The organism is Falsiroseomonas selenitidurans (assembly GCF_012103215.1).
GTDB lineage: Bacteria > Pseudomonadota > Alphaproteobacteria > Acetobacterales > Acetobacteraceae > Falsiroseomonas > Falsiroseomonas selenitidurans.
Genome location: NZ_JAAVNE010000019.1, coordinates 54014 through 96152, shown reverse-complemented (window position 1 = coordinate 96152; position 42139 = coordinate 54014). Strand labels below are relative to the sequence as shown.

Annotated in this window: 46 protein-coding genes; 20 read left to right on the top strand and 26 right to left on the bottom strand. The window is 73.1% G+C overall.

The window, feature by feature from the left end; all coding sequences use genetic code 11:
• A partial coding sequence (locus tag HEQ75_RS13485) for a glycosyltransferase family protein (RefSeq protein WP_209318530.1) occupies nucleotides 1-749 on the top strand: 749 nt, incomplete at its 5' end.
• A gap of 31 nt (nucleotides 750-780) precedes the next feature.
• Here HEQ75_RS13485 and HEQ75_RS13480 read toward each other — a convergent pair.
• From HEQ75_RS13480 to HEQ75_RS13455, 6 genes are all read right to left on the bottom strand, one after another.
• The gene (locus HEQ75_RS13480) at nucleotides 781-1461 is read right to left on the bottom strand and encodes a lipid-binding SYLF domain-containing protein (protein ID WP_168031345.1); all 681 of its coding nucleotides are present in this window, start codon (nucleotides 1459-1461) and stop codon (nucleotides 781-783) included.
• A gap of 92 nt (nucleotides 1462-1553) precedes the next feature.
• Complete coding sequence (locus HEQ75_RS13475; RefSeq protein WP_168031343.1) at nucleotides 1554-2189, bottom strand: histidine phosphatase family protein; 636 nt, start codon at nucleotides 2187-2189, stop codon at nucleotides 1554-1556.
• A gap of 119 nt (nucleotides 2190-2308) precedes the next feature.
• Complete coding sequence (locus HEQ75_RS13470; RefSeq protein ID WP_168031340.1) at nucleotides 2309-3598, bottom strand: family 1 glycosylhydrolase; 1290 nt, start codon at nucleotides 3596-3598, stop codon at nucleotides 2309-2311.
• Nucleotides 3599-3785: 187 nt separating this feature from the next.
• A complete protein-coding gene (locus HEQ75_RS13465) occupies nucleotides 3786-4928 on the bottom strand; it encodes a hypothetical protein (RefSeq protein WP_168031338.1) in 1143 nt (380 codons plus the stop codon).
• Between the two features lie 10 nt (nucleotides 4929-4938).
• Complete coding sequence (locus HEQ75_RS13460) at nucleotides 4939-5856, bottom strand: hypothetical protein (protein ID WP_168031336.1); 918 nt, start codon at nucleotides 5854-5856, stop codon at nucleotides 4939-4941.
• 27 nt (nucleotides 5857-5883) lie between these two features.
• Nucleotides 5884-6057 (bottom strand): hypothetical protein, encoded by a 174-nt coding sequence (locus HEQ75_RS13455; protein WP_168031333.1) that lies wholly within the window; start codon nucleotides 6055-6057, stop codon nucleotides 5884-5886.
• 87 nt (nucleotides 6058-6144) lie between these two features.
• Here HEQ75_RS13455 and HEQ75_RS13450 point away from each other — a divergent pair, with 87 nt between their 5' ends.
• Together HEQ75_RS13450 and rfaE1 are read left to right on the top strand one after the other, a co-directional pair.
• The gene (locus tag HEQ75_RS13450; RefSeq protein ID WP_235961583.1) at nucleotides 6145-6843 is read left to right on the top strand and encodes a metallophosphoesterase family protein; all 699 of its coding nucleotides are present in this window, start codon (nucleotides 6145-6147) and stop codon (nucleotides 6841-6843) included.
• A gap of 83 nt (nucleotides 6844-6926) precedes the next feature.
• Nucleotides 6927-8417: a D-glycero-beta-D-manno-heptose-7-phosphate kinase gene (gene rfaE1, locus HEQ75_RS13445; RefSeq protein ID WP_168031329.1), complete on the top strand. Its 1491-nt coding sequence runs from the start codon at nucleotides 6927-6929 to the stop codon at nucleotides 8415-8417.
• A gap of 106 nt (nucleotides 8418-8523) precedes the next feature.
• Here rfaE1 and HEQ75_RS13440 read toward each other — a convergent pair whose 3' ends face one another.
• Nucleotides 8524-8994 (bottom strand): MmcB family DNA repair protein, encoded by a 471-nt coding sequence (locus tag HEQ75_RS13440; protein WP_328733883.1) that lies wholly within the window; start codon nucleotides 8992-8994, stop codon nucleotides 8524-8526.
• Nucleotides 8995-9105: 111 nt separating this feature from the next.
• Between HEQ75_RS13440 and HEQ75_RS13435 the strand changes: the two genes are divergently transcribed.
• The gene (locus HEQ75_RS13435; protein WP_168031326.1) at nucleotides 9106-9555 is read left to right on the top strand and encodes an Rrf2 family transcriptional regulator; all 450 of its coding nucleotides are present in this window, start codon (nucleotides 9106-9108) and stop codon (nucleotides 9553-9555) included.
• Here HEQ75_RS13435 and HEQ75_RS13430 read toward each other — a convergent pair.
• Complete coding sequence (locus HEQ75_RS13430) at nucleotides 9543-10412, bottom strand: NUDIX hydrolase (RefSeq protein WP_168031324.1); 870 nt, start codon at nucleotides 10410-10412, stop codon at nucleotides 9543-9545. The two genes, HEQ75_RS13435 and HEQ75_RS13430, sit on opposite strands and share 13 nt — an antisense overlap.
• Nucleotides 10413-10516: 104 nt before the next feature.
• Here HEQ75_RS13430 and HEQ75_RS13425 point away from each other — a divergent pair, with 104 nt between their 5' ends.
• The 4 genes from HEQ75_RS13425 to HEQ75_RS13410 all read left to right on the top strand — a co-directional run bounded on the left by HEQ75_RS13425 (nucleotide 10517) and on the right by HEQ75_RS13410 (nucleotide 14149).
• On the top strand, nucleotides 10517-12388 hold the full coding sequence (locus HEQ75_RS13425) for an ABCB family ABC transporter ATP-binding protein/permease (RefSeq protein ID WP_168031322.1): 1872 nt from the start codon (nucleotides 10517-10519) through the stop codon (nucleotides 12386-12388).
• Between the two features lie 75 nt (nucleotides 12389-12463).
• On the top strand, nucleotides 12464-12733 hold the full coding sequence (locus tag HEQ75_RS13420) for a hypothetical protein (RefSeq protein ID WP_168031320.1): 270 nt from the start codon (nucleotides 12464-12466) through the stop codon (nucleotides 12731-12733).
• 145 nt (nucleotides 12734-12878) lie between these two features.
• The gene (gene rpmB, locus HEQ75_RS13415; RefSeq protein ID WP_168031318.1) at nucleotides 12879-13181 is read left to right on the top strand and encodes a 50S ribosomal protein L28; all 303 of its coding nucleotides are present in this window, start codon (nucleotides 12879-12881) and stop codon (nucleotides 13179-13181) included.
• 215 nt (nucleotides 13182-13396) lie between these two features.
• On the top strand, nucleotides 13397-14149 hold the full coding sequence (locus HEQ75_RS13410; RefSeq protein ID WP_168031315.1) for a sensor histidine kinase: 753 nt from the start codon (nucleotides 13397-13399) through the stop codon (nucleotides 14147-14149).
• Between the two features lie 96 nt (nucleotides 14150-14245).
• Here the strand turns inward: HEQ75_RS13410 and HEQ75_RS13405 are convergent, their stop codons facing one another.
• The 5 genes from HEQ75_RS13405 to HEQ75_RS13385 form a co-directional block, all read right to left on the bottom strand.
• Nucleotides 14246-15127, bottom strand: a complete 882-nt coding sequence (locus HEQ75_RS13405) for an esterase-like activity of phytase family protein (RefSeq protein ID WP_168031313.1) — start codon at nucleotides 15125-15127, stop codon at nucleotides 14246-14248.
• 98 nt (nucleotides 15128-15225) lie between these two features.
• The gene (gene cobT, locus HEQ75_RS13400) at nucleotides 15226-17094 is read right to left on the bottom strand and encodes a cobaltochelatase subunit CobT (RefSeq protein WP_168031312.1); all 1869 of its coding nucleotides are present in this window, start codon (nucleotides 17092-17094) and stop codon (nucleotides 15226-15228) included.
• Between the two features lie 8 nt (nucleotides 17095-17102).
• The gene (locus HEQ75_RS13395; protein ID WP_168031302.1) at nucleotides 17103-17738 is read right to left on the bottom strand and encodes a glutathione S-transferase family protein; all 636 of its coding nucleotides are present in this window, start codon (nucleotides 17736-17738) and stop codon (nucleotides 17103-17105) included.
• Nucleotides 17738-18748 carry a cobaltochelatase subunit CobS gene (cobS, locus tag HEQ75_RS13390; protein WP_168031359.1) on the bottom strand — a complete coding sequence of 337 codons (1011 nt, stop codon included), beginning with the start codon at nucleotides 18746-18748 and terminating at the stop codon, nucleotides 17738-17740. The genes HEQ75_RS13395 and cobS overlap by 1 nt, the downstream gene beginning before the upstream one ends.
• A gap of 54 nt (nucleotides 18749-18802) precedes the next feature.
• Nucleotides 18803-19411 (bottom strand): J domain-containing protein, encoded by a 609-nt coding sequence (locus tag HEQ75_RS13385; protein WP_168031300.1) that lies wholly within the window; start codon nucleotides 19409-19411, stop codon nucleotides 18803-18805.
• A 113-nt stretch (nucleotides 19412-19524) separates the two neighbouring features.
• On the opposite strand from HEQ75_RS13385, the gene HEQ75_RS13380 reads away from it, so the two are divergent.
• Nucleotides 19525-19806: a BolA family protein gene (locus HEQ75_RS13380; RefSeq protein WP_168031298.1), complete on the top strand. Its 282-nt coding sequence runs from the start codon at nucleotides 19525-19527 to the stop codon at nucleotides 19804-19806.
• 18 nt (nucleotides 19807-19824) lie between these two features.
• On the opposite strand, the gene HEQ75_RS13375 is transcribed toward HEQ75_RS13380, so the two are convergent.
• The gene (locus tag HEQ75_RS13375; protein ID WP_168031296.1) at nucleotides 19825-20403 is read right to left on the bottom strand and encodes a DUF2889 domain-containing protein; all 579 of its coding nucleotides are present in this window, start codon (nucleotides 20401-20403) and stop codon (nucleotides 19825-19827) included.
• 93 nt (nucleotides 20404-20496) lie between these two features.
• The gene (gene aroB / locus HEQ75_RS13370) at nucleotides 20497-22155 is read right to left on the bottom strand and encodes a 3-dehydroquinate synthase (protein ID WP_268887752.1); all 1659 of its coding nucleotides are present in this window, start codon (nucleotides 22153-22155) and stop codon (nucleotides 20497-20499) included.
• A 98-nt stretch (nucleotides 22156-22253) separates the two neighbouring features.
• Between aroB and HEQ75_RS13365 the strand changes: the two genes are divergently transcribed.
• From HEQ75_RS13365 to HEQ75_RS13355, 3 genes are read left to right on the top strand one after another with little or no spacing between them, the layout of a single operon-like run.
• Nucleotides 22254-22400 (top strand): hypothetical protein, encoded by a 147-nt coding sequence (locus HEQ75_RS13365; RefSeq protein ID WP_168031294.1) that lies wholly within the window; start codon nucleotides 22254-22256, stop codon nucleotides 22398-22400.
• Between the two features lie 7 nt (nucleotides 22401-22407).
• On the top strand, nucleotides 22408-23328 hold the full coding sequence (locus HEQ75_RS13360) for a tyrosine recombinase (RefSeq protein WP_168031292.1): 921 nt from the start codon (nucleotides 22408-22410) through the stop codon (nucleotides 23326-23328).
• Complete coding sequence (locus HEQ75_RS13355) at nucleotides 23325-24248, top strand: HpcH/HpaI aldolase/citrate lyase family protein (RefSeq protein WP_168031281.1); 924 nt, start codon at nucleotides 23325-23327, stop codon at nucleotides 24246-24248. The genes HEQ75_RS13360 and HEQ75_RS13355 overlap by 4 nt, the downstream gene beginning before the upstream one ends.
• 18 nt (nucleotides 24249-24266) lie before the next feature.
• Here the strand turns inward: HEQ75_RS13355 and HEQ75_RS13350 are convergent, their stop codons facing one another.
• From HEQ75_RS13350 to HEQ75_RS13340, 3 genes are read right to left on the bottom strand one after another with little or no spacing between them, the layout of a single operon-like run.
• Nucleotides 24267-24653, bottom strand: a complete 387-nt coding sequence (locus HEQ75_RS13350) for a hypothetical protein (RefSeq protein ID WP_168031279.1) — start codon at nucleotides 24651-24653, stop codon at nucleotides 24267-24269.
• 20 nt (nucleotides 24654-24673) lie between these two features.
• Nucleotides 24674-25432: an SDR family NAD(P)-dependent oxidoreductase gene (locus HEQ75_RS13345; protein ID WP_168031277.1), complete on the bottom strand. Its 759-nt coding sequence runs from the start codon at nucleotides 25430-25432 to the stop codon at nucleotides 24674-24676.
• 8 nt (nucleotides 25433-25440) lie between these two features.
• Nucleotides 25441-26157: a M48 family metallopeptidase gene (locus tag HEQ75_RS13340; protein ID WP_168031275.1), complete on the bottom strand. Its 717-nt coding sequence runs from the start codon at nucleotides 26155-26157 to the stop codon at nucleotides 25441-25443.
• An 83-nt stretch (nucleotides 26158-26240) separates the two neighbouring features.
• Here HEQ75_RS13340 and HEQ75_RS13335 point away from each other — a divergent pair, with 83 nt between their 5' ends.
• Entirely contained in the window at nucleotides 26241-27164 is a 924-nt protein-coding gene (locus HEQ75_RS13335) for a DMT family transporter (protein ID WP_168031273.1), read from the top strand.
• Here the strand turns inward: HEQ75_RS13335 and HEQ75_RS13330 are convergent.
• The 3 genes from HEQ75_RS13330 to HEQ75_RS13320 all read right to left on the bottom strand — a co-directional run bounded on the left by HEQ75_RS13330 (nucleotide 27103) and on the right by HEQ75_RS13320 (nucleotide 29095).
• Nucleotides 27103-27486 carry a cupin domain-containing protein gene (locus tag HEQ75_RS13330; protein WP_328733872.1) on the bottom strand — a complete coding sequence of 128 codons (384 nt, stop codon included), beginning with the start codon at nucleotides 27484-27486 and terminating at the stop codon, nucleotides 27103-27105. The genes HEQ75_RS13335 and HEQ75_RS13330 overlap by 62 nt on opposite strands.
• The gene (locus HEQ75_RS13325) at nucleotides 27483-28421 is read right to left on the bottom strand and encodes a dihydrodipicolinate synthase family protein (protein WP_168031271.1); all 939 of its coding nucleotides are present in this window, start codon (nucleotides 28419-28421) and stop codon (nucleotides 27483-27485) included. The genes HEQ75_RS13330 and HEQ75_RS13325 overlap by 4 nt, the downstream gene beginning before the upstream one ends.
• A gap of 188 nt (nucleotides 28422-28609) precedes the next feature.
• Nucleotides 28610-29095 (bottom strand): YcgN family cysteine cluster protein, encoded by a 486-nt coding sequence (locus tag HEQ75_RS13320; RefSeq protein WP_168031269.1) that lies wholly within the window; start codon nucleotides 29093-29095, stop codon nucleotides 28610-28612.
• A 91-nt stretch (nucleotides 29096-29186) separates the two neighbouring features.
• Here HEQ75_RS13320 and HEQ75_RS13315 point away from each other — a divergent pair, with 91 nt between their 5' ends.
• Complete coding sequence (locus HEQ75_RS13315; RefSeq protein WP_168031267.1) at nucleotides 29187-30311, top strand: glycoside hydrolase family 71/99 protein; 1125 nt, start codon at nucleotides 29187-29189, stop codon at nucleotides 30309-30311.
• Here HEQ75_RS13315 and HEQ75_RS13310 read toward each other — a convergent pair.
• From HEQ75_RS13310 to HEQ75_RS13300, 3 genes are read right to left on the bottom strand one after another with little or no spacing between them, the layout of a single operon-like run.
• Entirely contained in the window at nucleotides 30286-30549 is a 264-nt protein-coding gene (locus tag HEQ75_RS13310; protein ID WP_168031265.1) for a DUF3297 family protein, read from the bottom strand. The two genes, HEQ75_RS13315 and HEQ75_RS13310, sit on opposite strands and share 26 nt — an antisense overlap.
• A complete protein-coding gene (locus HEQ75_RS13305) occupies nucleotides 30546-31223 on the bottom strand; it encodes a phosphohydrolase (protein WP_168031264.1) in 678 nt (225 codons plus the stop codon). Before HEQ75_RS13305 ends, HEQ75_RS13310 begins: the two co-directional genes overlap by 4 nt.
• Nucleotides 31220-31969, bottom strand: coding sequence for an MBL fold metallo-hydrolase (locus HEQ75_RS13300; RefSeq protein WP_168031262.1), 750 nt, complete (start codon nucleotides 31967-31969; stop codon nucleotides 31220-31222). Before HEQ75_RS13300 ends, HEQ75_RS13305 begins: the two co-directional genes overlap by 4 nt.
• A 95-nt stretch (nucleotides 31970-32064) precedes the next feature.
• Here HEQ75_RS13300 and HEQ75_RS13295 point away from each other — a divergent pair, with 95 nt between their 5' ends.
• The 6 genes from HEQ75_RS13295 (at nucleotide 32065) to HEQ75_RS13270 (ending at nucleotide 41561) form a co-directional block, all read left to right on the top strand.
• A complete protein-coding gene (locus HEQ75_RS13295) occupies nucleotides 32065-33276 on the top strand; it encodes a metallophosphoesterase family protein (protein WP_168031260.1) in 1212 nt (403 codons plus the stop codon).
• A complete protein-coding gene (locus HEQ75_RS13290) occupies nucleotides 33273-36779 on the top strand; it encodes an AAA family ATPase (protein WP_168031258.1) in 3507 nt (1168 codons plus the stop codon). Before HEQ75_RS13295 ends, HEQ75_RS13290 begins: the two co-directional genes overlap by 4 nt.
• A gap of 26 nt (nucleotides 36780-36805) precedes the next feature.
• Entirely contained in the window at nucleotides 36806-38341 is a 1536-nt protein-coding gene (locus tag HEQ75_RS13285; protein ID WP_168031256.1) for a UxaA family hydrolase, read from the top strand.
• Between the two features lie 14 nt (nucleotides 38342-38355).
• A complete protein-coding gene (locus HEQ75_RS13280) occupies nucleotides 38356-38535 on the top strand; it encodes a hypothetical protein (RefSeq protein ID WP_168031254.1) in 180 nt (59 codons plus the stop codon).
• Between the two features lie 289 nt (nucleotides 38536-38824).
• Nucleotides 38825-39247: a VOC family protein gene (locus tag HEQ75_RS13275; RefSeq protein WP_168031353.1), complete on the top strand. Its 423-nt coding sequence runs from the start codon at nucleotides 38825-38827 to the stop codon at nucleotides 39245-39247.
• Between the two features lie 103 nt (nucleotides 39248-39350).
• The gene (locus HEQ75_RS13270; RefSeq protein ID WP_168031252.1) at nucleotides 39351-41561 is read left to right on the top strand and encodes an esterase-like activity of phytase family protein; all 2211 of its coding nucleotides are present in this window, start codon (nucleotides 39351-39353) and stop codon (nucleotides 41559-41561) included.
• Between the two features lie 43 nt (nucleotides 41562-41604).
• Here HEQ75_RS13270 and HEQ75_RS13265 read toward each other — a convergent pair whose 3' ends face one another.
• Together HEQ75_RS13265 and HEQ75_RS13260 are read right to left on the bottom strand one after the other, a co-directional pair.
• On the bottom strand, nucleotides 41605-41922 hold the full coding sequence (locus HEQ75_RS13265; protein ID WP_168031250.1) for a monooxygenase: 318 nt from the start codon (nucleotides 41920-41922) through the stop codon (nucleotides 41605-41607).
• Nucleotides 41923-41925: 3 nt separating this feature from the next.
• Nucleotides 41926-42117, bottom strand: coding sequence for a hypothetical protein (locus HEQ75_RS13260; RefSeq protein WP_168031248.1), 192 nt, complete (start codon nucleotides 42115-42117; stop codon nucleotides 41926-41928).
• Between the last annotated feature and the right edge of the window lie 22 nt (nucleotides 42118-42139).

The following is a 42139-nucleotide window of genomic DNA, read 5'->3' as shown; positions in this document are numbered from 1 at the left end:
AGCCAGGCGAGGACCCAGGGGAGGACCCAGGCCGCGCGCGCGATGCGGACCTGGCGCTGAAGCTGAACGCAGCGGACCTTGCCTGCGTCGGCCGCCCGGCGGCGGTGGAGCCGGCGCAGCAGCTGGCGCCGCGCACCCGCGTCATCGCCCTGCCGCCGGCGCTGGGCCTGCGCTGGCTGCGGCCGCGCCGGCCGGGCCCGCGCAACGGCCGGCTGCTGTGCCTGGCGCCGCCCGGCACGCCGGAAGGCCGCGCCACGCTGCTGCAGGCGCTGGCGCTGCTGCCCGCGGCGCAGCGGCCGGTGATCGACCTGCCGCGCCAGGTCCACGGCCTGGTGCCGCTGATGCAGCAGGCCGCGGCGCTGGGCCTGGCGCCCTGGCTGGATCCGCGGCTGGAGGCGGAGGAGCTGGCGCAGGCCGCGCCGGCATGGCTCGGGCTGCTGGTGCCGGAAGCCGCGGCCGCCATCCCCGGCCTCCTGCACGGCATGGCGCTGCAACTGCCGGTGCTGGCCGTGGGCGAGGATCTGGCCGACATCGTCCTGCCCGGCTTCGGCCATCTGCTGCCGCCGGGGCAGCCGCAGCCCCTGGCGCGCGGGCTGCGCTGGCTCAGCCTGATGCCGGAGGATCAACGGCTGCTGTTCGGCCGCGCGGCGCGCGACCAGGTGCTGGCGCAGCACACCGCCGAACGGCGCGCTGCCCGGCTGCTGCAGGCGCTGGGCCGCTGCGCCCCACGCCGGGCCCGCCGCGCCTGAACGCGCGGGTGGCGCGACGGCGCGGCTTCGGTCAGCTTCCGGCGCGCGCCCCGTAGCGCAGCAGCATGGCGCGCAGCGGGTCGGAGCCCGGGTTGTGCGCCTCCATCGCCACCACGATCTGCCGCGCCCCATAGCCGCGGCCGTAATAGGCGGTGGCGGAGTCCGGCCGATAGGCCAGGATCGAGCCGGACAGGGAGATGCCGGCGAACAACCCGCGGGACTTGGCGATGGCGACGATGTCGGCGCCCGCCGCCGCGGTGGTGCTGCCCTCGATCCCGCCACCGATGGTGGCCAGCGTCAGCGAGGCATCCGCGCCGATCTTGAACTGGCTGTCCATCACCGCCTGCAGGCCGCGGTCGGTCATGATCATCATGGCGACCATCGAATCCTGCACGCCCACCTGCAGCCCGAAGCTGCCGGAGCCCAGGCCGTAGAAGGCCGGCGAGGACCAGGACCCGGCGCCATCCCGCCCGACGAGGACGCAGGACCCGCCCTCACCGCCCAGGATGAAGCTGGCGCGGAAGACGCGCGGGCAGATCATCACCGCCCTGGCGCGCTGGAGGAACGCCACCGCGTCGCCGGTATGGTCGCCGGTCGACATCAGCTCCTGCACGGTCAGCGTCGCACGGTCGACAAGCGCCTGTTGTTCCTGCTGCGCGGCCGCCGGCAGGGCGAAGCAGAGGCCAAAGGCCAGAAGCATCCCACGGAACATGAAAGATCCCCCGCAACCCTATGTCGCGGCACACTCTATCAAGTCACGACTCGGGTGTCCAAGGCGAAGCGGCGAAACCAGGGGGGTTGCGGTCAAGCCATCGTGGGCAGGGTGAAGGGTTCCTCGTTCACCGCCGCCACCCGCCAGGCCGCGCCATGGCGTTCCAGCCTTGTCAGCGACAGGTTGCGGATGGAGAAGATCAGCGCCTGGTGCGGGGTCAGCCCCATGGCCTGGGCGATGGCCGCGCGAATCGAGCCGCCATGCGCGACGATGACGATGTCGCGGCCTTCCTGCGCCGCCACCAGCCTCTCCAGCGCCGCGGCCACGCGCACCACCACCTCGGCGAAGCTTTCGCCGCCCGGGGGTTTTTCCTCCGCGCCATGGGGCCAGAAGGGGTGCGGCGGATGGCGGATCAGCGCCGAGAAGCGTTCATGCGACAGGCCCTGCCATTCGCCCAGATGCTGTTCCGCCAGGTCCGGCTCCACCGCCAGGGGCGCCGGCGCATGGCCGGCGGCGAAGATGGCGGCGGCGGTGGCGCGGGTGCGCGACAGCGGCGTGACCACCCAATGCGCGGCTTCCGGCAGGCGCGCGGCAAGCCAGCGATAGGCGGCGGCTTCCTGCGCCAGCGCCAATTCGCACAGGCCGACATCCATGCTGCCATAGACCAGCGCACGGGCGGAGGGTTCGACCAGCGCATGCCGGACGAGGAAGAGACGGGTGATCTGCACGCCATCCCTGTAGCCCCGCGCCCGCCGCGCCGGAAGGGCGCCGCCCTGGCGACCGCATCAGCGCGCGGCGCGACGCGCCGGTGCCAATTCAACGCGCGGCGCGACGCGCCGGTGCCAATTCAGCGCGCGGCGCGACGCGCCGCTTGGCCCACCCAATACGCCTCCGGCAACCCATCCCCCCCCTGCGCGCTCGGCATCACCACCGGCACCTGCAGGCACAGCGACTGCGCCGGCAACACGTCCTTCCACTGCGCCACCAGCCGCTGAAAGGCGCGGCCCACGGGGCGGATGCGGCGGTCCAGGTCGTACAGCCCCACCGCGTCCACATGCCCGTTCACCTCGCGCAGCGCCGTGTCCCAGTCCATCTGGTCGGTCAGCGAATACCAGGTGAAGCCGATCACCGGCACGCCGTCGTTACGCACCCGCAGCACATTCGCCCATTGCTTCCACAGCCAGCGTTCCGCCGCGCCCTCCCCGTCGTCGCGCAGGTTGGTCTCGGTGTGCATCACCGGCAGGCCGTAGCGCTGGTGGTACTGGTGGGTCAGCACGGAGTAGCCGAACACCTCGCCCGAGGCGCGTGTGTGGCCATCCGCCATCACCAGGTGCTCATTGGTCCAGTAGTAGTCGTTGCCCATGATGCAATGGCGCTTCAGCGGGCTGTGCGACAGGAAGAAGTGGTATTCCTGCCGCGTCATGCCGTTGTCCATCAGGTATTCGTACATGCCGCTGTCCACCCGGCGGCCGTAGTTCAGGTCCAGCGACAGGAAGCGTTCCTGGTTGCGCACCTCCGCCGGGCCGATGGCGGCCGGCGATTCGGCGTGGAAGTATTCCGTGCTTTCGCTCTGGATGAAGATCGCATCCGGCCGCACCGCCAGGATCGCCCGCATCGCCAGCACATTCGCCGCGACGATGTGCTTCAGCGCGGTGACGAAGGACCGGTCCGTGGCGAGCTGTTCGTTCCACCAGCCATAGCGCGCGGAGAACAGGGCGCCGATATACATCTCGTTCACCGGCGTATAGAGCTGAACCCAGGGAAACCGCCGGGCGAAGGCGCCGGCATAGGCGGCAAACAGGTCCGGGAAATCCGGGTTCTGGAAATCGCCGATCCAGTCCGGCACGCCGAAATGGCAGAGATCCACGATCGGCACGATGTCGCGCCGCTGCAATTCGCCGAAGGTGGCGTCCGCGAAGTCCCAGTCATGCCGGCCGGCGCCGCGCAGCGTGGTGTGCAGCGGCGGGCCGTAGCGCAGGAAGCTGAGGCCGAGTTCCTGCACCAGGCCGAAATCCTCCCGCCACCGCTGGTAGTGGCCGCAGCGCTCCATCTCATCCACCCGGATGCGGCCGCCCTGGATTCGGGGGATGCTGTTCTCGATGCCGGTCGCGAACAGGAAGGCGGGCGGTGTCTGCATGGCATCGCCAACGCGGCAGCACCGCCGCGGTTGGCGCGCGCCTGCCACGCCACCCCACCGGGCCGCCTCCTGCCAGGTTCGCTTGATCGGAACCTCTGCCCGGCGAAGGCACCCGAGCGGCCGCCGCGCCCCATGGCGCGCCGCCAGGCCGGCGATTGAGGCGGTGATCGCTCACCAGGCGTTGCGCTCAATGGCTGCGGCGGCGTTCCACCAGCGGGCCCTGGAACAGGCTGATCCCCGCCTCCCAGCCCCAGGCGATCGCGGCCGGCCGGTCGACGCCCACCAGCACCACCGCGTCCGGCTGCGCCAGCCAGGGCTGCAGCGCCGCCCCGGCCAGCGGCAGGTCGGCGCTCCAGCGCAGCCGCAGCAGGTCGAGGCCCAGGCGGTCGGGCCGCAGCACCGCGGCCACCGCCACCGCCGCATCGTCCAACGCCAGCCGGTAGCCCAGCATCCGCGCCGAATCCCGGGCCTGCGCGAAGCCGGCCGGGTCGGCCAGGATGTCGGCCGGCCGGAAGCCGAGCGTGATCTCCCGGCGGCGGCCCGCCGGCAGGCCGGCATCGAAGCGCTGGAAGGTCGGGGTCGCCAGCGTCGCCGGCACCACCGGCAGGCCCACCGGCCGCCAGTCAAGCTGCGCTGCCGGCCGGCCGATATCCGCCAGCAGCCGCGTCTCCGCCAGCCGCGCCAGGCGCCGTTGCAGGGCGGAGGAGGCACCGATGTCGATGCCGGGCAGCACCGCCTCCGCCAGGCTGCCCCAGGCGATGCGCCGATCCTCCCACTGCGCCTCCGCCGGCTCACCCTCCGGGTCCAGCCGGCACACCGCCTGCGCCGTGGTCATCGCACCGAGATCGGCCTGCGCCAGGGCGCGCTCCGCCATCGCCAGGTCGTAGCTGCCGATCGGCGGCCCGGCGATGCCGGCCGGCGGCGGTGGCGGGATTTCCGCAAGGCCCAGGCTTTCCGCCGTCACCGCCAGCAGGTGCGCGGCGCAATCCGGCAGCCGGAACGCCTGCACCGCCGCCGCGGCCCCGGCATCCAGCGTGCCGAGCAGCGCCTGGCGGGCATGGTCCAGGGCCAGGGCCGGCGGCGGCGCCACCGCCACCACATCGCCATTCGGCAGTTCGAAGACCCGGGTCCGCGCCGCCGCCATCACCGGCTCCAGCGCCTCCCGCAGCAGGCGCTGGTGGCGCGGCGCGGCGCCGGGACCCAGCCCGGCCAGGCGCAGATGCAGCACCTGGCGCACCACATCGGCGGCGACGCAGTCGCGCACCAGCGCGGCCAGGTCCAGCGCCGCCCGCACGCCGCCGGGGCGTGCCTCCTCCGCCTCGCTCCTCATGCCGGTGGCATCAGGCGGGCACGCCGGCCGGTTCCTGGCCCAGCCGTGCCAGCAGGCTGGACGGCACCGGGGCGGCCGGGGCCAGCGGGGCTTCCAGCCCGGCGCCCTCGACAAGCCCGATCCCCATGGCGCGGGCCCATTCGACCGCCTGCGGCGTCTCCGCCGCCGCCAGGATCAGCCGCGCCGGCTCCACCCGTTGCAGCGCCCCGGCCTGGGCGGCGGCGGGAAGCTCCGGCGACCAGCGCAGCCGCAGCCAGTCCGCGCCCAGCGCCTCCGGCGCCAGCAGGCGCAGCGCGGCGGCGTCCAGCCCGTCGATCTCCACCGACCAGCCCTGCGCCGCCAGCCCGGCGCGGCGCGCCGCCAAAGCGGCCGGGTCCGCCACCGTCTCCAGCCCCAGCGTCGCCACCAGCATCCCGCCGCCAACACCGCCATCGCCGCCGCGGATCGGCGCCGGCGGCACCGGCAGGTGCAGCCGCCCCGGCAGGGGGCCGCGGATCAACGTCCTGCCCTGCGCCGGATCGCCCACCGCCAGCAGCAGCCGGGCCGAGAGGGCGCGCTGCGCATGTTCCAGCAGATCCGCATCGCGGCCCAGCGGGCCCATCAGCCCGGCCAGCAGGACGCGGTTGATACCCAGCCGCAGGAAGGCCGGGCGCGGCGGATCGGCGATCCGCCGGCCCAGCACCCGCTGCACCAGCGGCGCCAGCCCCAGGCCGCGCAGCCAGGCATCCAGCCCGGCCAGGCCGGGCCCTTCCGCGGTCGCCGTCTCGGCGCCGGCGGCATAGGCCAGCAGCGCGGCGGCGTCGCCTTGCAGGGACCAGATGGCGGTGCGCTGGGCGCCGAGCAGCCGGTCGAGCAGCCCGCGCAGCCGCTCGGTGCGCCCGGCCTCCGCCCCCAGCAGCAGCAATTCCTCCTGCGGCCCGTCCAGCACCACGCCGCCGGCGACCAGCGCGCCTTCCTACAGCAGGGCGCGTGCCACGCGGCGCCGGTGCGGCGGCATCGCCGGCACCCGCAGCGCCACCCGGCTGCCCGGGCTGCGCAGCGCCTCCCGCACCAGGGCCAGAAGCGGTGGCGCCGGGCTCGCGGCATCCTTGGTCGGGAAACCTTCGGCGGTCGGGAAACCATCGGGCATGGGCATGGGACCAAAGCCGGTGGCGATGGCGCCTCCGGGGGGGGGTAGGATCGGCCCGCAATGCCTGCCAATCCCTTAACCGCCCAGTTGCCCGCACCCGGCTGGCTGCCGCCGGGGGAACGGATCTACGCCATCGGCGACGTCCATGGCTGCGCCGGGCGGCTGGCCGCGCTGCATGCGCTGGTGCGGGAGGACCTGGCGGCGCGCCCGGTGCCGCGGCCGTTCCTGCTGCATCTCGGCGATTATGTGGATCGCGGCCCGGACAGCGCCGGCGTGCTGGCGCTGCTGCGCGGCAGCCTGCCACCCGGCCTGCCCGGCCTGCAGCTGCGCGGCAATCACGACCAGATGATGCTGGACGCGCTGGCCCCGGGCGCCTCCGGCGCGGCGCTCGACCTCTGGCTGATGAATGGCGGCGGCGCGGCGCTGGCCAGCTATGGCGCCGCCGCCGGCCCCGGCCTGGCGCCGGGCGCGGTGCCGGCGGCGGACCTTGCCTGGCTCGGCGCCCGCCCGCTGCGCCACGCCGCCGGCGGCTACCTGTTCGTGCATGCCGGCATCGCCCCGCACCGGGCGCTGGACGACCAGAGGCCGCAGGACCTGCTGTGGATCCGCGAGCCCTTCCTGTCCTGGCGCGGCCGCTTGCCCGCCGTGGTGGTGCATGGCCACACCCCGTCCGAGACGCCGCAGCTGCGCCCGCACCGAATCGGGCTCGACACCGGCGCGGTGTTCGGCGGCAGCCTGACCTGCGGTGTCCTGGAGGGCAGGACGATCGGCTTCCTCCAGGCCTGAATCGCCGTTCCACAAAAGGATGTTTTCTCCGCGCGCGGGACCGTACCTTGCGTCGGATACGACGATTGCGCTACGCCGGTCGTATGCAAGGCCCCGCGCCCGCCGACCTTCCCACACCAGAAATCCCGGTCGGCGAGCTGACCGAGGCGGTGCGCCAGCTCAAGCGCGCCTCCGTCCTCGTCGTCGGCGACGCCATGCTCGATCGCTACGTCTATGGCCAGGTGGAACGGGTGAGCCCCGAGGCCCCCGTCGCCGTCCTGGCGGTGGAGCGCGAGGTGGCGATGCCCGGCGGCGCCGGCAATGTAGTGCGCAACCTGACGGCGCTGGGCGCGGCGGTGGCCTTCGTCTCCGTCGTCGGCGACGACCAGGCGGGCAGCGACCTCACCGGCCTGATCGGCGGCCAGCCGAATGTGGAGCCCTGGCTACTGGTGCAGGGGGGGCGCGCCACCACCACGAAAACCCGCTTCATCGCCGCCGGCCAGCAATTGCTGCGCGCCGACCACGAGATGGCTGGCCCCATCCATCCCCGGCTGGCGGAGCGCCTGGTGCGCATCGCCGCCGATGCGGTGGCCGCCACCACGGTGATGGTGCTGTCGGACTACAACAAGGGCGTGCTCTCCGGCGATACGGCGCAGCGCCTGATCGCCGCGGCCCGCACCGCCGGGCGCCGGGTGGTGGTGGACCCCAAGGGCATCGACTACGCCCGCTATGCCGGCGCCGACCTCATCACGCCGAATCGCGCCGAGTTGAAGCTGGCCACCGGGATGCCGGTGGACACCGAAGCCGCGCTGGTCGCCGCCGCGCAGCGCCTGCGGGCGGACCACGGCTTCGGCGCCGTGCTGGTGACCCGCAGCGAGGATGGCATGACCCTGGTCGATGCCGAGGGTGTCCGCCACTTCCCGGCCGAGGCGCCGGAGGTGCACGATGTCTCGGGCGCCGGGGACACCGTGGTGGCGGTGGCCGCCGCGGGGCTTGCCGCCGGCCTCGGCGCCGCCGTCTCCGCCCGCCTGGCCAACATCGCCGCCGGGATCGTGGTGGGCAAGGTCGGCACCGCCGTCGCCCGCGAAGGCGACCTGCTGGAGGCGCTGACGCCGGAGCGCGGCGCGCTGCGCAAGGTGGTCTCCCGCGCCCAGGCGGTGGAGCAGGTGGAACGCTGGCGCCGCCGCGGCTGGCGCGTGGGTTTCACCAATGGCTGCTTCGACCTGCTGCATCCCGGCCATGTCCACCTGCTGGAACAGGCGCGGTCCTGGTGCGACCGCCTGGTGGTCGGGCTGAATTCCGACGCCAGCGTGCGGCGGCTGAAGGGCGAGACCCGGCCGATCCAGGGTGACGCCGCCCGCGCCGCCGTGCTCGCCTCCCTCGCCTCGGTCGATCTGGTCTCGGTGTTCGAGGAGGACACCCCGCTCGAATTGCTGCGCCTGCTGCGGCCGGAAGTGCTGGTGAAGGGCGCGGACTACACGGTGGACAAGGTGGTGGGCGCCGACCTCGTCACCGATTGGGGCGGCCAGGTCCGCCTCGCCGCCCTGCTGCCGGGGCAGAGCACGACCGCCACGGTGGCGCGCATCCGCCGCTGAGGCGAAGCGCGCCGCGCAGGATCGGCGAAGGATCGGGGTCCACGACGCCCGCTTCTCGGGCCCTGCCCCGCGCCCCTGGGGCTTTCGGGCATTCATCCACAGGGGCTCAGTCGGCCCTGAGGGCGGCGCGGATCTCTGCCTGGCCCGCCGGGTCCTGCAGCGCCGCCAGGCGCGCGGCGGCCACCACCGCATAGCGCTGCAGCAAGGCCCGGCGCCGGGAAGGCGCCAGCTTGTGGCAGGGGGCCTCGCGCACCATCGTCGCCTCCGGCCCCTCCGCCACCAGCAGGCCGACCTCCGCCGGCAGCAGTTCCGCCGGGAAATCGAGGTCCACGGCGAAATACAGCCGGTCGCAGAAGTCGCGGTATTCCGGCCATTTCGCGTCGGCGAGGAAATCCCGCGCGCAGGACTTCACCTCCACCACCACGAAGCCGCCATCCGGCAGCAGCGCCAGCAGGTCCGCCCGGCGGCCATTCGGCAGCGGCATCTCCCGCACCGGGGCCCAGCCGCGCTGGGCGCAGAAGCGCGCCGCCGCGCGGCAGACGGCGAGCGTGCGCGCCGACGCGGTGGGCGGAAGCACAGGCGGGGGCATGGAGAGGGCCATGCGGCAGAGGTTCACTTTGTGTTCGCAGCCGCGTCAAGCCTCGCCCGCGGGGCGGAACCATTCGCCGCGCCAGGCGTGTAGGCATTTATGGTCGCAACCCGCTTCGCTGTTGCCGTGCATATCCTGCTGCTGCTGGCCACCGCGCCAGGTGGGCAGCTCACCAGCGGACGCCTCGCCGAGAGCGTCGGCACCAACCCCGTCGTGATCCGCCGCCTGGCCGGGCAATTGGCCCGGGCCGGGCTGATCCGCATCCGCCGCGGCCCCGGCGGCGCGGAGCTGGCGAAGGCGGCGGAGCTGATCACCCTGGGGCAGATCTGGCAGGCCATGCGCCGCAAGGGCCTGCCGCTGCTGCCGGTGCATCGCGGCCCGAACCGGGCCGAGGCCGCACCGGCCGCCGCCATCCCCACCCTGCTGCGGGAGGTGTTCGATTCGGCCGAGGCCGCGATGGAAGCCGACCTCGCCAGCGTCACCCTGGCCGAGCTGCGCGCCCGGATGGAGGCGCCGGCCGAGGCCCAGCGCGAGGTTCAGGCCACCTGATCGAGGCCGGCGCGCAGGGCCTCCGCGCCCGGCGCGCCGGCCTCGATCAGCCCGTGGCGCAGGAAGAAGTCGATCAGCACCAGGTTGACGTTGAACTTCACCCGGTTGCGGTCGCGCACTTCCTCCAGCAGCCAGGCTGCCGGGCGCAGCTCGAAGCGCTCCACCTCGTCGTCATGCGGGCGCGGCACGAAGCTTTCCGGCAGTTCGAGGTCATGGCAGTGCAGCACGTCCCGCCGCAGCCCCTCCGGCGCCGCCATCACATAGGAAACGCGGCCCACCGGCCGGGCCAGCGCCGCCAGTTCCGGCGGGATGGAGGCTTCCTCCGCCGCCTCCTTCACCAGGGTCTCGGCCGGCGAAAGGCCGGAGGGCACGCCGCCGGCGACGATGTTGTCGATCTGCCCCGGCGCCACCGCCTTGGTGCGGGACCGCCAGCCGACCCAGAGATGCAGCCCGTCCGGGCGGCGGACGAAGCCGTTCACATGCACGCCATGGGCGATGATGCCGAAGACCGGCAGCGCACCGCGGTCCAGGCGGGCCAGCACCGGCCCCTCCGTCCCCGGGCGCACGTCGAACAATTCATGCCGCAGGGTCAGGTGGCCGCGCGCGGCAAGGCCCCTGGCGAGCAGGGCCAGCGCCTCGCTGCGCGCCCCCGGTGCCCGCAGCTTGCCGGCCAGGGCCACGCCCTGCGGCTCGAAATGCACGTCGCGTGGGTAGAAGGCCAGGGCGCGGGCGGTCTCCGCGCCGACCCAGCCCACCTGTTCCTCGCCGATGCGGAAGCGCAGCAGCGTGGCCGGGGAGGCGATGTTGTTGCAGGCGGCGACGTGCCGTTCGAATCCGGCAAGGCTCTGGTCGGGCATGCGCCCCTGTAGCGCGCCGGGCGCATGGCACGAAAGCCCGCCGCCCTGTTTGCTCCGGACGCTGCAGGCACCACCTTAGGGGCAACGGTTCCGGAGCCTTCCCCTTGTCGACCACCCAGACCAGCGAGCGCGGCCATCTGCGCACGCTTCTCACGCTTGCACCCTATCTGTGGCCGAAGGGGGAGCCCGGGCTGCGCTTCCGCGTCGTGGCCAGCCTGGTCCTGCTGGTACTGGCCAAGGCTGCCAATGTGGTGGTCCCCATCGCCTTCGCCCGCGCGGTGGACGCGCTGGCGCCGGAAGCCGGCGCCGCCGCGTCCATCGCCGCGGTCCCGGTGGCGCTTGTGCTGGCCTATGGCCTGCTGCGCCTGACCAGCAGCGCCTTCAACGAGGCGCGCGACGCCATCTTCGTGAAGGTGCAGGGCCGCGCCAGCCGGCGCATCGCGCTGCAGGTGTTCCGCCACCTGCACGCCCTGTCGCTGCGCTTCCACCTGGACCGGCAGACCGGCGGCCTGTCCCGCGTGCTGGAACGCGGCACGCGCGGCATGACCTTCGTGCTGGACTTCCTGCTGTTCAACATCATCCCGACGATCTTCGAGATCATCCTGGTGGCGCTGATCCTGTGGGGGATGTTCGACATCACCTTCAGCGCGGTGATCGTGGTGACGGTGGGCGTCTACATCGCCTTCACCCTGGCCTTCACCGAATGGCGCCTGCGCTTCCGCCGGGCGATGAACGACACCGACACGGAAGCGAACACGCGCGCCGTGGACAGCCTGCTGAACTACGAGACGGTGAAGTATTTCGGCAACGAGACGCATGAGGCGCGGCGCTACGACGCGAGCCTGGGCCGCTACGAGACCGCCTATGTGCGCTCCGAGGTCAGCCTGAACGCGCTGAACTTCGGCCAGCAGGCGGTCATCGCGGTCGGGCTGACGGTGGTGATGATGATGGCCGCCGGCCGCGTTTCGCAGGGCGAGGCAACCCCGGGCGGGATGACGGTGGGCGACTTCGTGCTGGTCAACACCTACATGATCCAGCTGTTCCAGCCGCTGAACTTCCTCGGCTTCGCCTATCGCGAGATCAAGCAGGGGCTGGTGGACATGGAAGCCATGTTCAGCCTGATGCGGGAGGACCGGGAGGTGGCCGACCGCCCCGGCGCGCCGCCGCTGGATGCCGCGGCCGGGGAGATCCGCTTCGAGGATGTGCGCTTCGGCTACCGCCCCGACCGGGCGATCCTGAAGGGCGTCAGCTTCACCGTGCCGCCGGGCCGGACGCTGGCCATCGTCGGGCCCACCGGGGCCGGCAAATCCACCATCAGCCGCCTGCTGTTCCGCTTCTACGATGCCACCGGCGGGCGCGTGCTGATCGATGGGCAGGATGTGCGGGACGTGCAGCAGGACAGCGTGCGCGCGGCCATCGGGGTGGTGCCGCAGGACACCGTGCTGTTCAACGACACCATCCGCTACAACATCGCCTATGGCCGCCCCGGCGCCAGCCAGGAGGAGATCGAGGCCGCGGCCCGCGCCGCCCAGGTGCACGACTTCGTGCTGCGCCTGCCGGATGGCTACGACACCCGGGTGGGGGAGCGCGGGCTGAAGCTGTCGGGCGGCGAGAAGCAGCGCGTGGCGATCGCCCGCACCCTGCTGAAGAACCCGCGCATCGTCATCCTGGACGAGGCGACCAGCGCGCTCGACACCCGCACGGAACAGGACATCCAGGCGGCGTTGCGCGATGCCGCGCGCGGCCGCACCACGCTGGTCATCGCCCATCGCCTGTCCACCGTGGTGGAGGCGGACGAGATCCTGGTGCTGCAGGAAGGCCAGGTGGCGGAACGCGGCGCGCACGCCGAGCTGATCGCCGCCGATGGCCTCTATGCCGCCATGTGGCGCCGCCAGTCGGAGGCAGTGGCGGCGGCGGAGGCCGCGGCCGCGGCCCAGGCCGCCGCGGGGCTTCCGGCCCCGGGGCGGCCGGCCTGACCCTGCCGGCGGGCGGGCGGGGGGTTCCCATGCCCCGCCCGCCTGCTTATGTCCCTGTCATTGAGGAGGCCGCCTATGCAATTCGACCCCCAGGGCGAGGCCCCGGAAGACCTGAGCCACGCCGGCTCGGTCGTGGACAAGGCCATCGAATACATGTTGGAGCAGGGGATCCAGCCGATCTCCATCGCCTCCGCGCTGCTGGGCGGCTCGCTCGGCATGCTGGCGCGCAGCCTGGACGACCGGGCGGTGGCCGGCGTGCTGCGCAGCGCGCTGGCCTCGGTGGAAGCCGGCGAACTGGCGGAAATGCGCCGCGCCGCGGCGGCGGACCAGCCCGCCAACCCCTGAGATGCAGCGGCCGGATCAACGCCCCGGCCCTTGACGGGCCGGGTCCGATCCGCGATACGCCCCTGCTCCGGACCACCTCCGCGCGCGGCAGCCTGGACCATTCGGCCCAGGACCCGCGCGTGCGCTTTTCGGGATTAGATGTGTCATGGCCCGCCGCTGCGGTATCACCGGCAAGGGCGTGCTGACGGGTAACAACGTCAGCCACGCCAACAACAAGACCCGCCGGCGCTTCCTGCCGAACATGCAGGAGACGTCCTTCTTCTCCGACATCCTCGGCACGCCCGTGCGGATGCGGCTGACGACGAACGGCATTCGCACGGTGGAGCATAACGGGGGTCTCGACTCCTTCCTGCTCGGCACCCCGGACCGCCGCCTGCCGAGCGAGGCCCTGGTGCTGAAGCGCCGGCTGGAGCGGGCGCGGGACAAGAAGGCCGCCGTCGCCGCTTGACAGTTTCTCCCCCCTTTCGGGGGGAGACGCCCGATTCCAGGGCGTGTTGTCAATACAGCCTGACAAAATCCGGTTGACTGACAAGCCGACCCGTCACTTTTCCCGATTTGACGGCCCAGGCTTAACCCACTGGTAACCGGCGACCGGTCACCCTGCCCTGCATGTGGACCGAGACGCCGCTCCTTGCCGTCGCCCTCCTGAGCGCCATCATCCTGATGGCGATCGGGATCACGTCGCACAACATGCTGGAGCGGGCGCGACAACGCGTCGCCGCCGCGGAAAGGCTGGCCGCCGCACGCGGACGCTGCCTGTCGCTGGCCGCGCAGGAATTGCGCGGACCCGGCCTAGCGCTCATGGCCCAGGCCGCCAGCGCCAGCCCATCCCACCGCCTGACCGAATCGGAAGCGCAGGTCGAGGCGGTGGCGCAGCAGCTTCTGCGCCTGGCCGACGACCTGGCGGATTTCGCCACCGAGCCCTCGCCCCGCGCGCTGCATGAGGCGCCGGCCCTGCTCGGCCCCATTGTCGATGCCGCGATCGCCAATGTCTCGGCCCAGCTTCGCCCGGGGCGCCGCCACTGGAAGATCGAGCCGGATCTGGGCGGGCTGCGCGTGCGGGCCGACAGCCGGGCCCTGGAAGGCGCGCTCTCCGCCCTGCTTCGCCGCGCCGCGCGGCATTCGCGCGATGGGGACGTGGTGGCGCTGCGCTACGTGGTGGGCACCGAGACCCTCGCCATCGTGGTGGAGGATGAGGGGGACGGGTTGCCGGCGCAGGATCTGGTGGTGGAGACGGCGGGCCTCATGCCGGGGGGCCAGGCCGGCGGTGGCACGCGCGGTCTGGACCTCGGCCTCAGCCTCGCCCGCTCCCTCGCCGCCGCCCATGGTGGCGACATCCGTCTGGAAAGCGCGCCCGGAATCGGCGCCCGCGCCTGGCTCACCCTGCCCCGCAGTCGGCTGCTGGAAGTCGCCTGACCGCCCTTCCTGGAGCAGGCTGCGTTCGCCTGAACGCTGCTCATGCTCTGGAAGCCGTTGATTCTAAAACAAGAATTGCGTTCAGATGATTCCATCTCAACGCCTATCGCTCCTGGGCAGCATCCCGGGCGGCATCTCGAACAGCAGCAGCAGGCTGCGCTGCAACAGGCGCTCATTATCGTCCGAGACGATCGCCACCAGCCGCCTTCCCTGATGGTCCAGCACGGCCAGGCCCTCGTAATTGTCCACCGGCAGGGGTGGCGCAAGGTCCAGCAGCGCCACCGGCTCCAGCACCGCATCCACCGCCGGGTCGGCCAGCGCCGCGGCCGGCAGGCGGGCCAGCCGCCCGGTGAAGCCGCCCAGCAGGCTGAATCCGCGCTCCAGCACCAGCGCGCCACCCTCCGGCAGCGCCGCCGCATCCACCGGCACCATCCCCGGCTGCGGCCGGTAGGCAAGGCGCCGCCAGCGCCCGGGGCGGCCGAGCCAGCCGCGGACCAGGCCCGGCCCGGCCTCCAGCCCCTCGGCCAGGGCCAGCCAGCGCCCATCGGCCAGCACCGCCAGCGATTCCAGACCGGCATTGCGCGGGGCGCGGTCCAGCCCTGGCGGCGCGGCGATGGTCCGGCCGGGGCCTTCCAGCCTGGCATGGGCCTGGATCCGGTGGCGGCGCTCGAAGGCCAGCAGCCAGGTGCCGTCCGCCTGGCGGGCCAGCGCCTCGGCATCCCCGGCCGGCCCCGGCGGCAGCGGCCGCCCGGCCGCATCGCGCAGCCGCCCGCTGCGGCGCAGCGTCAGCCCCATGGGGCGCAGCCCGGCATCGAGGTCCAGCCGCATCTCGACGAAGCGGCCACGGTCGCTGATCGCGGTCAGCACCGGCCCGGGCGCCATGTGCAGCCCGGACAGCCCGCCGAAGCCCAGAATCCCGGTGTTCAGCGCCAGCCCGCCCAGCAGGCGCAGCGGACCCGCCGGCTGCGCCAGCGCCATGGCCCGGCCGAGGGGCGATCCGGCCGGCGGCCCTTCCGCCCCGCCGGCACAGGCCGGCAGCCCGGCGAGCGCCGCCGCCAGAAGGGCGCGACGACGGATCAGGCGACCAGCGGCGCCCGCTCGGCGGCGGCGCGCTGCCAGGCCAGCGCCGCATCCTCGTCGAACAGCTCGGCCAGCTTCTTCATCATGGTGCCGCCCAGCTCCTCGGCATCCACGATGGTGACGGCGCGGCGGTAGTAGCGGGTCACGTCGTGGCCGATGCCGATGGCGATCAGCTCCACGGCGTTCCGCCCCTCGATCTCGCCGATCACCTTGCGCAGGTGGCGTTCCAGGTAGTTGCCCGGGTTCACGCTCAGCGTGCTGTCATCCACCGGCGCGCCGTCCGAGATCACCATCATGATGCGCCGGTGCTCGCTGCGCGCCAGCAGGCGGCGATACGCCCATTCCAGCGCCTCGCCGTCGATATTCTCCTTCAGCAGCCCCTCGCGCAGCATCAGGCCGAGGTTCTTGCGGGCGCGGCGCCAGGGCGCGTCGGCGGATTTGTAGACGACGTGGCGCAGATCGTTCAGCCGGCCCGGGTTGCGCGGCTTGCCTTCCTGCACCCAGCGTTCGCGGCTCTGCCCGCCCTTCCAGGCGCGCGTGGTGAAGCCCAGGATCTCCACCTTGACGGAGCAGCGTTCCAGCGTGCGGGCCAGGATGTCGCAGCACATGGCGGCGACGGTGATCGGCCGGCCGCGCATCGATCCCGAATTGTCGATCAGCAGCGTCACCACCGTGTCGCGGAAATCGGCCTCGCGTTCCCGCTTGTAGGACAGCGACAGCATCGGGTTCACCACCACCCGGGCGAGGCGGGAGACGTCGAGGATCCCCTCCTCCAGGTCGAATTCCCAGGCCCGCTGCTGCTGCGCCATCAGCCGGCGCTGCAGGCGGTTGGCCAGCTTGGAGACCACGCCCTGCAGGTGCGAAAGCTGCTGGTCGAGCTGCTGGCGCAGCCGGGCGAGCTCATCCGCGTCGCAGAGATCCTCGGCCTCCACCACCTCGTCGAAGGATTTGTTGAAGGCGCGGTAGAGCGAGGCGTCGTCGGTGGCCGGCACCTCCTTGCGCTGCTGCGGCCCGCCGGGGCGGTCGTCGCCCTCCGCGGCGGCGCCTTCCTCCTCGCCCTGGTCGGTATCGTCCTCGGCGGAATCGCCCTGCATGGTCTCGGGCTGCGCGCCCAGCATGCTCTCCGTGTCCTGCGCCTGGCTTTCGCCCTCGCCGGACTGGTCCTGCTGGGAGGAGGTCTCGCCGCCCTCGCCTTCCTCCTCATCCTGCTCGGCCTCGGTCTCCACCTCCGCCTCGGCCAGGTCCAGCGCCGCCAGCAGCTTGCGGGCGGCGCGGCCGAAGGCGTCCTGGTCCGCGCTGCGCTCCGCCATCTCGGCCAGCGCCGTCTCGGCGGATTCACCCAGCGTATCGCGCCACATGTCCAGCACGCGCCGCGCCGCTTCCGGCGCCTTCTCGCCGGAGAGGCGTTCCCGCGCCAGCAGGCCGAGCGCGGCGGCCATCGGCAGCTGGTCCTTCCGCGTCATGCGGTCATAGCCTTCCGACTCGCACTGGTCGGACAGGCGGGCGCGGAGGTTGGCCGCGACGCCGGACATGTGCTGGCTGCCCACCACCTCGACCCGCACATCCTCCAGCGCGTCGAACACCTCGCGGGCTTCGCGGCGGGCGGGCAGGCGGTTGGCGTGCACGCCCTCATCATGGTGGCGCAGCTTCAGCGCGATGGCATCCGCCGCGCCGCGCAGCTTGGCCATCTCCGCCGGCGGCAGGGCGCGGGTCGGCAGCGGCAGGCGGGCGCGCTTGCCGGCGAGGCCGGACGGCCCCGGCTGGTAGGCCACCTGCACTTCCGGCTGGCGCGCGATGGCGCGCACCGCGCCGGCGGTGGCGCGCTTGAACTCTTCCTGCCGGGTCTGGTCCTTGGGGTTCGCCATCTTGTTCCTCACGCCCCGGGGGGCTGGAGCGCCTGGGCACGCTGCCGCGCCGGCCGGGCCTCGATGGCGCCGAGATAGCGCGCGATCTCCGGTCCGGGCCTGAGCATGCCGAATGATTGCATGAAGCCGAGCAGCCCGCCCACCACCAGGTCGGCGGTGGTGAAACGCGCACCCACCAGCCAGCTGTGCCCGGCCAAGGCCGTCTCGACGCGGTCCTGCACCGCGGCAAAGGCCGGCCAGCCGAGCGCGGAGGCCGGTGCCGGCCGGGCGCGCGGGAAGGCCAGGTCCGCCATCGCGGGTTCCGCGACGGCGGGGCCGTAGGTCATCCAGAACTGCCAGGCGGCGCGTTCCGGCGTGCCGATCGGCGGCGAAAGGCCGGCCTCCGGCAGCAGATCGGCGACATAGGCTGCGATCGCCGCCCCTTCCGTCACCACCACCTGCCAGCTGCCATCCGGCCCGCGGTCGACCAGGACCGGCAGCTTGCCGGCCGGGTTCAGCGCCAGGAAGCCGGGATCCTTCTGGCTGCCCGCCTGCAGGTCGTGCCAGTGCAGCTCGTAGCCCGCGCCGGCTTCCTCCAGCAGCCAAGCGACGCTGACGGAGCGTGACCCGGCGGCATGGTGCAGGAGGAAGCGCGGCCCGGCCATCAGCCCGCCTTGCGCAGCAGGCTGCCGGAGGACAGCTCCTCGTTGAAGCAGCGCTGATAGTATTCGGCCACCGTGCCGCGCTCCGCCTCGTCGCACTTGTTGAGGAAGGTCATGCGGAAGGCGAAGCCGATATCGCCGAAGATCCGGGCATTCTCGGCCCAGGTGATGACGGTGCGCGGCGACATGACGGTGGAGATGTCGCCGGCGATGAAGCCGGCGCGCGTCAGGTCGGCCAGCGCCACCATGGCTTCGGTCTGGCGCTTCTGCTTCGCGTCCTTCGGGTCCCAGCCCAGCTTGGCCATGACGATCGCGGTTTCCTGCGCATGCGGCAGGTAGTTCAGCGTGGCCACGATGTTCCAGCGGTCCATCTGGCCCTGGTTGATCTGCTGCGTGCCGTGATAGAGGCCGGTCGTGTCGCCCAGGCCCACCGTGTTGGCGGTGGCGAACAGGCGGAACATCGGGTGCGGCCGGATGACCTTGTTCTGGTCGAGCAGCGTCAGCTTGCCCTCCACTTCCAGAACCCGCTGGATCACGAACATCACGTCCGGGCGGCCGGCATCGTATTCGTCGAACACCAGCGCGCAGGGGTGCTGCAGCGCCCAGGGCAGGATGCCCTCGCGGAATTCCGTGATCTGCTTGCCGTCCTTCAGGACGATCGCATCCTTGCCGATCAGGTCGATGCGGCTGATGTGGCTGTCCAGGTTCACGCGGATGCAGGGCCAGTTCAGCCGCGCCGCCACCTGCTCGATATGGGTCGATTTGCCCGTGCCGTGGTAGCCCTGGACCATCACCCGCCGGTTGAAGGCGAAGCCCGCGAGGATGGCGAGCGTGGTGTCGCGGTCGAAACGGTAGGTATCGTCCAGTTCCGGCACGTGTTCCGTGCGCCGGCTGAAGGCCGGCACCACCATGTCGGAATCGATGCCGAAGACATCGCGCACGCTGGCCTGCGTGTCCGGCATGCTGATGGCGGAGGTGGGGCTGATCTCGGCGAGGCTGGCGGCCTTGTTCATCTGTCGGTCCGGCTGTGACATCGGGGTGATCCTAGGGCGCCGCGGCGGACACGGCTACCCGGCTGGTGCGGCGGCGGCCGGCGCTTTCGCCGGCAGTTTGCGGCGAAGCAGGCTGTAGGCGCGGTTGATGTCCTTCAGCCGCTCCTCCGCCTGGCGGTCGCCGCCATTGGCATCGGGGTGGAAGCGCTTGGCGAGTTCCTTGTAGCGCGTGCGCAGCGCCAGCGCGTCCAGCGGCCAGGTCAGGCCAAGAACGTCCAGCGCCGCCCGCAGTTCGGCCGGCGGCTCATCCGCCCGCGGCGGCCGCGCCTTGCGCTGCGCGTGCAGCGGCGTGGCGCCGAGCACGCCGAGCGGGTCGCGCAGCACGTCGGGGTCGAAGGGGTTGGCGCCGCCGAGGCGGCCCAGCGGCCAGGTCGGCCGCTGCCAGCCGGAATCGGCGCGCAGATGCGCCTCGATCTCGCCCGGGCTCATGCCCTTGTAGTAGTCCCAGGCGCGGTTGTAGGCGCGCACATGGTCCAGGCAGAACCAGCGGTATTCGTTCAGGGTCTTGCGGTCGCGCGGCGCGCGATAGGCGCCGGCCTCCGGGCATCCCGGTTGCTCGCACGCCCGCAACGGGGCCTCCGGCTCCGCGGTCGCCAGTCCGATGCGGTCGCCACGTCGCGCCATCCTGCCCTTATGGTCGCCACAATCGCGCCGCGCAAGGCGCGGCCGGGCGGGCGAGCCATGTGCCGGCGGGGCATGGCGCCGCGCGAAACCACCCCCATATACAAGGAGATATGATGAACAGCCGCGCCGACCGCATCGCCACCTGCCTGCAGGATCGTTTCGCCCCGGCCGAGGTCGCGGTGCAGGACGACAGCGCCCAGCATGCGGGCCATTCCGGCGCCCGCCCGGGCGGGGAAACCCACTATTCGGTCCGCGTGGTCTCCCCCGCCTTCGCCGGCCAGTCCCGCCTCGCCCGGTCCCGTGCCGCCCATGAGGCACTGGCCGGGGAGTTCGAGACCGGGCTGCACGCCCTCTCGCTGCGCCTGCTGACGCCGGAGGAAGCGGCGCGGGGCTGAAGCGGCAAGCGGCCGCGGCTACTCCGCCCCGCCGGCCCGGTGCCGCCTTACCACCGGGCTGTCCTCGGCATAGGCGTAGCAACTGTTGATCGGCAGTTGCCGCGGCGGCGGGGCGCTGGTGTCACCAGCGGCGATCGCCGCCTCCCGCGCCAGCCGCGCCCGGCGCCACTTCACCGGGCCCACGGTCTGGTAGGCCACGGTCGCCATCTGGGCCATCACCTCCCGCAGATGGGTGCAGCCCAGCACGCCGCCGACCCGTTCCTTCACCGCCCGGTTGAAGCCCGGCCCGATGGCCACCCCGGCCAGGCGGCTGAAACCATCCGCCGCCCGCGGGCAGATGTCGTAGGGCGTGAAGTCGGACACCGCCTCGCAGCGCTGGATCACCAGCGCCTCGTCCACCGTCATCCGCACCCACATGCCGTGCAGCGCATCGCCCGGCGCCAGCGTGCCACGGTCCATGTTGTCGAAGGGATAGGATTTGGTGTCGACGAGATGCGCCTCGATGTCGAACAGGCCATCCGTGCGCTGGTAGCCGTCCAGCGTGATCTGGCGGCGGTGCAGCGGCTGGCGCGGAACCTCGGGCTCGGAGAGCGGCATCGGGCAGGGATCCCCGGATGGTGCGGTGCAGCGTGCCGGTATCGCACGCGCCCCGCCGGCCTGCCAGGGTGGAAGCCTTGAGACCCCGCAGCCTCAGGCCCCGCAGCCCTCGTCGCGCAACAGCGACTCCACCGCCGCGGCCGGCACCTCCGCCGTGGTGAAGGCATCGCCCGGGCCACGCAGCAGCACGAAGCGCATGGCGCCGTCGCGCACCTTCTTGTCCTTGCGCATCCGCGCCAGCAGCCGCGCCGCCGAAAAGCCGCCCGGAATGTCGCCGATCCGCGCCGGCAGCCCGCATTCCTGCAGGTGGGAGATCACCCGCCCCGGCAGTTCCTGCGAAGAATGCCCGAGCCGGGCGGAAAGCGCCGCCGCCAGGCCGAGGCCCACGGCCACCGCCTCCCCATGCAGCAGCGTGCCGTCGAAGCCGCGCTCCGCCTCCAGCGCGTGGCCGAAGGTGTGACCCAGGTTGAGCAGGGCGCGGCCGCCCTCGGCGCTTTCCTCCCGCTCATCCGCCGCCACCACCCCGGCCTTGAGCCGGCAGGATTCCAGCACCGCATGGGCCAGCGCCGCCGGGTCGCCGGCCACGGCGCGGGCGCCCTCGGCCTCGCACCAGGACCACAGCGCGCCCTGCAGCAGGCCGTGCTTGGCCACCTCCGCATAGCCGGCGCGCAATTCCCGGGGTGGCAGGGTGGCCAGCACGTCGGTATCGGCCAGCACGATCTGCGGCTGGTGGAAGGCGCCCACCAGGTTCTTGCCCAGCGCCAGGTTGATGCCGGTCTTGCCGCCGACGGAACTGTCCACCTGCGCCAGCAGCGTGGTCGGCACCTGGATGAAGGGCAGGCCGCGCAGCGCGACCGCGGCGGCGAAGCCGGCGAGGTCCCCCACCACGCCGCCGCCCAGCGCCAGCACCGCGGTGCGGCGATCCGCCCCGGCGGCCAGGGCTTCCGTCACCACCCGCTCCAGCTCCGCGAAGCATTTGCTGGCCTCGCCCGGCGGCACGGTGATGGTGGCGGCCACGGCGATCCCGGCCTCGGCCAGCCCGGCCAGCAGGCGCGGCAGGTGCAGCGGCGCCACCGCGGCATCGGTCACCACCACCAGGCGGCGGGCCGGCAACACCGGCGCCAGCAGCGCCCCGGCGCGGGCCAGCAGCCCCTGCCCCACCAGCACATCGTAGCTGCGCGCGCCGAGGCGCACCGGCAGGCGGGCCGGTTCGCGATGCGCGGCCAGCGCCTCCATCACCTTGCGGGTCGTCGTCTCCGGCGGTTCATCGGTGCAGTCCACGGTCACATTGGCCTCTGCGAAGGTCGGGTGGCGCGCCGTCATCAGGCGCTCCAGCACCTCGCGCGGGTCCCGGTTGAGAAACAGCGGCCGATGTTCCCGCCCCGCGACGCGACGCAGCAGCACCGGCAGGGTGCAGCGTAGCCAGACGGCGACGGCGCCGGACCGCGCCACGGCCGCGCGTGTCCGCGCATCGGTGAAGGCGCCGCCGCCGGTGGCCAGCACCAAAGGCGGGCCGGCCAGCAGCCGGGCGATCACCCGGCGTTCGCCGTCGCGGAAATGCGGCTCCCCGTAGCGGGTGAAGATTTCCGTGATCGGCAGGCCGGCGGCGGCCTCGATCTCGGTATCTGCATCGACGAAGGGCAGGCCGAGCCGGGCCGCCAGGCGGCGCCCGATGGAGGATTTGCCGCAGCCCGGCATGCCGACCAGCACGACGCTGCGCGTCGGCGGGGCGGGCGAAGCCGGCTCGGGCAAGGGGGCATCCGGCGCGGGCCAGGCCGAAAGGGCAGTGTTGCGTGACACGATGCCGGAGGCTAGCACAGCACGACGCGCGCGAGGATCCGCTCCCCACGATGTTCCGACACCCGCTTCTCCTGCTGCTCAGCCTGATCGTCGCGGTGGTGGTGCTCGGCCTTCTGGGGATCGGCGCGTTTCCGCCCTCGGTCGCGCCGCAGCCGGTGGAGCGTACCGTGCCGGCGGAGCGTTTCGGCACCCGCTGAGCGGCCGATGGACCGCCATGCGGAAGCCTTCCTGGAAATGCTGGCGGCCGAGCGCGGCGCGGCGCGCAACACCATCGCGGCCTATGCCGCGGATCTCGCCGATTTCGCCGGCCATTGCACGGCGCGCGGCCTGACGCCGCTGACGGTGGATGCGGCGGTGGTGCAGGGCTATCTGCGCGGCCTGGCCGATGCCGGCTTCGCCGCCCGCACCGCGGCGCGCCGGCTTTCCGCCCTGCGGCAGTTCTTCCGCTTCCTGGTGCAGCAGGCGCTGCGGCCGGACGACCCCACCCTGTTGCAGGAAAGCCCCCGCCTGCCCGCCGGCCTGCCGCATCCGCTGTCCGAATCGGCGATGCAGGCCCTGCTGGAAGGCGCCGCAAGGCTGAATGGCGGCCGCGGCCCCTTTGCCGTGGCGCTGGTGGAGCTGCTGTATTGCAGCGGGCTGCGGGTCAGCGAGCTGGCGGCGCTGCCGGCCAATGCGCTGCGCCCCGACCAGCCGATGATCACGGTGCGCGGCAAGGGCAACAAGGACAGGCTGGTGCCGATTTCCGCCCGCGCCCGCGCCGCCGTGCTGGCCGCCCTCGCCGCCCGCGCGAAGCCGGAGGAGGCGGGGCGGCCGGCGCCGCCATCGCGCTGGCTGTTTCCCTCCCGCGCCGCGGGGGGCCATGTCACGCGGCAGACCATCGGGCTGGTGCTGAAGGATGCGGCGCTGGCGGCCGGGCTGGACCCGGCGCGGGTCAGCCCGCATGTGCTGCGGCATTCCTTCGCCTCCCACCTGCTGGGCCACGGCGCGGATCTGCGCAGCCTGCAGATGCTGCTGGGGCATGCGGACATCGCCACCACGCAGATCTACACCAAGGTGCTCGAGGAAAGGCTGCAACGCCTGGTCGAGGACCACCACCCGCTCGCCGCCAAGGACCACGCCGCATGACCGCCATCGCCCGCCTGCACCGCAGCGAGCTCGCCGTGCCGGCGATCCGGCCGGAGCTGTTCCCGAAGGCCGCCGCCGGCGCCGCCGATGCGGTGTTCCTGGACCTGGAGGACAGCGTGCCGGAGGCGGAGAAGGACCGGGCGCGGGCCAATGCCGTCGCCGCGCTGGGCGGCATCGACTGGGGCCGCAAGATCCTGGCGGTGCGGGTGAACGGCCAGGACACGCCGCATTTCTACAAGGATGTCATCGCCCTGCTGGAAGCGCCCGGGGACCGGTTGGACGTCATCATGATCCCCAAGGTCGGCGATGCGCGGGAGGTCTTCGCGGCCGACCTGCTGTGCAGCCAGGTGGAGGCCGCCGCCGGCCGCGCCCGGCGCGTCGGACTCGGCCTGGTGATCGAGACGGCGAAGGGCCTGGCGCATGTGGAAGCCATCGCCACCGCCTCCCCGCGGACCGAATCCATGCATCTCGGCGTGGCGGACCTCGCCGCCAGCCTCGGCATGCGGACCACCGCGATCGGCGGGCTGAATCCGGATTACGCCGGGCCGGGCGGCATGCTGGACCCCTGGCACTTCGCCGTCGCCCGCGTCATCACCGCCGCCCGCGCCGCGGGGCTGCGGCCGATCGACGGCCCCTATGGCGATTTCCGCGACGCCGAGGGGCTGGAAGCCGCCGCCCGCCGCGGCCGCGCCCTGGGGGCGGAGGGCAAGATGGCGATCCACCCCGGCCAGGTGGCGGCGCTCAACGCCGCCTTCCAGCCGGATGAGCGGGAGGTGGCGCAGGCGCGGCGCGTGCTCGCGGCGATGGAAGCGGCGCGCCTGGAAGGCCGCGCCGCGGTGGCGCTGGACGGCAAGCTGCTGGACATCGCCTCCATCCGCCAGGCGGAGGCGATGGTAGCGAAGGCCGAACGCCTGGGCTGATCCGGACGGGTTCGGGGGTCAGATCCGCCCCACCAGGTCCCCGAACCCCCAGACCAGCGTGCCCAGCACCAGCAGCGCGAAGCCGGCGCGCTCCATCACCTGCCGGTCGATGTCGCGCTGCAGGCGCTTGAAGCTGGCCAGCCTGGCGGTGCGTTCCGCGCCGTCCACCTTTTCCATATCCGCCAGAAGGGCCAGCAGGTCGGCCCGCGCGATCAGCACCTTGCGGCTGGCCAGCACCAGGCCGAGCGTGGTGAGGATGGCGCCGGAGCGCGCGAACCACGTCCAGTCCCCGGTGCCGAGGCTGAGCCAGATGCCCGCCGCCATGGACAGCACCGACGCCGCCAGGAAGCCCCGCACCACCCGGCGCAGGGCGCGCGAGCCTTCCCCGGCCATGGTACCGGTCATGGCCCCGGTCCTGGGCTCCGTCACGGCTTGTGGACGCGCAGCGGCCCGAAGCTCTGCGCCACCGGCATGACCTGCAGCGTGTTCACATTGACCCGCGCCGGCCGCGTCGCCGCCCAATGGACCGCGTCGGCGATATCCTCGGGCAGCAACGGGTCGGTGCCGGCATAGGGGGCGGCGGCCTTGTCCGCATCGCCCTTGAAGCGCACCGCGCTGAATTCCGTGCCCGCGACCAGGCCGGGCTCGATGTCCGTCACCCGCACGGCGGTGCCGAACAGGTCGGCGCGCAGGTTCAGGCTGAACTGGCGGACGAAGGCCTTGCTGGCGCCATACACATTGCCCCCGGGGTAGGGCCATTCGCCGGCGGTGGAGCCGATATTCACCACATGCCCACGGTCACGCGCCACCATGCCCGGCAGCACCGCGCGGGTGACATACATCAGCCCCTTGCAGTTGGTGTCCACCATCGCGTCCCAGTCATCGAGGTCGGCGCCCTGGGCCGGGGCGAGGCCCAGCGCCAGCCCGGCATTGTTCACCAGCAGGTCGATCGCGCCGAAGGCCGCCGGCAGGCCGGCCACCGCGGCCTCCACGGCGGCGCGGTCGCGCACATCCAGTTCCACCGGGTGGCAGCGCGCCGCGCCCAGCTCGGCCACCAGCTCCGCCAGCCGCGCCTGGCGCCGCCCGGCGGCGACGATGCGCCAGCCATCGGCGGCGAAGCGCCGGGCGATGGCCAGGCCGAAGCCGGCGGTGGCGCCGGTGACGAAGGCGGTGCGATCGGTCATGGAGGTCCTCATCCGGCTCTCAGCAGCGTTGGTCCCTGCGCCCGCAGCCATTCCACCGCGGCGGCGCGATGCGGCGTCAGCCGGGCCACATTCTCCCAGAACCGCGGGGAATGGTTCATCTCCCGCAGATGCGCCACCTCATGCGCCACCACGTAGTCCAGCACCCAGCCCGGCGCCATCACCAGGCGCCAGGAGAAGGCGAGCGTGCCGTCCGGGGCGCAGCTGCCCCAGCGGGTGCGGGTGTCCTTCACCCGCACCGCGCGCGCCGCCACGCCGAGGGAGCCGGCATGCGGCCGGACCAGGCGGAGGATGCGCCGCCTGGCCTCCGCGTGCAGGAAGTCCCGCACGCGCCGGGCGAGGAAGGGCGCCTGGCCGGCCACCACCAGGCGCTGGTCCTCCACGAAGGCGCCGCCGTACCGGGCGGGGTCGTGGCGGATGCGATGCGGCTGGCCGCCGATCGGCAGTTCCGCGCCATCGACGAAGGGCAGCGCCGGGGCCAGGGCCGCCAGGTGGTCCAGCACCCAGGCGCCATTGTCGCGCAGCAGGGCAAGGCCGGCACGCCGCCCGACCCGGGGCGGCAGGATCACCACCACCGCGCCGTCGCGCGGGCAGATCCGCAGCGAGACGCGCCGCGCGCGGCTGGAAGGCCGCCACAGGACCAGGCAGGTGGCCTCCGCCGACGACGCTCCGCACAGGGTGATGAGTTCCGAATCGGGCAGATCCATTGTCCCATCATGGCGCGCCGCCGCCCGCCGGTCCAACACCCTGCCGCTTGACAGGCCCGGCGCAGCGCTTCCCTGTGGCGCCGATGCCCAGCCCCCTCCGGATTCTCGCGGCCCTGCTGACCATCGGGCTTGCCTGGGGGATGACGCCGACGCTGGGCAAGCTGGCCCTGGCGCAGGGCATGCGGCCGCTAGGCATCGCCGCCATCGCCGCCAGCATCAGCACGATGGTGCTGTTCCTGGTGGCGGCCTGGCGGCGTGACCTGCCGCGCATGACGCCGGCGCATCTGCGCCACTACCTGCTGGGCGGGCTGGTCGGCATGGGGCTGGCCAATTTCTTCGCCTTCACCGGGCTGCAGCGCGCCCCGGCCGGGCTGTTCGCGCTGCTGGTGCCGCTGGCAGCCCTGTTCAGCGTGGTGTTCTTCGCCATGGCGGGCCTGGAACGGGCGACGCCGCGGCGCCTGCTCGCCACGCTGCTGGGCCTGGCGGGGGTGGCGCTGGCGATGGCGCCAGGCGCCGCCCTGCCGGACCCGGCGCTGCTGCCCTGGGCGGCGATCATGCTGCTGACGCCGGTCTGCTACGCGGCCTCCAACCTCATCGCCGTGAAGCTGGCCGTGCCGGGCAGTTCCGCCCTGTCGCAGGCGGCGGGCACGGTGATGGGGGCGGCCGTCACCTCGCTGCTGCTGGCGCTGGCGATCGGCCAGTTCGGCCTGCCGGGCACGCCGCAGGCCGCCGCGGTGCTGCTGGCGCATGGGCTGGTGAACGCGCTGGGCTACCTGGTGTATTTCCGCCTGCTGGTCGGCGCCGGCGGCGTGGTCACCAGCCAGACCTCCATGACCATCACGCTGTGCGGCCTGTTCTATGGCTGGCTGGTCTTTGCCGAGACCCCCGGCTGGCTGACGGTGCCGGCCGTGGGGTTGATCTTCGGCGGGCTGGCGCTGGCCTCCTTCAGCCCGGCAGGGCCTTCAGCTCCACTTCCACGAAGGACAGCTTCTGCGCCCCGGCATTGACCACATTGTGCTCCACCCCCGGGTCGCGGGTGTAGGAGACGCCGGCGGTCAGCGTGGCCTGGGCGCTGGCGCCGCCCGGCAGTTCCAGCAGCAGCGTCCCGTCGGTCACCGGGATCACCACATAGCCCCAGCCATGGCGGTGCCAGCCGGTCTCCGCGCCGGGATCGAAATCCCAGCGCGTGACGCGGACCATGGCATCATCCTGCTGCACGGTGCCGATCGCCGGAGCGCGGCAGGTGAGCGGCGGCTGGCGCAGCGAAGCCGAACCTCCGGTGCCCGCGGCCTGCGGCCCCTCCGCCCCCTGGTCGTCCGAAGCGGTCACGCCGCCGCCGCCTTCAGCCCGAGGCCCGGCAGCGGCAGCGCGCCCGTCGCCTGCATCGCGTCCCAGGCCTTCTGCCCCGCCTCGGCCGAAAGCGGCAGGTGCGGCGGGCGGATGTTGCGCCAGGCGGCATCGCCGGTGGACCGCGCGATGATCTCCCGCAGCCCAGGGATGAGCGGGGAGGCGGTGGCCGCCTTGCGGGTCGCGTTCAGCACCGCCTGCGCGGCATCGGCCTCCGGGCCCGTGCGGTGCTTGTAGACGATGGCGCCGAAGCGGGCGTTGACGTTGCCGGCGGCGGTGATGCAGCCCGCGCCGCCCTCGGCCAGGATCTTCTGCACGTATTCGTCGGAGCCTGAATAGACCTCGAACCCGTCGGCGGCGAAGTGGTCGATCATCGCCTTCATGTTGGCGTAGTCGCCGGAGCTGTCCTTCACGCCCTTGATCTGGCCCGGGAAGGCCTTCAGCAGCCGGCCGATCAGGTCCAGGCTGAAGGGCACCGCGCTCTGCTGCGGGAAGTGATACAGGTAGATGGCGATGCCGCCGCCGACGCGGTTCACCACTTCGGAGAAATAGGCGAACAGCCCATCATCGGACGGCGCCTTGTAGTAGAAGGGCGGCAGGACCAGCACGCCGCGGCAGCCCTGCGCCTTGGCGTGCTTCGTCAGCTCCACCGTATCGGCCAGGCTGGCGCAGCCGGTGCCGGGCATCAGCTTCGCCGCCGGCACGCCGCGCGCCAGGATGCCTTCCAGGATGGCCTTGCGCTCCTCGAAGCCGAAGCTGTTCGCCTCCCCGGTCGTGCCGAGGATGCCCAACCCGTTGCAGCCATTGGCCAGCAGCCAGTTGCAATGCGCCGCGTAGCGGTCGAGGTCGGGCGTGAAGTCCGCGGTCATGGCGGTCAGCGCCGCCGCATTGATGCCGCCGAAAAGCGCGTCTTTCATCGGGTCGGGTCCTTCCCCTCTCTCATGTCCTCCAGGCCCGCCCTTCGGCGGCCCCGGGGCAATCTCCACGGCTCAGGCACGCCGCTGCCGCGGCGCCTGTCTCAAACACGCCGCTGCCGCGGCGCCTGTCTCAAACACGCCGCTGCCGCGGCGCCTGTCTCAGGTACGCCGCTGCCGCGGCGCCTGTCTCAAGTACGCCGCTGCCGCGGCAGGGGCCTCGCCGTGCGCGGCCAGGTGCCCGGCCAGGCAGCGGTGTGGTCCTCCAGCGCCCCGGCATCGCGTTCCGTCACCACCCGGCCACGGACGGAGACGCCGGCGCGATGCACGCTCTCGGCATCGCCGGATACCAGCGGATGCCACCAGGGCAGGTCGCGGCCCTCGGCCACCAGGCGATAGGCGCAGGTCGGCGGCAGCCAGTCGATCGTCGCCACCTTGTGCGCGGTCAGCTTCACGCAATCCGGCACATAGGTCTTGCGGGCGGGGTAGTTGCGGCAGCGGCAGCTGTCGCCGTCCAGCAGCCGGCAGGCGACATTGGTCCACACCAGGTCGCCCGTCTCCTCCTCCCGCAGTTTGTGCAGGCAGCAGCGGCCGCAGCCATCGCACAGGCTTTCCCACTCCGCGCGCGTCATCGCGCCGAGCGTCTTGCTCCGCCAGAAGGGCTCAGGCTCTGTCATCAGCGGCAACCTACAAGCTGACAGCCGCATGACAAGGCCGCGCCGCGCAGGCGAGCTTGACGCGCCGCGCAGGAGCCGGCCATGCCCTGCCATGCCCCGCCTCACCCGCCGCGCCCTGCTCGCCGGCCTCGCCGCGGCCTTCGCCTCCCCGGCGAAGGCCGCCCGTTCGCCCCCGGCGCTGGGTGCCATCCGCTGGGATGCCTGGTACGCGCCGGGCTCCATCCCGACGGAGGCGATGGTGCGCAGCCTGTCGCCGCCCGAATTCCGCCACCGTGCCCCCTTCTTCGCCGAGGTGCCGCCCGGCGCCGCGCCGCTCCGCTTCCCCGCCGCCAGCCAGGCGGCGATGGACCGGGAGATCGCGCTGGCCAGCGGCGCCGGGCTGGATTTCTGGGCCTTCGTCACCTACCCGCCCGGCAGCGGCCTGACCGAGGCCTTCCGCCTGTATCGCGCCAGCACGCTGCGCCCGCGCCCGCGCTTCTGCCTGATCACGGAGGCGCGCCGCCTGCGGCCGGAGGGCGGCCCGCTGCACGAGCACCCGCCTTTGCTGGCCGACCCGGACTACCAAGGCACCGCCGATGGCCGGCCGATCTACCTGATCGGCTTCCTGTCCGAGGCGCTGATCGCCGGCTGGGGCGGCATCGCGCCGCTGCGCGCGGCGCTGGACGCCTTCCGCCGCCGGGTCCGGACGGCCGGCGCCGCCAACCCCTGCCTGGTGCTGATGACGCCCGATATCGGCCAGGCCCGGCGCTGGGCGCCAACGCTCGGCTTCGATGCGCTGTCCGCCTATGCTTGGCAGGATGGCGCCCGCCAGGCGCCCTATGCCGCCCTGGCCCGCCTGGCGGAGCGGGGCTGGTCGCGGCAGGCGGCGCTGGGCATGCCGGTGATCCCCACCGCCATGTCCGGCTGGGACCGCCGGCCGCGCGTGGCGAACCCGGTGCCGTGGGAGGATTTGCAGCGCCCGGGCCTGGGCGCGGATCGCCACTACGCCGCGCCGCGCCCGGCCGAGCTCACCGCGCATCTGCGCCGGGCCGTGGCTTTCGCCGCCACCCAGCCGCTGCGGCTGGCGCTGGCCTATGCCTGGAACGAGCATGACGAGGGCGGCTGGCTGCAACCCACCCAGCCGGATGACCGCAGCCGCCTGCGGGCGCTGCGCGCGGCGCTGTGCCGGCCGCAGCCGGCCGAGGCCTGCCTCAGGCTTCCGGCGCCGGGTCCCTGAGATAGGGCTCGACGGTGCCCTTCAGCTTCAGCGTCAGCGGCTGGCCGCGGCGGTCCACCGCCTTGCCGACGGAGACCCGCACCCAGCCTTCGCTGACGCAGTATTCCTCGACATTGGTCTTTTCCTGGCCGTTGAAGCGGATGCCGACGCCGCGGGCCAGCAGCGCCTCGTTGTGATGCGGGCTGCGCGGGTCGACGGAGAGGCGGTCGGGCAGGGTTTCGGGGGCGTTGTCGCTCATGCCGGGTTGGTAGTCGGCCCGGCCGGCCTGGACAAGGCCCCGGCTTCCGGCGGCAGCAGCCGGCGCAGCGCCGCCAGGAAGCGCGCCGCCGCCTGTTCCGGCGGCCAGGGCTGCCAGGGCGTGCCGCCATGCTCCGCCACCAGCGGGTCCGCCTCCATCACCGCGGCGCGGATGCCCAGCGTGTCCCGCACCTCCGCCCTCGACCAGCCGGCGACATGCACCGCCTCCGCCGCCGCCATCGCCACATCCAGCCGCTTGTGGCGCTTATGGGCCTCCACCTCCCAGGCGCGCAGCCCGTAGCGCTGCGCCACCACCGCCGCCAGCCGGTCCTGCAGCGCCAGGAACCCCGGGCCGAGAAAGGGCTTGAGCGGCGAGATGCAGTCGAAATTGACCAGCCCCTCCTCCGCATCATGCAGCAATTCGCGCAGCAGCTCGCCCGGCCCGGGCGCCGGCCGCGCCCGCCGGCGCAGCGCCATCACCGCCAGCGAATGCTGCGCCACGGACAGCGGCGCGCCGGGCCAGATGGAATGGCCGCCCCAGCGGAAGGTGCGGGACAGGCCGATGGCCAGGTCCTCATCGGTCCAGTCCAGCGGCGTCGGCGCCAGCAGGTCGAGCCGCCGGCCGGAAGGCAGGCGGATCCAGGCGCGCGCCGGTGCGGCGGCGCGGCCGCTCAAGGCGCCGTCAGGTCGAATTCGGCGGTCACCGCCAGATCCTCGCTGAACCAGGACCAGATGCCGGCCTGGCGCTGGCCGCAATATTCCGGGCGGCCATCCGCATCCAGTTGCATGGTCAGGTCGTGCCCGGGGACCAGCAGCGTGCCCGGCACCGCCTGCCACAGCGACCAGATCCCGGCCATGGAGGATTCGGAGGCCGCCGCATCCATGGTCATGTCCGCCTGGCGGGAGAGCATCTCCGCCCGGTTCTTCGCCGCGTCGCCGCTGAAGATCACCGGCGGGCTGCTGCCGGCCAAGTAGTAGACCAGGCAGCCCGGCGTGTGACCCGGCGCGGCGATCACATGGATGCCGGGCAGCGGCTCATCCCCCGCCACAATCCGCCGGGTGCGCGGGCTGGCCGCCAGTTCGCGCACGTGCAGCTCAGGCAGGGCGTTGAAATCCCAGGGTTCGGCCTCGGCCCACGCCATCTCCGCCGCGCCGATCCAGACCGTGGCGTTGGGGAACAACGGCGCGTTCACACTGTGGTCCCAATGCGCGTGGGTCAGCAGGATGTCGGTCACATCCTCCCGCTTCACATCGCGCGCCGCCAGCTGCTTCGCCAGTTCCAGGCGGATGTTGAAGGACCCGACATCCACCAGCGCGACCCGCCCCTGGCCGCGCAGCAGGGCGATCGTGCTCCAGCCCAGCGCACCATGGCAGACCGATTTGCCGGGATAGCCCTGCACCAGCACGTCCAGCCTGTACATCCACGATCCCCCGCCTCCGACCCTCCCACGATAGCGGGGTTGCGACGGGCGCCAAGCCGGCCGATCCTCAGCGCTTCGCGCATGACACAGATGCCATGAAGTTCCTGCACGCGGCCGATATCCATCTGGACAGCCCGCTGTCCGGCCTGCAATCGCGCGCCGACCTGCCGCCCGACCTGCTGCGCGACTGCACCCGCCGCGCCTTCGCCGCCATGATCGACCTGGCGATCGCCGAGGAGGTGGCCTTCGTCATCATCGCCGGCGACCTGTATGACGGCGACTGGAAGGATTTCTCCACCGGCCTGTTCGTGGCGGCGCAGATGAAGCGCCTCGGGCGCCCCTGCTTCCTGCTGCGCGGCAACCACGACGCGCGCAGCGTCATCACCCGCGACCTGGCGCTGCCGGCGAACGTCTTCGAATTCTCCACCCGCACCTGCCAGACGCATGAGGTGGGTGGGCTTTCCGTCGTCCTGCACGGCCATTCCTTCCCCAACCGCGCCGTGCCGGAGGATCTCACGCCCGGCTATCCCGAACCGCGCCGCGGCTGGCTGAACATCGGCGTGCTGCACACCTCCGGCAACGACCCCGGCGAGCACGAGACCTACGCCCCCTGCGACCCCGGCCTGCTGCGGCTGAAGGGCTACGACTACTGGGCGCTGGGCCATATCCACCGGCGCCAGGTGCTGGCCGAGCGCCCGTGGATCGTCTTCCCCGGCAACACCCAGGGCCGCCATATCCGCGAGACCGGCGCCAAGGGCTGCAGCCTGGTGACAGTGGAGGAGGGCCAGGTGGTGGCGGTGGAACACCGCGCCGTGGACAACCTCCGCTGGGCGCTGCTGGAGGTGGAGGCGGCGGAGGAGGCGCCGCTCGCCAGCCGCCTCGCCGAGGCGGTCGGCCGGGCGCTGGCGGAGGCCGAGGACCGCCCCGTGCTGGCCCGGCTGCTGCTGACCGGGGAGGCGTTGCCCGGCCTCGCCACGGATGCCGAGCGCCTGGCCGCCGAATGCCGCAACGCCGCCATCGAGGCCGGCGGCACCCTGTTCATCGAGGCCGTGCGCCTGCGCACCCGCCCGCGCCGCGGCCTGGAAGCCGCCGCGCTGGACCCGCTGCGCGCCGCCTTCGAGGCCGGTCTGGCCGACCCGGCGCGCAGCGCCGCCCTGCTGGCGGACCTCGCCACCCTGCGCGCCAAGGTGCCCGCCCCGGCACGGGAGGCGCTGGACCTGCCGCAGGATGCGGAAGGCCTGGCGCGGCTGGGCGAGGAAGCCTGGGCGCTGGCCGCCGCCGCCATCGCCGCGGAACAGCCGGGATGAGGCTGCTGCGGCTCGACCTGCTGCGCTACGGCCATCTGACGGATACGCGGCTGGATTTCCCGGAAGCCGCCCCGCTGGTGGTGGTGCTCGGCCCCAACGAGGCCGGCAAGTCCACCACCCTGTCCGCCATCGGCGATGCACTGTGGGGCTTTCCGCTGCGCAGCCCCCATGCCTTCCTGCACGAGACCAGCGCGCTGCGCCTGGGGTTCGAGGTGCTGGGGCACGATGGCAGCCGCGCCGCCTTCCTGCGGCGCAAGGGCAACAGGAACACGCTGCTCGACATGGCGGAAAACCCGGTGCCTGAAGCCGCCCTGCTGCGGCTGCTGGGCGGCGCCAGCCGGGGGCTGTTCGAGACCACCTACGGGCTGAACGGCGCCACGCTGCGCGACGGCGCGCTGTCCCTGCTGGCCAGCGGCGGCGAGGCCGGGGAGAGCCTGCTGGCCGGCATGGGCCTGCCGCATCTGCGCAAGGCGCTGGAGAGGCTGGATGCGGAAGCCAAGGCCCTGCACGGCGATGGCCGCGGCCGCCGCGCCCTGGCCGCCGCGGCCGATGCCTGGGCCGAGCAGCGCCGCGCGGCGGAGGAAGCCGCGATCCGGCCACGCGAATGGCAGGCGACCAAGGCGGAATACGACACGCTCTGCACCGCGATCGAGGAGGCCACGGCGCAGGGCGACGCGCTGGCCGCCGAGGCCGCCCTGCTGAACCGCGCCCGGCGCATCCTGCCCCTGCTCGCCAGCCTGGATGCGCTGCGCCAGGACGCCGAGGCCCTGGCCGATGCACCCAGCCTGCCGGCGGAGGCCGCCGCGACGCTGCGGCGGCTTCTGGAAGATCACCGCCTGGCCGCCGAGGACCGGCGGCGCGAAGCCGCGGAGGCGCAGGCGCTGGAGGCCGAGGCCGCCGCCCTGCCGCAGGACCCGGCGGTGCTGGCGGAACAGGATGCCATCGACCTGCTGGCGGAACAGCGCGCCGGCGCGCTGGACGCAGCGCGGGACCTGCCCGGGGTCCAGCGCAAGGTGGAGGCCTACCGGGCGGAGGTGGAGGAAGCCGCCGCCCTGCTCGGCAGTGGCGCGACGGCGGAAGCGCTGCGCGAATCCCTGCCCCGTGCCGCGGATCGCCAGGCCGCGCAGGCGCTGATCCGCCAGCGCACGGAACGCGCCACCGCCCTGGCCAGCGCCCAATCCGCCTTGGCCGAGGCGACCCGGCAGCGGGAGGCGGCGGAGGCCCGCCTCGGCGCCTGCCCCACGCCGCCCGCCACCGCGCCGCTGCGCCGCGCCATTGATGCGGCGCGCGGCGAGGGGCCATTGGACCGGGAACTGGCAGCGGCGGAACGCGCCCTGGCGGAAGCCTCCCGGCAGGTGTCCACCGCGCTGGCCGCCCTGCCCCTGTGGTGCGGCGACGCCGCCGGCCTTGCCGCGCTGAAGCTGCCCTTGCCGCCGGCATGCGATGCCGCCGCCAGGCGCCTGGCCGAAGCCACCGCCGACATCACGGCCGCCCGCCAGGCCGAAGCCGCGCTGGCCGAGGAGATCGCGGCGCTGGCGGAGGCGATGCAGGACCTGGCCCGGGGGGAGAAGGTGCCGACCGCCGCGCTCATCGCTGCCGCGCGCGCCCGCCGGGATGCGGCCTGGGCCGAACTGCGCGAACATCTCGATGCCGGCAGCGCCGCCGACCCTGCCCTGCCCGACCGCTTCGAGGCCCAGCGCGACGAGGCCGACCGCCTGGCCGATGCCCGCGCCGACGATGCCGCCCGCGTCAACGATTACGCCGCGAAGGGCGCCCGGCTCGACCTGCTGCGCGCCCGGCAGCCGCTGGCTCGGGAGACGAGCCTGCGGGCGGAGGCGGCGGAAGCGGCGGCCGTTTCCGCCTGGGCCGCGCTGTGGCAGCCCGCCGGCCTGGTGCCCCAGGATGCCGCCACCATGGCCGAATGGCGCCGCGGCCGTGCCGAGGTGCTGCGCCTGGCGGAACAGGAAGCCGCCGCGCGCCGGCAGCGGGACGCGCTGGCGGAACGGCGCGCCACGGCCCTGGCCACGCTGCACACCGTGCTGCCCGCAGCCGACACGCGGATGGCCACCCTCACCCCCCTGCTGGACCGCGCGCAGGACCAGCTGGATGCCACCGAGGCGGCGCAGCAGCGGCACCGCGACCTGACCAAGGCTGCCACGGATGCGGCGGAGCGACAGGCGGCGGCGCGGCAGGCCCAGGCCGGCGCCGCCGCGGCGCTGGCGGATTTCGCCCCGCAATGGCGCGCGGCGACCCAGGCGCTCGGCCTGCCGGCGGACGCCTCGGCGGAGGCGGTGGAACGTGCCCTCGGCGCCTGGACCCGCGTGGCGGAGGCCGCCAAGGCCTGGCGCGGCGACGCGGCGCGGGTCGCCGACATGGCCCAGGCCATCGCCCGTTTCGCGCAGGACACAGGGGCGGTGCTGGACCGCCTCGGCCTCCCGCCCGGCGAAGACCCCGCGCCCGCCTGGGTCGCCCGGCTCGGCCGCCGGCTGGAGGCAGCCCGGCAGGCGGCGAAGGACGACGCGACGCTGGCGAAGCGCCTGCAGCAGCGCCGGCAGGAAGCCGCCGCCGCCGGCGCCCGGCTGGCGGAGGCCGAGCGCCGGATCGGCGCCCTGCAGGCGCTGGCCGGCACCGACAGCCTGCCGGCGCTGGAGGAGGCCATCCGCCGCGCCGCCGCCCGCACCGAGCGCCGCGCCGCGATCGCCGGGGCGGAAGCCGCGCTGCGCGCCCAGGGCGATGGCCATGCCGAAGCCGCGCTGCGCGCGGAGGCCGAAGGCACGGACCCCGACCAGGCCACCGCCCGGCTGCACCGCATCGAGGCGGAGCAGGCCGCGCTGCGCGAACGCCTGACCACCCTCGGTGCGCAGCGCCAGGATGCGGAGGCGCGCCTCGCCGCCATGCAGCGGGGCCGGGATGCCGCCGCCCATGCCCAGCAGGCCCGTCACCACCTGGCCGAAGCCGGCGCCGCGGCGGAACGCTTTGCCCGGCTGCACCTGGCTCGCACCCTGCTGCAGGCAGGGATCGAGCGCATCCGCCAGGAACGCCAGGGCCCGTTGCTGCGCCGCGCCGGCGCGCATTTCGCCCTGCTGACGCATGGCCGCTACACGCGGCTGGCGACCGATGAGGACGAGGCCGGCCGCACCCTGCTGCGCGCCGTGCGCGATGACCGCACCGAATGCCCGGTCGAGGCCCTCAGCGAGGGCACGCGGGACCAGCTGTTCCTGGCGCTGCGCGTGGCCGCGGTGGAGGCGCAGGCGGCGGCGGCGGAGCCGCTGCCCTTCATCGCCGACGACCTGCTGGCCAGCTTCGACGATGCAAGGGCGACCGCCGCGCTCGCCCTTCTGGCGCGCCTCGGCGCGACCACCCAGACCATCCTGTTCACCCACCACGCGCATCTGGCCGACCTCGCCGCGCGGCAGCCCGGCGTGGTGGTGCGGGAGATGCCCGGCTTTCAAGCCCCCCGCTTCCAGGCCCCCCGCTTCCAAGCTGAGGCCCACACGGCGTAGGCTCCACCAAACGGAGGAAGACAACCATGGACGCCACCACGCTGCCGCCGGTGCTCCGCCTGGCCCCTGATGACGGCGTGCTGATCGCCCGCATCGCGCTGCCGCCCGGCACCACCGTGGCGCCGGGCGTGACCGTCGGCGAAAAGCGCATCCCGCCCGGCCACAAGGTGGCGATCCGCCCGCATGCCGCCGGCGAGGAGATCCGCCGCTACGGCCAGATCATCGGCTTCGCCACCGCCCCCATCGCGCCCGGCGACTGGGTGCATACCCACAACTGCGCCATGGGCGATTTCGCCAAGGATTATGCCTACAGCCGGGAAGTGAAGGCGACCGCCTACACCAATACCCCCGCAAGCTTCATGGGCTTCCGGCGCCCGGATGGCCGCGCGGCGACGCGCAACTACATCGGCATCATCACCTCGGTGAACTGCTCCGCCCATGTCGCGGACCTCGTCGCCGATGCCTTCAAGCGCAACCCCTTCACCGGCACCGACCCGCTGGCCGACTACCCGAATGTGGATGGCGTGGTGGCGCTGACGCACAAGACCGGCTGCGGCATGACGGAGGGCGAGCCGCTGCGCCTGCTGCGCCGGACGCTGGCGGGCTATGCGCGGCACGCCAATTTCAGCCACGTCATCGCCATCGGCCTGGGCTGCGAGGTGAACCAGCTCGGCGGGTTGCTGGAGGAACAGCGCCTGGCCGGTCGGCTGCGCAGCATGGACATCCAGGAGATGGGCGGCACGCGGAAGACCGTGGAAGCCGGCATCGCCTTCGTGAAGGAGGTGCTGGCCGAGGCCAATGCCGCGCGGCGCGAACCCATCCCGGCCAGCGAGCTGGTGGTGGCCCTGCAATGCGGCGGCAGCGACGGCTATTCCGGCATCACCGCGAACCCGGCGCTGGGCTATGCGTCCGACCTGGTGGTGCGCCATGGCGGCACCGTGATCCTCTCCGAGACCCCGGAGACCTACGGCGCCGAACACCTGCTGACCCGCCGCGCCGTCTCCCGCGAAGTGGGGGAGAAGCTGGTGGACCTGATGCGCTGGTGGGAGGATTACACGGCGAAGGAGGGGGCGGAGATGAACGCCAACCCCTCCCCCGGCAACAAGGCCGGCGGGCTGACCACCATCCTGGAAAAGTCGCTCGGCGCCATGGCCAAGGCGGGCACCACCAACCTGGTGGAGGTCTATCGCTACGCCGAATCCGTCACGGCGAAGGGCTTCGTCTTCATGGACACGCCCGGCTACGACCCGGTCGCCGCCACCGGCCAGGTCGCCGGTGGCGCCAACCTGGTCTGCTTCACCACCGGCCGCGGCAGCGTCTTCGGCGCCAAGCCCGCCCCCTCCATCAAGCTCGCCACCAACACGCTGATGTATGAGCGCATGGCGGAGGACATGGACGTGAATTGCGGCACCATCGTCACCGGCGAGGAGACCATCGAGCAGGCCGGCCAGCGCATCTTCGAGCTCATGCTGCGCGTCGCCAGCGGCGAGCGGACGAAGAGCGAGAGCTATGATTTCGGCGGCGCCGAATTCGCCCCCTGGGTGATCGGCGCGACGATGTGAGGTGCCGCTTCCACTTGCGCAGGCCGCACCCGGCGCTGCGCGGGCTGGCGGGCGGCCTCCGGCACGACGACGAAGCCCGCGCGGCGCCGCAGCATCGGCGGAAGATGCCCTGCGCGGAGGCGGTGCAGCCGATCAACCGCGGGCCACTCATCGGCGTCGCCAGGCCCGACCCGGCCGCCGGGACGCGCTGGTGATGCTGACGCCGCTCGGCGCGGAGCGGCCGCTGCGGTGGCGGAAGCCTGGCGGCGGAGCGAGGTCCCTCGCGGGCGCACCGGGGTGGCGGCGCTGGCGCGCGACCTCGGCTGGCGGCGGAAGCAGGCTTCGCCGACCAGGCGCGAATTGTTCTGGAGCATTTTCTAGCCTTGCGGCTTCGCAAGGCGACTCGGAAAATGCGTCGAAACAATGAGCTGGAGCCGTTCCACCGTCTTCGCTTGCGGTGAGACGGCGCTAGCCTTCCGCCGCAACCACTCGGAGAGACCGGCCATGGAAGGCCCCGCCCCCGGCACGCTCTGCCCCTGCCTGCGCTACCAGGACGCGCCCGCCGCGATCGACTGGCTGGAACGTGCCTTCGGCTTCCGCCGCGGCCTGGTGGTGCCGGATGGGGCGGGCGGCATCGCCCATGCGGAGCTGCATCTGGACGGCGCCGGGCTGGTGATGCTGGGCTCCGTGCGCCCGGATGACTTCGGCCAGTCGCCCGGCCAACTCGGCAACGTCACCGGCAGCCTTTACGTCCGCACCGCGGATGCCGACGCCGCCCATGCCAGGGCCGTCGGCGCCGGCGCCGTGGTGGTGCGGCCGCTGGAGAACACGGATTATGGCAGCCGCGCCTTCTCCGTCCGCGACCCGGAAGGCCATGTCTGGTCCTTCGGCACCTATTGGCCGGCGCCGGCGGGCGATACCATGTGAACCTTTCATGTCGGCCCTGGCACGGTCTTGCCGGCGCGCCGGTGTGGATGGCACCTGCCCTACCGCCGCGACCTGACGCGGCCCGAGCCAGGAAGCCCGCCCCATGCGCCTCACCCGCCGCGCCCTCCTTCTCACCATGCTGTTCACGGCCCTGCCCGCCCTGGCGCAGGAGGCACCGGTGTTCAACCGCATCGCCACCATCGAGGCGGTGCAGATGCTGCCCGCCGGGCAGCCGCGCAACGTCCGGTCCCTGGCTGAGATCGTCACCGCTTCCGCCGATGGCAACACGCTGATCTATGTGGATGGTGGCCAGCACGCGCTGGGCTTCGTGGACATCACGGACCCGGCGGCGCCGCGCCCGGCCGGCCTGCTGCCGCTGGGCGGCGACCCCACCTCCGTCACCAGCCGCGGCGCCCGTGCCTATGCGGTGCTGGACACCTCGCCGAACAAGGTTGCCCCCAGCGGCCAGGTGGTGGTGGTGGATATCGCGGACCGCCGCATCGCGCAGCGCTGCGAACTCGGCGGCCAGCCGGATGCCACCGCGATCAGCCCGGATGGCCGCACCCTGGCCATCGTCATCGAGAATGAGCGCGACGAGCGCCTGGACCGCGGCCGCATCCCGCAGTTGCCGGCCGGTAACCTGACCCTGATCCCGATCACCGAGGCGGGGCTGGATTGCGCCGCGCTGCGCCGGGTGGACCTCACCGGCCTGGCCGGCGTCGCGCCGACCGACCCGGAGCCGGAATTCGTCGACGTGAACAGCCGCGGTGAAGCCGTGGTGACGCTGCAGGAGAACAACCACCTGGCCATCGTGAATCTGGCCGAGGGCCGGGTGGTGACGCATTTCAGCGCCGGCACGGTGGACCTCGACCAGGTGGATGGCCGCCGCGACAACGTCATCCGCCCCACCCAGCGCCTGGCAGGCCTGGTGCGGGAGCCGGATGCGGTGCGCTGGCTGGATGACGAGCGCTTCGTCACCGCCAATGAAGGCGACCTGGTCACCGGCTCCCGCGGCTTTACCATCTTCCGCCGCGACGGCACGGTGGAATGGGATTCGGGCAACCTGCTGGACCACCTCGCCATCCGCCTGGGCCACTACCCCGAGGCGCGCTCCGGCTCCCGCGGCAATGAGCCGGAGGGCGTGGAGGTGGCGCGCTTCGGTGATCGCCGGCTGATCTTCGTGGGCAGCGAGCGCGCCTCGCTGCTCAGCGTCTGGCTGGACCGCGGCCCGGGCCAGGCGCCGGAATTCCTGCAGGCACTGCCCACCGGCGTGGCGCCGGAAGGGCTGCTGGCGATCCCCGCGCGCAACCTGCTGGTGGTGGCCGGGGAGGCCGACAATCCCCGCACCGGCCTGCGCTCCACCCTCACGCTCTACCGCCTCGGCGCGGGCCCGGCGGCCTACCCGACGCTGGTTTCGGACAACGGCCCGGCCGGCACGCCGATCCCCTGGGGCGCGTTGTCCGGCCTGACCGCCGACCGCAGCCGCCCCGGCCATCTCCATGCCGTCACCGACAGCGTCTATGCCGAGGCGCAGATCCTGGCCATCGACGCCACCGCCACGCCGGCGCGCATCACCGCCAGCGTGACGGTGACCCGCAATGGCAGCCCGGCCGCCAACCTCGATATCGAGGGCATCGCCATGCGCGCCGATGGCAGCTTCTGGCTGGCCTCGGAAGGCAATCCGGAGCGCGCGCAGAACAAGACCGCGAACCTGCTGCTGCGGGTTTCCGCCAGCGGCGCGATCGAGGAGGAGATCGCCCTGCCGGAGGCGATCGCCGGCACCGCGCTGCGCTTCGGCTTCGAGGGCGTGACGGTGACCGGCGCCGGCCCGGATGAGGCGGTGTGGATCGCCGTGCAGCGGCCCTGGACCGGCGCGCCGGCCGGCCATGCCATGATCCTGCGCTACCTGCCGGCGACCCGCGCCTGGGGCGTGCTGCACATCGCGCTGGACCGTTCGCCGGCCGGCTGGATGGGCCTTTCCGAGATCACCGCCGTGGCGCCGGACCGCTTCGTGGTGATCGAGCGCAACAACCAGTGGGGCGAGGCGGCGATCAAGCGCCTGCTGCTGGTCTCCGTGGCTGGCCTGACGCCGGCCGCGCCGGGCGCGGCCGAGGTGCCGGTGGTTGCCCGCAGCCTGCTGCGCGACATGGTGCCGGACCTCGCCGCCGCGCAGGGCACGGTTCAGGAGAAGCTGGAGGGCTTCGCCATCGACGCCGCCGGCAACGCCTTCGCGGTGACGGACAATGACGGCGTGCAGGGCACGGCCGGGGAGACGCAGTTCCTGCGCCTCGGCCGCCTGCCGACGGGCAACTGAGGAAGGATGGATCGCCCTCCCCGCTCCGGCGGGGAGGCGCGTTTCAGCCGGCGGGGATCGGCGCCCGGTCGATCAGGCTCAGCGCCTGGTTCACGCCGCGATAGGTCGCCTCGATATCCGTCACGCCGCGGGCCGCCAGGCGGCGCGCATGCATCGCGTGGTAGGCTTCCGCCGCCGCGCGGGTCTCGAACAGGTAGACGCCGCCGGCACGCCCGGCGGCGGGTTCTTCCGTCCAGATCTTCCAGATCAGCCCGGCCTGGCCGGCGATGTCCTCCGCCAGCGGCTTCAGCGCCTCGGTCCGCTCCGGACCGAAGGCGCCGTTCGGGAAGTCGAAGACCAGGACGGTGAGGTCCTGGGCCATGGCTCAGGGCGCCGGCGGGGCGGCCGGGGCGTTCAGGTCGAGGAACTTCAGCGGGCGCCAGCCGGAGACGTTGTTGGCCTCGAAGCTCAGCTTCCAGGAACGGCCATTGGTGCTGTCCACCAGCACCACGAACATGCCCGTGCCCACCGGGCAGGCCACAACCTGATAACGGCCCTTGTCATTGGTCTCGGACATGAAGGTAGTCTCCTGTTCTGGC

Bases quoted from the DNA above. Each gene is read 5' to 3' on its own strand.
- HEQ75_RS13480 (WP_168031345.1), bottom strand. From the start codon at position 1,461: ATGTTCCGTGGGATGCTTCTGGCCTTTGGCCTCTGCTTCGCCCTGCCG.
- HEQ75_RS13470 (WP_168031340.1), bottom strand. From the start codon at position 3,598: ATGCAGACACCGCCCGCCTTCCTGTTCGCGACCGGCATCGAGAACAGC.
- HEQ75_RS13465 (WP_168031338.1), bottom strand. From the start codon at position 4,928: ATGAGGAGCGAGGCGGAGGAGGCACGCCCCGGCGGCGTGCGGGCGGCG.
- HEQ75_RS13455 (WP_168031333.1), bottom strand. From the start codon at position 6,057: ATGCCCGATGGTTTCCCGACCGCCGAAGGTTTCCCGACCAAGGATGCC.
- rfaE1 (WP_168031329.1), top strand. From the start codon at position 6,927: ATGCAAGGCCCCGCGCCCGCCGACCTTCCCACACCAGAAATCCCGGTC.
- HEQ75_RS13435 (WP_168031326.1), top strand. From the start codon at position 9,106: ATGGTCGCAACCCGCTTCGCTGTTGCCGTGCATATCCTGCTGCTGCTG.
- HEQ75_RS13430 (WP_168031324.1), bottom strand. From the start codon at position 10,412: ATGCCCGACCAGAGCCTTGCCGGATTCGAACGGCACGTCGCCGCCTGC.
- HEQ75_RS13420 (WP_168031320.1), top strand. From the start codon at position 12,464: ATGCAATTCGACCCCCAGGGCGAGGCCCCGGAAGACCTGAGCCACGCC.
- rpmB (WP_168031318.1), top strand. From the start codon at position 12,879: ATGGCCCGCCGCTGCGGTATCACCGGCAAGGGCGTGCTGACGGGTAAC.
- HEQ75_RS13410 (WP_168031315.1), top strand. From the start codon at position 13,397: ATGGCGATCGGGATCACGTCGCACAACATGCTGGAGCGGGCGCGACAA.
- HEQ75_RS13405 (WP_168031313.1), bottom strand. From the start codon at position 15,127: ATGGCGCTGGCGCAGCCGGCGGGTCCGCTGCGCCTGCTGGGCGGGCTG.
- cobT (WP_168031312.1), bottom strand. From the start codon at position 17,094: ATGGCGAACCCCAAGGACCAGACCCGGCAGGAAGAGTTCAAGCGCGCC.
- HEQ75_RS13395 (WP_168031302.1), bottom strand. From the start codon at position 17,738: ATGGCCGGGCCGCGCTTCCTCCTGCACCATGCCGCCGGGTCACGCTCC.
- cobS (WP_168031359.1), bottom strand. From the start codon at position 18,748: ATGAACAAGGCCGCCAGCCTCGCCGAGATCAGCCCCACCTCCGCCATC.
- HEQ75_RS13385 (WP_168031300.1), bottom strand. From the start codon at position 19,411: ATGGCGCGACGTGGCGACCGCATCGGACTGGCGACCGCGGAGCCGGAG.
- HEQ75_RS13380 (WP_168031298.1), top strand. From the start codon at position 19,525: ATGAACAGCCGCGCCGACCGCATCGCCACCTGCCTGCAGGATCGTTTC.
- HEQ75_RS13375 (WP_168031296.1), bottom strand. From the start codon at position 20,403: ATGCCGCTCTCCGAGCCCGAGGTTCCGCGCCAGCCGCTGCACCGCCGC.
- HEQ75_RS13365 (WP_168031294.1), top strand. From the start codon at position 22,254: ATGTTCCGACACCCGCTTCTCCTGCTGCTCAGCCTGATCGTCGCGGTG.
- HEQ75_RS13360 (WP_168031292.1), top strand. From the start codon at position 22,408: ATGGACCGCCATGCGGAAGCCTTCCTGGAAATGCTGGCGGCCGAGCGC.
- HEQ75_RS13355 (WP_168031281.1), top strand. From the start codon at position 23,325: ATGACCGCCATCGCCCGCCTGCACCGCAGCGAGCTCGCCGTGCCGGCG.
- HEQ75_RS13350 (WP_168031279.1), bottom strand. From the start codon at position 24,653: ATGACCGGTACCATGGCCGGGGAAGGCTCGCGCGCCCTGCGCCGGGTG.
- HEQ75_RS13345 (WP_168031277.1), bottom strand. From the start codon at position 25,432: ATGACCGATCGCACCGCCTTCGTCACCGGCGCCACCGCCGGCTTCGGC.
- HEQ75_RS13340 (WP_168031275.1), bottom strand. From the start codon at position 26,157: ATGGATCTGCCCGATTCGGAACTCATCACCCTGTGCGGAGCGTCGTCG.
- HEQ75_RS13335 (WP_168031273.1), top strand. From the start codon at position 26,241: ATGCCCAGCCCCCTCCGGATTCTCGCGGCCCTGCTGACCATCGGGCTT.
- HEQ75_RS13325 (WP_168031271.1), bottom strand. From the start codon at position 28,421: ATGAAAGACGCGCTTTTCGGCGGCATCAATGCGGCGGCGCTGACCGCC.
- HEQ75_RS13320 (WP_168031269.1), bottom strand. From the start codon at position 29,095: ATGACAGAGCCTGAGCCCTTCTGGCGGAGCAAGACGCTCGGCGCGATG.
- HEQ75_RS13315 (WP_168031267.1), top strand. From the start codon at position 29,187: ATGCCCCGCCTCACCCGCCGCGCCCTGCTCGCCGGCCTCGCCGCGGCC.
- HEQ75_RS13310 (WP_168031265.1), bottom strand. From the start codon at position 30,549: ATGAGCGACAACGCCCCCGAAACCCTGCCCGACCGCCTCTCCGTCGAC.
- HEQ75_RS13300 (WP_168031262.1), bottom strand. From the start codon at position 31,969: ATGTACAGGCTGGACGTGCTGGTGCAGGGCTATCCCGGCAAATCGGTC.
- HEQ75_RS13295 (WP_168031260.1), top strand. From the start codon at position 32,065: ATGAAGTTCCTGCACGCGGCCGATATCCATCTGGACAGCCCGCTGTCC.
- HEQ75_RS13290 (WP_168031258.1), top strand. From the start codon at position 33,273: ATGAGGCTGCTGCGGCTCGACCTGCTGCGCTACGGCCATCTGACGGAT.
- HEQ75_RS13285 (WP_168031256.1), top strand. From the start codon at position 36,806: ATGGACGCCACCACGCTGCCGCCGGTGCTCCGCCTGGCCCCTGATGAC.
- HEQ75_RS13275 (WP_168031353.1), top strand. From the start codon at position 38,825: ATGGAAGGCCCCGCCCCCGGCACGCTCTGCCCCTGCCTGCGCTACCAG.
- HEQ75_RS13270 (WP_168031252.1), top strand. From the start codon at position 39,351: ATGCGCCTCACCCGCCGCGCCCTCCTTCTCACCATGCTGTTCACGGCC.
- HEQ75_RS13265 (WP_168031250.1), bottom strand. From the start codon at position 41,922: ATGGCCCAGGACCTCACCGTCCTGGTCTTCGACTTCCCGAACGGCGCC.
- HEQ75_RS13260 (WP_168031248.1), bottom strand. From the start codon at position 42,117: ATGTCCGAGACCAATGACAAGGGCCGTTATCAGGTTGTGGCCTGCCCG.